This is a genomic window from Rubrobacter taiwanensis (genome assembly GCF_004337705.1).
Taxonomy (GTDB): Bacteria; Actinomycetota; Rubrobacteria; order Rubrobacterales; family Rubrobacteraceae; genus Rubrobacter_C; species Rubrobacter_C taiwanensis.
Genome location: NZ_SKBU01000028.1, coordinates 1 through 46,013, shown reverse-complemented (window position 1 = coordinate 46,013; position 46,013 = coordinate 1). Strand labels below are relative to the sequence as shown.

Sequence of the window (46,013 nt, the reverse complement as noted above, 5' to 3'; positions counted from 1 at the left end):
AGTGGGGAGGCGTTCATTTACGTGGCGATGAGCCGTTTGATGGTGAGGCGGTTGGCTCGCAAATGAGGCTTTTCGGACGGTTTCTTACCGACGAGATTCCCTCCAAGGTCCACTTGGTGGTTCCCAGAGGATCACACGACCATCATCGTGCTCCCTGGAGCAGAGCGTGGTGAAGGCCACTCGCATGAGGAGTTAGGTGGGGTGCTGACGAAGCTTGCGAATCCCTCAGGTGCTACCTGAGCTGACCAGGGCTTCTCGCCCGGCGATCTGCTGCGCCTCGCTCGGGAACTCAGGACCAGAGGCTCCATGGACAACACCCTGGAGGTGCTGATAGGTTGAGCGAGACACCGGCTCCGCAAGATGGCTACGGAACTCTTCGATGGCAGAGGCAACCTTGGCTCAGGCGGTGTAAGCTATGGACAAGGAGGCAACGGAATGGCCGGAAGGAAGACCAAACTCAAGCCGAGCCACAGACCTAAGCCCGAGGACTATCGGGGAGCGGCCCGCCGTGCCCAAGAGATTCACGACCGCCTTAAGGCCCAAGGGTACAGGTTCCCCGATTCGACCGAGATCGTCCGCCAGGACCGCGACACGCGCGTTTGACCGGGCCTGTCAGTAGCTCTGGGCCGCCGCTACCGTTGGTCCTGGACACCAGCGTTGCGGTCAAGTGGTACCTGCCCGAGGACCTGCACGATGAGGCGATAAGTCTGCTGCGGCATGCGGAAGCTCGCACCATAGAGTTGCTGGCTCCTGGTACCATCCAGCCGGAATTCTTCAATGCCCTCTGGTGGCAGCATCGCCGCGAAGGTCTACCGCTCGACAGCGTGCGTGATCTCTGGAAGCAGTTCGCCCTGGATCCGGTCGTACTGTACGCGCCCGAGGACCTGATGCCGCAGGCCGCCGAGATCGCGCTCCAGACGCGGGTGATCATCTACGATGCCCTTTTCCTGGCCCTTGCCGAGAGCGCGGAAACCGTCGTCATCACCGCCGACGGCAAGCTCCTCAAAGCCCTTGAAAGCACACCTTACGCCCGCCTCGCACATCCCCTGACCGATGTCGGAAGCCTCGTCCCCGACCCCGGTTGAAGCCCCATACCGTACTGCAACCGTACTGCAACCGGGCCGATACAAGACGGTACGCTCCGGACAACCCGCCATCCGAGCACGCTAAAAACACCTGCAAATCCCGGAAATTAACAGACGCCCGGATACGGCTCGAAACTTGCCTGAGCAAACTCGTAATGAGCAGGTCAGCGGTTCGAGTCCGCTCGTCGGCTCTCCACATTCAGCTTAGATAAGCCGAATTTTCAAGTAAAGCGGAAGTCCCGGACGGTGGGTTGGGAGTTTTGATACCACTCTGATACCACCGGGGAGGGGTGGCGATGGCGGAAAAGATCAAGAAGGGTGACTGGATTAGATACCCGGACGGCGAGGGGAAGATCATCGGCGTTATCGATGAGGGGTACTTTGTCCGGCCTAAAGGGTTGCGTACCGGAAGCGTGCTTGTGCCCAAAGGCGAGCTCGTGGAGAAGATAGCCCCGCCCGAAGAAGAGGAGCAGCCAGGTCAGTAGAGTTCGCTGGGGCTAGTCGCGGAGGATGTCTCTCATCGCCTCGGCGGTGCGCCTTGCCGAAGCGTCGTAATGGTGGGTGTAGCGCTGGAGGGTGAACGCAGCGGTGACGTGTCCTGCAAGTGCTTGCAGGTCCCGGATGGGCTCGCCGCGCTGGGCTGGAGCTAGCCGTTTCAGCCCTCTCTCTGCGTTGGTGTATAGAGCCCCGGTAGCCGGACCGGGGCTCCTCCTTTCCCCGCCATTTGCAGGTATTTCGTGAGTGCGCCTGGCAGGATTCGAACCTGCGGCACGCGGTTTAGGAAACCGCTGCTCTATCCCCTGAGCTACAGGCGCAAGGTTGCACAGATTCTAGCGCATAACCTCCCCTCCGGCCAATGCCGATAGGAATTTCGGCGCGCGCAGACCGGCTTTTAGTATCATATTTTACTTGCAATAGAGTGAGGGCTGTGTATCATCCGGGTAAAGGCATAGTCGGCTGTCCGCATGGTTCCTGTCGAGTTAGGTGGGAAGCTGCCTCATCTGTGCAGGCGGCTGGCTGTATGCGTGTGAGCTAGCAGAGGAGGTTTTGCTACGGAGTCTCCTGTCAGGGACAGTAAGGAAGCCGTCATACGGGTAGAGAACCTCTCCAAGGTGTTTGGGCGCCGGGTCCGGCAGGCTCTGGAGATGCGGCGCCGGGGGAGGAGCAAGTCCGAGGTGGAGAAGGTCACGGGAGCCACGATCGGGGTGTACGACGCCTCTTTTGAGGTTCGCGAGGGTGAGATCTTTGTGGTCATCGGGCTTTCGGGCAGCGGCAAGAGCACGCTGTTGCGGCTCCTCAACAGGCTGATAGAGCCCACCGAGGGTGAGGTCTACCTGCACGGGGAGGACGTTGCGCGGATGTCTTCGAAGCAGATCCGGGAGATCCGGCGCAGGAAGATCGGGATGGTCTTTCAGCATTTCGGGCTCTTGCCCAACCGCAGCGTGCTCGAGAACGTTACCTTCGGGCTGGAGATACAGGGTGTTCCTGCGGCCGAGCGGCGGGAGCGTGGTCTGAGGACGCTGGAGTTTGTGGGGCTTGAGGGGCAGGAGGGGAAGCGGATCACGGAGCTGTCGGGTGGCATGCAGCAGCGGGTCGGGCTGGCCCGGGCGCTGGCTTCGGGGCAGGAGATCCTGCTCATGGACGAGCCCTTCAGTGCTCTGGACCCCTTGATAAGGCGTGATATGCAGAACCTCTTCCTGGACATTCAGGGCGAGGTAAATCGGACGGTGGTCTTCATCACGCACGACCTGGACGAGGCTCTGAGGCTCGGGCACCGGGTGGCCATCATGCGCGACGGGGAGATCGTGCAGATCGGCGATCCGGAGGACATCCTCACCAGACCGGCGGACGAGTATGTCGAGCGGTTCATAGAGGATGTGGACTACGCCAAGGTGCGTGTGGCCGAGAGCGTCATGGTGGAGCCCAGGGAGATAGCCTACGACGGAGAGGGCCCCCGGGTTGTGCTCCGGCGCATGAGGCAGGCCGGGATGAGCACCATCTACGTGGTCGACCGGGAACGCCGCCTGAGGGGGCTTGCTGAGGCGGAGGGGGTCGCCCGGCTCATCGAGCGGGGAGAATCGCGGCTGGACGGAGCCGTCGACCTTGAGGCTCCACGGGTCGGGTGCGGCACGCCGCTGCGCGAAGTACTGCCGCTCTTCGTCGACCGCAGGGGGCCGGTCGCCGTAGTGGACGAGCGCGGCCGACTGCGGGGCGTGATCGTGCGGGGAGCGCTCATAGCGGGTCTCACAGCCGCTCCGGAGAGTGAGGCCGGACGGCCGGGGCGGCCCGGAGCCGAGCCGGTAGCCAGTCCCGACGGGGAGGTGGAGCGGTGATTATGCTGGCGCAGGCGGAGTTCATACCCAGGATTCCGCTGGATGAGTGGACCGAGAGCTTCGTGGATTTCGTGACCAACTCCTTCGCGGGCTTCTTTAACGTCCTGCAGGCGGTGATCGGATTGCTCGTCGGCACCTTCCAGACGATACTTCTGGCCTCGCCCGCGCTGGTTACCATCGCGGTCTTCGCCGCGATAGCCGTCTATCTGGCCGATTGGAGGGTTGCCCTGCTCACGGTGGCGGGGTTAGTGTTCCTGATCAGTCTGGATCTGTGGGACAATGCGATGCGCACTCTGGCGCTGGTGATCTCCTCGGCCATCGTGGCTCTTGCGATCGGCATCCCGGTGGGCATCGTAGCCGCTCAGTACCGGTCGGTCGAAACCGCGGTACGCCCCGTGCTGGACTTCATGCAGACCATGCCCGCCTTCGTGTACCTGATACCGGCCATCCTGCTGCTGGGGCTCGGGAACGTGCCGGCGCTGGTTGCGACCGTGATCTTCGCCATGCCGCCCGCCGTGCGGCTGACGCTGCTCGGCATCCAGCAGGTCCCGAAAGAGACCGTAGAGGCGGCGCAGGCCTTCGGTGCGACCTCCTGGCAGACGCTGCTGAAGGTAGAGCTGCCCCAGGCGCTCCCCACGATAATGACCGGGGTAAATCAGGTGATCATGCTCGCCCTCTCGATGGTCGTTATTGCGGGGCTCATCGGGGCTCAAGGGCTCGGGACCGAAGTAGTCGTCGGCCTCACCCAGCTCGACGTGGGTCGGGGGTTCGTCGGGGGGATCGGGATCGTGGTGATCGCCATCATCCTCGACCGTATCACCCGCAATGTCGGGCGGCGCGACGGGCGGCGCGGAGGAGCCGGTCTGGTGAAGGGCGGCTGAGGCGTGACCCTGCAGTTTGAAGAGAAGAGATGAGGTGATATGAGACCGAAGAAGCTTTTTGCAACGCTGGTAACCGCTCTTCTGGTCGGCGCTCTGGCCGCAGGTTGCGGCGCCGCTCCGGGCGGCGGCACGCTGACGCTGGGCAATATCGGCTGGGACGAGAACATAGCTCTCTCCAACCTGACCAAGGTTGCGCTAGAGGACGAGTTCGGCTACAGCGTCGAGCTTCAGACGCTGGACGTCGGGCCGCTCTTTCAGGGCGTGGCCAACGGCGACCTCGACGCCTTCCAAGACGTCTGGATGCCGAATCACGAGAACTACATGGCCCAGGTCGGAGATAACGTCGAGATGCTGGACCCCTGGTACGAGAGCGAGACCCGGTACGGCATAGCGGTCCCGGACTACATGGAGGATATCCGGAGTCTGGAGGATCTGGACCAGGCCGGGACGGACCAGATCACGGGCATCGAGCCCGGGGCCGCCTTCCACCCGCACATAAGGGAGGAGGTCCTGCCGGCGTACGGGCTGGAGGATGAGATAGAGCTGGTGGAGTCCTCGACGCCGGCGATGCTGGCCGAGCTGGAGCGGGCGTACCGCAACCAGGAGCCGATCATCTTCCTCGCGTGGTCGCCGCACTGGATGAACGCCGAATACGACTTCCACTACCTGGAGGATCCCCTGGGTGCTCAGGAGCCTTTCAGCAATCCCTCGCAGCTCTCAACCATCGTGCGGGCCGACCTGCAGGAAGACGACCCTGTAGCGTACGCGTTCCTGGAGGCCATCTCCATGAACGAAGAGGAGATGAACGATCTCCAGGCGGTCATACAAGAGGTCAACCCCGACGATCCGGCGGAGGGCGCCCGGGTGTGGCTGGAAGATAACCGGGACGTCGTGGAGCCCTGGATCGAGGCCGCAAGAGAGGCTCAGGAGGAGGCGGCGGCCTAGAAGCACTCTTCAAGAGACAGCGCGGCCCCGCAAGGTTTGCGGGGCCGCGCCATTTTCCTCGCTTATCCGGCCGTCAGGCGCCTCTCGTACATCGCCTCGTAGTAGGGACGGCAGTGCTCGTAGGCCTCCCGCAGCTCCGCCGGGAGCTCCACCTCCTCCTCCGGTTCGGTCTGCCGGATCCCGGTGCTCTTCTGGGCCCGCTCGTGCCACTCGTCCCACATCTCCCACTCGGGCACCTCGCGAGCCTCCCAAGAGAGGGCTTCGGGCTTGAAGGGGACCCCGATCTTCTGGCAGTAGGCGGCCACGATCCCCTCGGGGTCTGCTCCCAGATCCCCGGCGTCCACGACCACCGGCGGCTGACCGCAGTCCTCGGTAGCGTACCGGAAGAGCCGGTGCTGATGCTCATATCCGGTCTCCTCCAGGGTGAAGTCCGGCCACATCTCGTTGAGCGAGACGAGCATGTACTTCGGCTCCCGGATTATGAAGGTGTTTGTGAACCGGGCCGCGAACTCCGGGCTCAGGAGTGCCTTGGCGTGGTAGGCCATGTCCTTGAAGAAGACCGGCCTGTCGGCGGGCCGCATGAGGCGCTCCAGCACGCGCTCGGCGTCGTACTCCTCCTTGGGAGGGTGGTCCGGGTAGCGGTCGCTCTGGCGCTCCGCGCTGTAGTAGTAGGAGGCGGAGAACGGCTCGTGAAAAACCTTGAAGTCGCCCCGCTCCACGAAGACGCGCTCGAAGGCGGTCGAGACGGAACGGGGAACCGCCCACAGAGCGATGGGTCTGCTGGTCTGCAATTGAGAATCCCTCCTCTGCGGCTCGATATGGGTCCAGGGATCGGAGAGGGATTTTAACAGCAGGGAAGCAGATTATCCGGAGCAGATAGTAAGCTCTGTGTCAGAATCGAGTATAATTTGTTCTGGGATCGTCGACCGACCGAGGGTAAGGGATCTCTTTGCTCCGTCGCCTGTTCGTACTGGCCTCCGCTCTGATGACCGGTGTTCTGCTTGCGGGATGCGGGATGTTAGCGGATTCGAACGCCGGGGAGGGGAAGACGCTCAGGATCGGGTACATCACCTGGGACGAGAACGTGGCCAACTCCAATCTGGTAAAGGTTATCCTGGAGGACGAGTTCGGCTACGAGAGGGTGGAGCTGCAGCTCGCCGACCTTAGCCTGGTCTTCGAGGGTGTGGCGGAGGGAGAGGTGGACGCCTTCCTGGATGTGTGGATGCCCAATCATGCCGATCTCCTCAAGCGGGCGGGAGACCGGGTGGAGCAGCTGCCCCCCTGGTACATAGGGAAGACCCGGTACGGGATCGCCGTCCCGGACTACATGGAGGACGTGAGGAGCATCGCCGACCTCAACGACTCCGGCGCCACCCGGATTCACGGCATCGAGCCGGGAGCTGTCTTTCACACCCAGATCTCAGAGGAGGTGATCCCGGCTTACGGTCTGGAGCTCAGGCTGGTGGAGTCCTCGACGCCGGCGATGCTGGCCGAGCTGGAGAAAGCGTACCGGGCGCAGCGGCCGTTCGTGTTCCTGGCGTGGAGCCCGCACTGGATGAACCTCGAGTACGACTTCCACTATCTGGAGGACCCGCTGGACGCCCAGGGACACTTCGACGAACCTTCGAAGCTCTCTTCCATCGTGCGGGCCGGATTGGCCGAGGACGATCCGGTCGCCTACGCCCTGATCTCTAACATGCGGCTCACCGAGGATCAGGTCAACCAGCTGGAGCTGGCGATCCGGAAGGCGGGCGACCCGGAGGAAGGAGCACGCTCCTGGCTAGGAGATAACCGGGATGTAGTCCGGCCCTGGATAGACGCCGCCCACGCCGCCGGTTAGCCGGAGATGAGGCTCTTCAGCCGCTCCCGCACGGCCTCTATCGGGACGCGCTCCTGCTCCATCGTGTCCCGGTCGCGGATGGTGACCTGCCGGTCTTCCAGCGTGTCGAAGTCCACCGTCACGCAGAACGGGGTTCCGGCTTCGTCCTGGCGGCGGTAGCGGCGGCCGATGGAGCCCGAGTCGTCGTAGAAGAGGCGGTGCTCGCCCTTCAGGTCGTCGTAGAGCTGACGGGCCACCTTCGCGACCGGCTCCTTCTTGGTGAGCGGGAAGATGGCGGCTTTCACCGGGGCTATGCGGGGATGAAGCTTCAGGACCACCCGCCGCTCGCCCCGCACCTCCTCCTCGCGGTAGGCGTCGACCAGAAAGGCCAGCATCACCCGGTCGGGTCCGACCGCGGGCTCCACAACGTAGGGGATGTAGCTCTTGCCGGTGGCCTGATCGGTGTAGGTCAGGTTCGCGCCCGAGTGCTCCTGGTGCTTCCTCAGGTCGTAGTCGGTGCGGTTGGCGATGCCCTCCAGCTCCGACCACCCGGCGAACGGGAAGTTGTACTCTATATCCACGCCGCGGGTTGCGTAGTGGGCGCGCTCCTCATCCGTCTGCTCGCGCTTGCGCAGGTTGTCGGGATTCAGGCCGAGCTTCAGGTACCAGTTGAAGCGCTCCTCGATCCAGTACTCGTGCCACTCCTCGTCGGTGCCGGGCTCCACGAAGAACTCCATCTCCATCTGCTCGAACTCCCGGGTGCGGAAGATGAAGTTGCCGGGCGTGATCTCGTTCCGGAAGCTCTTGCCGATCTGGGCGATTCCGAACGGTACCTTGACCCGGCTCGTCTGCAGCACGTTCTTGAAGTTCACGAAGATGCCCTGCGCCGTCTCGGGCCTCAGGTACGCGATGTTCTCCGGGCTCTTGACGGGGCCGGTGTAGGTCTCGAACATCAGGTTGAACGGGCGCACCGGAGCGAAGTCCCGGCCGCCGTCCACGGGGTCCTTTATCCGTTCGTCTTCCTGAATAATCCTCGTCAGCTCCTCGGCGGAGAGCCCCTCTACATCCAGGCCCGTGGCCTCCTCGATGAGGTGGTCGGCCCGGTAGCGGCGGCCCGAGGTGCGGCTCTCCACGAGCATGTCGTTAAAGCCCGCTACGTGTCCGGAGGCCTCCCAGACCTTCGGGTGCATGATGATGGCGGAGTCCAGCCCCACGATGTCGTCGCGCATGTAGACCATGCTGCGCCACCACTCCTCCTTGATGTTGCGCTTCATCTCGACCCCGAGCGGGCCGTAGTCGTAGGAGGAGCGGATGCCGCCGTAGATCTCCGAGCTTTGGTAGACGAACCCGCGCCGCTTGCAGAACGCGACGATCTTCTCCATATCCACGGTCTGGGACATGCGAACTCCTCTGATATCAATAGCTCCACGTTCGGCGATAGAGTATAGCCGAGGCGGACCAGCTTTGGGGTGTTTTGGGGTAGAATATCCGGCGTGGAGGCGCTGTTTGCAGCGGGGATTGCGACCGGACTCGCCGCCGTGGCGGGAATCCGCGCGTATCTGCCGCTGCTTCTGATCGGACTCTTCGCCCGGCTGGGCTTCTTCGAGCTGCCTGCCCCGTTCGACCTGCTGGAGGGATGGGCCGTGATGGCAGCTCTCGCCGTTCTGGCGGTGCTGGAGAGTGTCCTGGACAAGGTCCCGGCTCTGGAGACTGCCGTGAACGTGGCGCAGACCCCGCTGAGGATGGCTGCGGGCGCGGTCCTCTTCGCGGCGGCGCTGGGTGCGGGGCTCGGGGTCGAGTACGCGTCGGAGCTGGCCGCAGGCGGCCTCCTCGCGGGCGCGGTCTCCGGACTCAAGGCCTTCCTCCGGCCGGCGAACGATGCGACGGCGGCCGGGGTCTCGGGAACGTTTCTGAGCGCCTTTGAGGACGTGGTGGCACTGGTGGGAGCGGTGATAGCCGTCTTCGTCCCGCTGGTCTCGCTCGTGCTGGTAGGGTTCCTGCTGTTCTTCTTCTACAGGATCAAGCGGCGGCGGCGGAGGAAGTTTCAGGGGTTGCGGATCCTCGGAGACTGACTACGGCTTCTTCGCCGCGTCTTTCAGGCGGCTGTCGGAGGCGCTGTGGAGCGGGAGATCATGGTCATTCGGGAGGGCCGGGAGGCTCCGTTCTCCCGGGGGCTTCTGGCGCAGACCCTCACGCAGGCGGGGGCCCGGGCGGAGGTCGCCTACCGGATAGCGAGCGAGGTGCGCTCGGAGCTGCTGGCCGAGGAGCGGTGCCGGGTCGAGGAGGGAGAGGTCCTGGCCCGCGTCCGGGCCAAGCTCCAGAACACCGACGCGCTCGTGGTCTCCCGCATGGAGAAGTGGCGCATCCTGCGCGAGTCCACAGAGCCGGTGGTCGTCTTGATCGGGGGCGCGACCGGCGTGGGGACGAGCACGCTCGCGGCCGATCTCGCCCGGCGGCTGAACATTCAGAGCGTGATCGGGACGGACTCGGTGCGCGAGATCCTGCGCCGCGCCATCAGTCCGGATCTGCTGAGCACCCTGCATCGCAGCTCGTATAACGTCCGCCCCGAGGACGTGCGCGTTCCGATGGATCCGGAGGACTCGGTCCTCTTCGGCTTCCGGGCGCAGGCATCTCAGGTGCTGGTCGGTGTGGAGGCGCTGGTGGACCGGAGCCTGAAGGAGGGCGTGAACCTCGTGGTTGAGGGGGTGCATCTGGTGCCGGAGATGATCCTGAGCCGGTACCGGGATCATCCAAACGTCTGCTCGTTGGTCGTCTACCTCTCGGACGAGGGGGTGCACCGCGACCGGTTCCACCTGCGAGCCCTAGGCACGGCAATGCGCCGTCCGGCGGAGGAGTATCTGGCGCACTTCCGCGAGATCCGCCGGATCCACGACTACATACTGGAGAGCGCCCGCCGGGCAGGGGTGAGGCGGGTCGAGAACGTCTCCCTCGAGGCCGCCTCCGACGCGGTGGTGGAGATAGTGCTGGGACGTGTCTCCGGTATAGCGGAGCAGGTGCTAGAGCGGTAGGCCCCGCTCCCCGAGCGGCCAGAAGCTGTAGAATAAGGAGCATGAACGGAGAAGAGAGAGGGGCCGGCTTCAGGCAGAGACTTGCGGCCTTCCTGTTCGGCGGGGCCGTGGGGCTGGCCGCCGGGCTGCTGCTCGCGCCCCGTTCCGGCCGCGAGTTCCGCAGCGACCTCGTCGCCCAGGCCGAGGACGCCGCCGAGCGGGGCCGGGAGGTCTACCACGATGTAGGCGAGCGCGTGCAGGAGAAGGTCTCGGAGGTCGGGGAGCGGGTCTCCTACCGCGAGGAGGAGACGCCCATAGTCTCCGCTCCCGAGGAGCGTGAACCCCGCCCTCGCCCCGCGCGCTCCGAGGAGTTGCTGCGCAAGATAGAGGAGACGCGGGCCCGGCTGCGGGAGCAGATGGACCGGGACGCCGGCGAGGGTGGAGAGCGATGAGCGCCAGATCCCGCGAGGTGGATCGCGTACCCGTGGACACGGGAGTCGAGGGCGAGGTTACCGACGTCTCGGTCGAAGTCCTGGAGGCGTACGCAGAGTCGGCCGCGCTGGAGGTCGAGGGCGTCGCGAGGATCGTGGAGCCCGCCGAAAGCCTGGCCGGCCGCTTCCGGAGCGGCCGGGGCATCAGGCTGGTTGTGGACGAAGAGACCGGCGAGGTGGAGGTGCATCTCCACCTTCAGCTCTACTACGGAATGCGGCTGGCGGAGGTCGCCACGGAGGCGGGCGAGAGGGTCCGCCAGACCCTCAGTTCGGCAGTGAGGGTCGGACAGGTCGTGGTCCGTGTGGAGGATCTGGCCCTGCCGGAGCGATGAAAGCGCTGCCCTTCATCCCGGCCTTCTCGGAGCTCTCTCCGGAGGATCTGGAGGGGATCCCCGGACTCGAGCGGGCCGTTGAGCACTGGACCGATGGCTTCCCGGCTCCGGCGCTCTGGTTCGAGACGGTGCGGGAGAGCTGGGGCGCGCCCGGGCTTGCGGCCCGGCGGGGGAGCGAGGTTGTGGGTTTCGCCCTATACGGCCCGCCGGAGCACTTCGCACGCCGCAGGCGCTATCCGCTGCCCTCGATGGACGAGGGGGCGCTCCTTCTGGCGGACCTGGAGGGTGAGGCCCGAATTCGCAAGCATCTCCTGGTCCGGACGCTGCGCGAGCTGAAGGCGCGCGGAGCAGGCCCGGTGGAGGCGGTGGCCACGGCGGTCTCGCTCCCTCACCACGTGGATGCTGGATTTCTGAAAGCGAACGGCTGGGAAGTGGTCCGGCGGCGCGGCATCTACGTCCTCATGCGGTGCGAGCTGGAGAACACCGTCGAGGTGGGAGAGCTCGCGCGTGGGCTGCTAGACCGGGTCAGGCTCCCCTCCCTCTCTGGCTCTCCGAGCCCGGCGTTCCGCGCCGGAGAGCACCGGTCGCACGCGGCTAGATAGTCAGGATAGCCGTTGCGACGGCCGTTGCCCCCGCGGGCGTGGAGGCCTGTACCTCTATTATCTTGCGCGGGTTGTCCAGCGTGCCCCGGGTTCCGAAGGGGGAGAGGTTCAACTCAAAGCGCACCTCGGCTTCCTCACCGGGCGGGAGGTGCTCTACGGAGGCCCGGTAGTACCGGGCCTCCGTGGTAGCAGTGTCCTCGGAGCTTACGCGCAGCGAGAGATTCACATCCGAGAGCGGCTCCCCGCTACGGTTTATAACGGTCACCTCCAGCGGCTGGTTCTCCTCCGCCTCGAGCTCCCCCAGGCGCTCTTCCGAAATCGAGAGTTCCAGCGCCGGGCTGGGGGACTCCGGATCGGGGGAGGGAGTGATCCGCAGCTCGGACGGCTCGCTGCCCACAGTGGCCAGCAGCAGGAAGGCGCTGGCCGTGATGAAGAACGCGCCGGCTGCGGCCAGAGTCCAGAGGGCGAGGCTTCTCACGGCGCCGGCACCCGGTAGATGTTGTAGAAGTCCCGGATGAGTGAGGAGGCCTGGGTGTCGTAGACCGCCGGAGCGGTGGAGGCGGACCGGGCGACGATGGCGATGTGCCGGCCGTCCGGCGACCAGGCGAGATCCGTGGGGGAGATCTTGATATCCATGTTCTCGTTGCTGGTGACGGCCTCTATCCTCCCAGAGCCGGGATTCAGCACGTACAGGTTGGTGGGAGAGGCAGGGTTGCGCCGGCCCACGATCGCGAGCCGTTCTCCGTCTGGCGCGGCCTTCACGCTCGCGGGGACGAAGTCCCGGCCCACGGCTGCGACGCTCTCCGGAGCGGGGGAGTTCGGCGGCAGCCGGTAGAGCGAGTACGCGGCGGCGTCGGAGTCCCGCTCCTCGCCGGCTATGTAGTAGATGCCGTGCGTGGTCCACTGCGGGTCACCCAGCAGCCGCAGCTCGGGCGGCAGCTGCGTCAGCAAGCGCGGGGTGCCGGCCGGGAAGTCCAGAAGGTAGAGCCTGACCGGGCCGTTGCCCGGAACGTCCTGCGCCGCGAGGATTACCTGCCGGCCGTCGGGAGAGGCACTCAGAGCCGTGACCCGGCCCTCGATCCCGGTCAGCGGGAGGCGCCCCAGCTCCTCCCCGCTGGAGATGATGGCGAGCCGGTTCTCCAGCGCGGCGTCGATCACGCTCGCCAGCGTGTAGCCTCCGGGCGGCAGCGGGGTCATGGCCAGCACGCGGTCGGTGATGCGGTCTATCTCTATCTCGCCCTCGGAGGAGGTTTGGTACACGGAGCGGGTCTTTATCTCCGGCACCTCCGCCAGCGGCTCGCTCAAGGGCGTGTCGGCTGTCTGGTCGGGAGCCAGGATGGTCAGCGTATGCCCCGACGTCCAGTGCACCTCCTCGGCTCCCAGGTCCCGGGCCGTGCGTCGCCGGTAGTCCTGGGTGAAGAGCGGTTTATCTACCACGTAGCCGTCCAGCACGTAGGCGATGCGCTCTCCGTCCGGGCTCCAGCTCGGAGAGCTCTTGTTGCCGGGGCCCGCACTCAACGGCCGCACCCCGGGCCCGAGCCCCAGATCCGCCCCCCGCCCCTCGGACGGAGCCGGCGGGATCACGGCCGCCTCTTCCCGGGAAGAGACCGCGCATCCCGCGAGGAGCACCGCAATCCCCAGAATGACGAGCATCCTAACGAGCATAATCCGCCGGTCGGGTCGCCGGGAACCTGGGCAGCGTAACCGTGAAGGTGGAGCCCGCGCCTAGCTCGCTCTCCACCCCCACCCGGCCGCCGTGCAGCTCCACGATCTCTTTGACGATCGAGAGCCCCAGCCCGCTGCCGCCGCTGGCCCGCGAGCGGGCCTTGTCCACCCGGTAGAAGCGCTCGAAGAGCTGCGGCAGGTCGTCCTCCGGGATTCCGAGCCCGGTATCAGACACCCTGACGGAGAGCTCGTTCTCGCCTTCCTCCACCGAGACCCTCACGTGAGCCCCGGGGTCCGAGTACTTCACGGCGTTGTCCAGCAGATTCAGAAAGACCTGATAGAGCTTCCGGGCGTCTCCGGGACAGGTGTGTTCACCCGCGCCGAAGTCCGTCTCCACGGTGATGCCGAAGCGCTCCGCCTTGGCCCCGATGCTCTCGACGGCCTCCCGGATGACGTCCTCCAGATTCGTCGGCCCGATCTCCAGCGAGTACTGCTGAGAGTCCATCTGAGCCAGCGTCAGCAGCTCCTCGACCATGCTCCGGATGCGCCGGAGCTCCTGCTCGGCGAGCTGCAGGGCCCGCCGCTCCGCTGGCTCGAGCCGCTCCCCGGCGCTCTGCACGATGCCCATGGCGCTCTGAATGGTGGTGAGGGGGGTGCGGATCTCGTGTGAGAGATCCGAGACGAAGGCGGTCTTGGCCCGCTCCAGCGAGCGGTATTCGGTTATATCCCGCACCGCCAGTATGACGCCGGGATCGCGCCCGTCCTCCTCCGGACGGGCCATCCGGGCGGCGTAGGCCCAGTAGATGCGGCCGCCACTCTCCACCTCCCGGACCGCCGCCCCGGACTTCAACGCGGTGCGCAAGCACTCCATCACGCCCTCGGGGACCTCGCTCTCGCCGAAGGGCCGGCCGAGACGCTCCGGCGTTATGTTCAGCATCCGGGCCGCAGCGGGGTTCGCCATGGTCACCCGCTCGCCGGGATCTATGGCGACCACGGCCTCCGGCGAAGCCTCCAGCACGGATTCCAGCCGGGTCTTCTGCTCCTGGATCTCGCGCACGTTGCGCTCTATCTCTTGCGCCATGTAGTTGAATGCGGCAGCCACCTCGCCGAGCTCATCCTGGCGGTTGACCGGAACCACGCTGTAGTCTCCCGATGCGACCCGGATCGCAGCGTCCCGGGTGACCGAGAGCGGGTGTGTGATCTGGCGCGTCAGCAGGAAGCTCGCCAGCCCGGCCAGCAGGATGCTGGTCCCGATGGCCCCCAGTATCCCGAACCGCAGAAAGCCCAGCGTCCGGTCGAGATCTTCCTGCGGCGCGTAGTAGGCTATCGTGCCGCGGACCACCCCGTCTGAACCCTGCAGCGGCCACACCGTTATGTAGCGCGGCCATCCATCCCGGGGGTAGATCCGGCCCTCCCCCTGGGACGACCGCTCGGCCCGCTCTATCATCTCCTCGCTCAAGCCCAGCTCCCCGTAGAGCCGCTCCGGATCCGGACTCTCAGACCCCTGCCGGGCGGCGAGCGGCGTGCCGTCAGGAGCCACATACAGCACCCCGAGCCCGGTCGGGCCGGCTATCGCCTGCACCAGCTCGCCGGCATACGTCGGGGGAGGGGGATAGATGTCGCTCTCCGGGTTGCGGGTGCCCTCCAGAAACTCCCCGGCACTGGCGTTGGCGAGCTGCGAACGCTGGATCAGTGACCGCTGCTCCTCCTGCACCAGCCGGTTCTCGGTGAAGTAGTAGAGCACCAGCCCGATTACGAGGGATGTCGTCGCCGAGATCCCCACCAGAGCCACGAATACACGCGCCCTGAACGAAAGGGGTAAGAGCCAGCCGCCCTTCCTGAAGAGCCCGCCCAAAGCGCCTTCCCCCCGCTAGACCGAACGCGCGGCTCGGTATCCTACCCCCGGAACCGTCTGAATGAAGACCGGGTTCGATGGGTCGTCCTCGACCTTGCCCCGGAGCCGCAGGATGTGCACATCTATCGAGCGGCTGGCCAGATACTGCGCGTGCCCCGAGACGGCCTCAGAGATCTGCTCCCGCGAGAACACCTGCCCCGGACGCCGCAGAAGCAGCGAAAGGATCTTGAACTCCGTCGGCGTGAGATCCAGCGGCTCACCGTTCTTGGTCGCCGTGTAGCCGGGCACGTCGACCGAAAGCGGACCGAGCGTCAGCGTACCGCCCCGGACCTCACCCTGACGGTTCAGCCGCCGCAGAATGGCCCGAATCCGCGCTAGAAGCTCCTTGGTGTCGAACGGCTTGGTTATGTAGTCGTCCGCACCCAGCTCCAGCCCCACAACCTTGTCCACCGACTGACTCTTGGCGGTGAGCATGACTATCGGGATGTCACTCTCGGCCCGAATCCTGCGACAGACCTCAAAACCGCTCATCCGGGGCATCATGATGTCCAGAATCACCAGATCCGGCCGCTCCCGCTCAACGGCCTCCAGCGCCCCGGCGCCGTCCTCGGCCGTCACTACCCGGTAACCCTCCTGCGAGAGCATGATGGAGACCACCTCCAGGAGGGCCGCGTCGTCGTCCACTAACAGAATCGTCTCTTCCAAGGATTCCCCGTCTAAACGCCAGTTCCAGCCCAAAACTATTATATACTCTGCACCGGAGCACAACCTTGACTGCTTGAGACTCAAATTTTATACTTTTGAACGCTTAAGGTTGGCGAGATCTCTCTTCGAGTGGAGGGTTAGAGAAGTGGGAAAGAGCATAGGGATAGACTTGGGGACGACGAACAGTTGCGTTGCGGTGCTGGAGGGTGGTGATCCGGTAGTCATCACGAATTCCGAGGGCGAGCGCACGACGCCTTCGGTGGTAGCTTTCGACAAGAAGAGTGGGGAGCGGCTGGTTGGGCAGCTTGCCCGGCGGCAGGCGGTGACGAATCCGGAGCGGACGATCTACTCGATCAAGCGCTTCATGGGTCGCCGCTACGAGGACGTCAAGGGCGAGGCCGAGCGGGTGGGCTACGAGGTCGTTCCCGGTCCTGGTGGCGACGTGCGGGTCCGCGTTGCGGGCAAGGACTACTCGCCGCCGGAGATCTCGGCGATGATCCTGCAGAAGTTGAAGCGGGACGCCGAGGAGTATCTGGGCGAGGAGGTTACCGACGCCGTGATAACGGTTCCGGCGTACTTCGAGGACGCCCAGCGGCAGGCGACCAAGGACGCCGGGAAGATCGCGGGGTTGAACGTGAAGCGGATCATCAACGAGCCCACGGCGGCGTCGTTGGCGTACGGTCTGGACAAGGAGCAGGACCAGACGATCCTGGTCTTCGACCTGGGGGGCGGCACGTTCGACGTTTCGATTCTGGAGCTGGGCGACGGCGTGTTCGAGGTCAAGGCCACCAGCGGCAACAACCATCTGGGGGGAGATGACTTTGACGCCAAGGTCGTCGACTGGATGGTGCAGGAGTTCAGGAAGGCCGAGGGGATAGACCTCTCGAAGGACAAGATGGCCATGCAGCGGCTCGTGGAGGCTGCTGAGAAGGCCAAGCGCGAGCTCTCCTCCACCACCAGCACGAACATCAATCTGCCGTTCATCACGGCGGACCAGGAGGGGCCGAAGCACCTGGACCTTACGCTCACCCGGGCTCAGTTCAACAAGCTGACGGCGGATCTTGTGGAGGCCACTGCCGGCCCGGTACGTCAGGCGATGCAGGACGCTGGTCTGCAGCCGGGGAGCATAGACCAGGTGATCCTGGTCGGCGGTTCGACCCGCATCCCGGCCGTGCAGGAGAAGGTCAAGGAGCTGACGGGCAAGGAGCCGCACAAGGGCATCAACCCGGATGAGGTCGTGGCGATCGGGGCTGCGATCCAGGCCGGGGTGCTCGCCGGCGAGGTCAAGGACGTGCTGCTGCTCGATGTGACCCCGCTCTCTCTGGGCATCGAGACCAAAGGCGGCGTGTTCACCAAGCTCATCGAGCGCAACACCACTATACCTACGCGCAAGAGCGAGATATTCACGACCGCCGAGGACAACCAGCAGTCGGTCGAGATCAAGGTCTACCAGGGCGAGCGTGAGATAGCTGCGTACAACAAGCTGATCGGCAACTTCCAGCTCGTCGGCATTCCGCCTGCGCCGAGGGGTGTACCTCAGATCGAGGTCACATTCGACATCGACGCGAACGGCATAGTCAACGTTTCGGCCAAGGATCTGGGGACCGGCAAGGAGCAGAAGATCACGATCACGGCTTCGAGTGGTCTCTCCGATCAGGAGATCGAGCAGATGGTACGGGATGCCGAAGCGCACGCCGAGGAGGACCGCCGCCGCCGCGAGGAGGCCGAGGTGCGCAACAACGCGGACAACCTGGTCTACTCGATCGAGCGGTCGCTCAAGGACGTCGACGGCAAGATCGACTCCGCCACCCGGGAGGAGATCGAGAACGCTATCAAGGAGGCCAAGGAGGCCCTTGAAGGCGACGACATAGAAGAGATCAAGCGCAAGCAGGAGGCCCTCGTCAACGCCTCCCACAAGCTCTCTCAGGTTCTCTACCAGCAGGCCCAGGAACAGCAGTCTCAGGCCCGGCAGGGCTCTCCGGAGAGCGGTGAGGAGGACGTCGTCGAGGACGCCGAGATCATCGACGAGGAGGAAGACGAGAACCGGCGCGACGAGCGGTAGAGGATGAGGGATCGGCCCGCTGGCGGAGGGGCAGCCCCTCCGCCAGCGGGCGGAACAGGAGGGCGACCGAGTCTTGAGAGAGGAAGAGCACAACAGACGGGAAGAGGAGCTGCAGGAGCCCGGAGAACCCGCCGCGGAGGAGCCGCAGGAGCAGGCGGGAGCACAAGAGGAACTCACCGCGCTCCGGGAGGAGCTGGAGGCCGTGCGCCGGGAGCGGGACAGCTATCTGGAGCACATGCAGAGGCTCAAGGCCGAGCTGGACAACTCCCGCAAGCGTATGGAGCGCGAACGCTCCCGCATCGTGCAGCTGGCCTCCGAGAACCTCATCCGGGAACTGCTCCCCGTGCTGGACAACCTGGAGCGAGCTCTGGAGTCCAAGGGAGATATCCACGAGGGCGTGCGCGCCATCCGGGATCAGCTCCTCGAAATCCTGCGCAACGAAGGCCTGACCCCGGTGGCCTCCGACGGCCAGCACTTCGATCCTAGCGTGCACGAGGCAGTGATGGGACAGCCCTCGGAGGAACACGAAGAGGATACCGTCCTCCAGACGGTGCAGAAGGGATACCTGCTGCACGGCAAGCCCGTGCGCCCGGCGAAGGTTATAGTTGCCAAGCAGGTTTAGATGAGCATGAAGACGAAGGATCTCTACAAGGTGCTCGGCGTCTCCCGGAATGCCTCGCAGGATGAGATCCGCAAGGCGTACCGGAAGCTGGCCCGCAAGTACCACCCGGACGCCAATCCCGGGGACCCCTCCGCCGAAGAGCGGTTCAAAGAGGTCCAGCACGCCTACGAGATCCTCTCCAACCCCGAGAAGCGGCGGGAGTACGATCAGGGGCCCCGCACCTTCTTCGGCGGACCGGGCGGCGCGCGCCGGCCCGGCCCGGGCGGCGGCACCTTCGCCGGAGACTTCTCCGACCTCTCGGACCTCTTCGGCAGCTTCGGCGATATCTTCGGCCGGCGCACCCGGCAGCGTCCCCGGGGGCGCCGGGGCGAGGACGTGACAATGAGCGTCAACTTAAGCTTCAAGGATGCGCTCTCGGGTGTGACCACGCGTCTCAGCGTACCGGTGGAAGAGGATTGCGACGTCTGTTCCGGCACGGGTGCGGCTCCGGGGACGTCGCCGAGGGTCTGTCCGGAGTGCGGGGGGCGGGGCGTTGTGAGCCGGGACGAGGGGTTCTTTGCGCTCTCTGAGCCGTGCGGCCGCTGTGGCGGGGAGGGTATGATCGTTGAGACGCCCTGTGCTGCGTGCGGGGGCGGTGGCCGGCGCCGGAGGAGCCGGCAGGTCACGGTGAGGATACCGGCCGGGGCGAGGGATGGGATGAAGATCCGGGTTCCCGGGCGGGGCAGTGCGGGGACCGACGGCGGGCCGCCGGGGGATCTCTACGTGGTCACCCGGGTCGAGGAGCATCCGCTTTTCAAGCGCCGGGGGGACGACTTCGTGTTGGAAGTTCCGGTGAGTTTTGTGGAGGCTGCGCTTGGGGCGGAGATTCAGGTTCCCCGGCCCGACGGGCGGCTGGTGAGGCTGAAGGTGCCGGCGGGCACGCAGGACGGCCGGCAGCTTCGGGTGCGCGGTGCCGGGGCTCCGAAGCCCCGGGGCAAGGAATCGGGAGACCTTATAATAAAGGTGAGGATCGTCGTGCCGGAGAGGCTCAGCCGCCGGGAGCGTGAGATTCTGGAGGCTTTTGCCGAGGAGCGCGGCGAGGACGTGCGGGAGGATCTGTTGCGTCGCGCAGGCGCTTAGAGTGAGGGATCCGGTGAGATGGCCGATGACATAAGGAACAGGCCGGTATACATGATCGGGGTCGCTGCGGAGCTGGCCGGGGTACATCCGCAGACGCTGCGGATGTACGAGCGCAAGGGGCTTATACGTCCGCGCCGGAGCATCAAGAACACCCGGCTGTATTCTCAGACGGACGTTGAGGCTTGCCGGTACATTCAGAAGCTCACCCAGGAGATGGGGATGAATCTGGCCGGGGTGGAGAAGGTGCTGGCGCTTGAGGAGCGTATCGGGCAGCTGGAGGCCGAGAATCGGCGGCTGCGCAGGAGGCTTGAGGAGCAGGAGCGGGCGCATGCCCGGAAGATCCGGGAAGTACACCGCAGCTACAGGCGCGAGCTGGTGCTCATGCCCAAGAGCGAGCTCGTCCGGCGGAGCGTATAGGGCGTGGCGGCGGCTCAGAGATGTTACCGGCATCCGGGGGAGGAGACCCGCATCACCTGCTCTGCGTGCGACCGTCCGATCTGCACGGATTGCATGGTGCAGGCGTCCGTGGGGATAAAGTGTCCCGAGTGCGCCAAGATGCCGCGGGGGGCGCGGGCCGGTGTTATGCGGCCGCACCAGATCGCCAAGGCGCTGCTCGCCGGAGTGCTGGTGGCGGTGGCCGGCATCCCGGTTGTGTACATGATCTTCCAGATTGGGTGGTTCAGCTTCATCCTCTCGGCGGCGGCCGGATACGGCGGCGGGACGCTCGTCTACCGGGCCGGGGGGCGCAATGGGGGCCCGATCTCCGTTGCGGTCTCCGTCGCGGCCGTTCTCATAGCCTTCCTGCCCTTCCTGCTGCCGCCGCTGCTCATCGGGGACTTCCCGGCCATGATCGCGATCCCCGCCCTCCTCGCGGCCCTCTTCGCTGGCCTGGCGAATCGGAAGTAGCGGCGCCGTGGACCTGAACAGGTTCACCCAGGACGCGCGGGAGGCTATAGACGTAGCCCAGGCCGTCGTCCGCAAGGGTGTCTCCAACCAGCTCGGCACCGAGCACCTGCTACTGGGGCTGCTGGCCCGGCAGGGCGGCGTGGTGCACCGGGTCTTCGGCGAGCTCGGGCTGGACCTCGGCAGCGCCCAGACCGGGACCAACGACGCCATCCGGCGCAACGAGATGCTGCGGCCGCGCACGTCGGTGGAGCAGATCTTCCTCACCCCCCGTGCCAAGAGCGCGCTGGAGCTCGCGGTCCGGGAGGCTGAGGGCCTGGGCGACGACTACGTGGGCACGGAGCACCTCCTGCTCGGTCTGTTGCGTGAGGACGAGGGGACGGCTGCGATGGTGCTGCGCGAGGTCGGGCTTGAGGAGGAGAACGCCCGCGAGGCCTTGGGGCGTGTGCGCGAGAGCGGAGGCTACCCGGAGGAGGCGCAAGACGGCCTGCTCCTCCGGCACGGCCGGGACATCACCCGGCTGGCCCGCGACGGCAAGCTGGACCCGGTAGTGGGCCGGGACGAGGAAATAAAGCGCGTCATCCAGATCCTCTCCCGCCGCACCAAGAACAACCCCGTGATAATAGGGGAGCCCGGGGTGGGGAAGACCGCCATCGTGGAGGGGCTGGCCCAGAAGATGGTCCGCGGCTACGTCCCGGAGGTGCTGCGGGACCGGCGCATCATCGGGCTGGACTTGGGATCGCTCGTGGCGGGTACCAAGTTCCGGGGCGAGTTCGAGGAGCGCCTTAAGGGCGTCATAGACGAGGTCCGGGGTTCCGGCGGCAAGGTCATCCTGTTCATCGACGAAGTGCACGACATCGTCGGGGCGGGGGCCGGAGAGGGGGCGCTGGACGCCGGGGACATCCTGAAGCCCGCGCTGGCCCGCGGGGAGATGGACGTGATCGGGGCGACCACCATCGAGGAGTACCGCAAGTACATAGAGCGCGACGCTGCTCTGGAGCGGCGCTTCCAGCCCGTTCTCGTAGAGGAGCCCACCGAAGAGGAGACGGTCGGGATCCTCAAGGGCCTGCGCGACAAGTACGAGGCGCACCACCGGGTCGAGATCTCCGACGAGGCGCTCCACGCCGCCACCGGCATGGCCCACCGCTACATCGCCGACCGGTTCCTCCCCGACAAGGCCATAGACCTGCTGGACGAGGCCGCCAGCCGGGTGCGCATCGAGGCTACCATGATGCCGGATGAGCTCCGGGAGCTGGAGCTGCGCCTGCAGGAACTGACCCGCGAGGGCGAGGCCGCCGTTCGGGCCCGGGACTACGAACGCGCCGCGGAGCTGAAACAGGAGACCGACGACATCCAGGCCGCCTACCGGAAGGCCAAAGACCGCTGGGTGCGGGAGAGCGGCATAAAGGATGTACGGGTCGGACGGGAGGAGGTAGCCCGGGTCGTCAGCGCCTGGACGGGCATCCCGGTCACCCGGATGCTCAAGGACGAGGTCGAACGCCTGCTCACGATGGAGGAGGCGCTGCACCGGCGCGTGATCGGCCAGGACGCGGCCGTGAGAGCCGTCGCGGAGGCCGTCCGGCGGGCCCGGGCCGGTCTCGCCAACCCCAACCGGCCCATCGGCAGCTTCATCTTTCTCGGACCGACCGGCGTGGGCAAGACCGAGCTGGCCCGCACGCTGGCCGAGTACCTCTTCGACGACGAGGACGCCATGATCCGGCTCGACATGTCCGAGTACCAGGAGCGGCACGCCGCGAGCCGCCTGGTCGGCTCACCGCCCGGCTACATCGGCTACGAGGAGGGCGGACAGCTCACCGAGGCCATCCGCCGCCGCCCCTACAGCGTGGTGTTGCTGGACGAGGTCGAGAAAGCCCACCCCGATGTCTTCAACATGCTGCTGCAGATCCTGGAGGACGGGCGTCTGACGGACAACAAGGGCCGCACGGTCTCCTTCGACAACGCCGTGATCATGATGACCTCCAACGTGGGCGCGCACCTGATCCCGGGCTCCCGCGAGATGCACGAGAGCTACGAAGAGATCCACGCCCGGCTCATGCAGGAGCTCGGACGCGTCTTCCGCCCCGAGTTCGTAAACCGGGTGGACGAGGTGATCGTGTTCCACGCCCTCGGAGAGGAAGAGCTACTGAAGATCACAGACCTCCTGCTCGACGGTCTCCGGAAACGCGCCGCCGAACAGGGGATCACCCTGAGCTTCTCCGAGGCGCTCAGACGGCATATCGCCCGCCAAGGCAGCGACTCACCCTTCGGGGCCCGCCCCCTCCGGCGGGCCATCCAGCGCACGGTCGAATCCCCCCTGAGCAGAGAGCTCATCGCCGGAAATTTCTCCCCGGGCGACGCCGTGCGCGCCGATCTCAGCGAAACCGGCGCCACCACCTTTGAAACCGAACCGAAAGACACCCCGAACAACAACCCTTAACCGGAGTCATACCCCGCCGAAACCCTCCGCGCCCTCCTCCCGTAACCCCCCGGCTTCAGGCGGATTTCCCCATAAATAAAGGCTTATCGAGGGGTGATAAAGCACCCCGGCAGCAGCGCAGAACAGACGTCTGAACTCGAGGTTCAATCAACCCTTATACAAAAGTTAAATTATACCTAAGAATAAGGGTAAGTTTCAAAAAATACTTTCAGAAATGCTGGCAAAGCCTTTTGGACCGTGCTAGGGTTGGAAAACATGAGAGAAGACATGGGATACATCAACGGGGTACTGGAAGAGCTGGAGATCATTGTCGAGGAAGCATCTCGGGTGCCCATGAGGCGTCATTTGGCGGTCGTGGACCGTTCGGATCTGCTCGTGATGCTGGACGAGCTTCGTTCTTCGTTGCCGGAGGAGTTGCGTGAGGCGGAGGCTATCCGCAGGGAGTGCCGGGAGGTGGTAGCGTCTGCGGAGGAGGAGGCCCGCAAGATAGTGGAAGCCGCCCGTGAGCGCGCGGAGATCATGGCGACTGAGACGGAGGTTTACCGCCGGGCTCAGCGGCGGTCTCAGGAGATCCTGGATCGGGCCGAGCGGTATGCTCAGGAGGTTACCGGCGGTTCTGAGGTCTACAGGGACCGGGTGATGGAGCAGCTGGAGAGCTGGTTTCAGGATTCGATCCTCTCGGTCGAGGAGTCGCGCCGGGAGCTGGGCGGTGGGTCTGTGCGCCGGACGCACGTCTCTCCCGTTCGGGAGGAGGAGGGGCAGCGCCGGGCCAGTTCGGCCTAGCTTTCGGCTGAGGCGCGGGCTCGCCGGTACAGGGCGAGCAGTGCCAGTGCCGAGGCGGCCAGCAGCGTTAGGGTGACGGCGAACCCGCCTTCCGGGCCGAATGCGCCGCCGGTCAGCCAGGTCGGGCCTTGCGGTTCCAGGTTCAGGATGGAGTTCTGTTCGAAGACCGTTATGCCGCTCACCGGCAACCCCCAGATGTATCCTTGAGCGAAGTTCCATGCCAGGTGGGCTCCGAAGGGGCCCCAGAGCGTTCCCTCCAGCAGGTAGTAGAGACAGAAGAAGGCTCCTGCCAGGAAGATGTTAACCACCGCTATCAGGCTTACGTTCGGGTTTGCGAGGTGCAGGAGGGCGAAGATTGATGAGGAGCCCAGGATCCCGAGCGGTACGGTGGAGCCTGCTGAGAGGTTCTGCAGCAGGTAGCCCCGGCTCACCACCTCCTCGGACATCGCCGAGAAGGCGAGCCAGACGAAGATCCCGGTTCCCCAGACCAGCGTGGCGGTGTCGAGGGCGCTCTTTCCCAGCACCATGTTCCCGGCTGCTATCTGGGGGGCTATGGGGATCGAGATCAGGGCTCCGCCGATTAGGAGGCCGCGGGCCGTGCGCCGGAGGGCTCTTGCGCGGCTTAGCCCCAGGCTGGCGAGGGAGCGCTGGTCCAGAAAGCGGCGGAAGAGGTAGGTGAGGATCAGGATCGCGGCGAGGGCGGCTCCCGACAGGGCCGAGTTCGCCGCTACCGGGTGTTCGGAGAGCGGCAGCAGGGCCGCTGCCGAGAGCGCCAGCATGGTCAGCGTGTAGGCCGTCAGGTAGAGGAAGCTGCGCAGCAGTGGATGCAGAATGCCGCTGCTGCGGGTCGCCGAGATCGACTGCAGGCTCTGGAGCTTCACCGGTCTTCCGGCGGGGCGTTGGTCTCGCGCAGGGCGTCTAGTTCGGCGTTGAGCCTTTCCAGGCCGCTCCTGATGTCCTCGGCCGCGATGCGGGCAGCCCCGGAGTCCGAGAGGGAGATCTCGGCCACCTTCAGGCGGAGCTGGAGGAGTTCCGCGGTCGTCTCCTCTATCTGCGCGTCGGCGGCGGCGAGCTCGCGCTTCAGGCGTTCGATGCTGGCGGCGGACTCCGCTTCGCGGCCCGGTGCGTGCTCTGCCTCCCGGATGGACTCGGAGAGCTTCTCGCGCCGCATCGCCACGTCGACCAGGTGATCGGCTGCGGTGTGCAGGCGTGGTACGGCGTCCGCCAGCACGGCTCTCGCGACGTCGTTCGACCCCTCGATGGCGGCCACGGCCTTCCGGTAGGCGTCCAGGGCGGCGTCCACCCGCTCGCGCGTCCTGCCCCGTGGCAGCCACCGGGCCCTGCGTTCGGGGGAGATATCATTCCGCGCGGGGGGCGAGGCCTCGTCCGTAAGTCCCAGCGCCCGGCGCTGGAAGACCGGATCTCTCGTTGCCAGAAAGACCAGCAAGACGTAGGTGATAAGGGTGAGCGGGACCGGCCAGAGCTCCAGCGTCGTCGCTGCGATGACCCCTCCGAGGACGAGCACTAGCACGGCCATGGGGCGCCGGAGCGCGCGCAGCAAGATCCTGCGCCGCTCCTGCGGGGAGAGGTCGTCGAGCGGTTCTGGCCTGCGGTCCGGGGCCGGGAGTATCATCGGGAGGGCGAATCCTCCTCCGGAATCTCCAGCCGCAGTCTCTCGCCCAGACCGAGGAAGAGCGCCCTGGCCGCGTTGCCCTTGTTTATGGCCAGGCTCAGCTTCCAGTGCGAGTCGGGGACGAGTATCAGGTCTCCGGGTTTGGCGGATCCGAAGGTCTCCACGTAGGTGACCTTCATGCTCTTCTCGCCCTTGACCTTGAGGAGCAGGGGAGAGCCGTAGTCCAGCTTCAGGTCGCTCATGCTAGCCGAGAGCCGAACGTTGCCGTAGCGGTCTATGTCTATGATCTCCGCTACCAGTTCCCGGCCGGTGCGCTGGGCGCCCGGAATCTCGATCCTCTTGAGCGTGGATGTTTCTATCTCCTCGCCCAGCTCGTCCATTCCGGTTCCGGAGGCCAGATGCGCTGCGGCGGGCGCGAAGATGTCCCGCCCGTGGAAGGTGTTGGAGACCGGCTCTATGTGGTACCTGTGGTTCGTGAGGTGCACGGCGCGCTCTATGCCGCCCAGCGCCTCGGCCGCCGGCGTGAGGAGCCCGTTGTCCGGGCCGACCAGGTGCTCCCCGCCGCGCGTGGCGATGGCCACCGCCCGCCGCTGCGTGCCCACGCCCGGGTCCACGACCGCCAGGTATACCGCGCCGTCCGGCATGTAGCGCGTGGCATGCTGCAGAACCTCCGCCCCCTGGATCACGCTGAACTCGGGGATGTCGTGCGTGATGTCCACTATGGGTGAGCGGGGCGAGATGCTCACGATCACACCCTTGCAGGACCCGACGAAGTCGCCCGCTAGACCGAAGTCCGACATGAAGCAGATAGCCCTCATGACGACAGTATAAAACCTGGCTGCTCCCGCCGGCGTGCTAGTCGGCGGGGGGGAGTGCGTTCCGAGCGCGTAGCCGGCGGAGCGCGGCGTAACCCCTCAGGCCCGTTCGGGCGAGCCGGCCCCGCAGCCGGGCGAGATCCCGGTCATAGGCCCCGGCGAACTTCTCGATTCTGCCTCCGAACTTTTTCTTGAACTGGTAGACTCCCCACAGAGGATGGCTCCGGTCTTCGGGATCGCCCGGCACGCCACCCCACATGTCGTAGCGGACGGCTCCCGCCCGCCGGGCGACGTTCATGTTCTCCCACTGCACCAGATAGGGGGCGTAGAGGTTCTGCCGGTCGGGGATGGAGGCTCCGAACAGGTAGTACGCCTCCTCGCCGAAGATCACGATGATGGCCCCGGCTACGGCCCGGCCCTCGTGACGGGCCAGGATCAGGTACGCCGGCAGATCCCGCATGAAGTCCCGGTAGTAGGACCGGGGACGGATGGCGAACCTCTGGCGGTCGGATGTCTGCTCCAGAAGCTGCAGGAAGTCCTCCAGCTCCTCCCCGGGGCCGGTGGAGACCGCGAGCTCGACGCCTTCCCGCTTCGAGCGCCGGATGCCGTAGCGGGTGTCCTTCGGCAGCCGCCGGAGCTGCTCTTCCGGATCCTCGAGAATGTCCACGAGCATCGTTATCCGGGGCTGCACGGTCTCCGGACTCCTGAAGAAACCCTCGAGTCCGGGTATGTCGCTCTCGGGGATCCTCGGCTCCACCTTGAGCAGGACCACCCCCCGCTCCCGGGCCGCCTCCCCGACCAGACTCGCCGCCTTGCACACCCCCCCGGCCGTGGCCGCGACGGGCCCGTACGGTACGTATCCGAAGTATCCGAGCCCGGCCGGAAGCTCCCGGAGCAGAACCTGTGCCGCAGCACCCGCCTCAGGGTCGTAGAGACGCAGCGGGCGCCAGCCCAGCCGCCGCCGGAACTCGCCCCATTCCCAAGACTGGGGAAAGCTGCCTCCCAGCGCCCGCACGCGGGCGTTCCATTCTCCGGATGACCTTGCCTCTTGCAAGATAGTTTCTCCGTCCCTTCTCCGGCCTTCGGCAGTCGGGTAGTTTATCTCCATTCCGGAGCGATTGCAGCGGAAGCCGGATATAATCCGGACGCATGAGGGAGAACCTCCCGGAGGAAGAGTACGTCCGACGCCAGCGGCGTATCCCGATCCTGCCCCGCCGCCCGGCCCACCTAGCCGCCGCGGCCCTGATCGCCGGCGCCTACTGGGCCGTGACCGTGGTCCTGGCCCCGATCTCCTACGGCCCGGTGCAGGTCCGCGTCTCGGAAGCCCTCACAACGCTTCCCTACCTCTACCCCCCCTCGATAATCGGGCTCTGGATCGGAGCCGCCGCCGCCAACCTCACCAGCCCCTTCGGACTGGTGGACGTAGTCTTCGGGTCCAGCCTGACCCTGCTCGCCGCACTCGTAACCCGCCATATGCCCCGCCCCTACCTCGCCCCCCTGCCCCCCGTGGTGATAAACGCCCTCGGCGTCGCCGTCATTATCACCGCCGTGCAAAACCTCCCACTCTCTACCCTGCCCGCCACCGCCGCCCTCATCGGACTCGGCCAACTCATCGCCTGCTACGGCCTGGGATACCCCCTGCTGAGAATCCTGCTCCGCGTACGCTCTCTCCCGACGCAATGATTCTTAACCTTAAACTTATATAAACCTATACCTTTGCCTTAAAAAATTTTCGTGACAAATTTTGAGGCGACTCGTAGTTATATATATTGAGTTTGTGCAATGTTGATACTCTATATATTGTGTGCAACGGGTATTGCGGGAGATAGTTCAGGCTTTAAGGACCGGGGGTTACGGGTTGCGGATTTCGTTCTTCAGTGATAATTTTCTGATCATCCGGCGGATCCTGCGGTCGGGGCTCGATCTCTCAACTGCGGGTTAAGGCCGCGGAGCTGCCGGAAGGTCTCACACGGTTGGGAGGGGCGTGTGGGGCTGGTTTCGCATCCTCCTCCGTGGGGGAGGATGGGTTTATATCGCCCCGGAGGTTAACCCCGCCTGACCTCCGGGGCGATCTTCCGGGGTTCGAAGACGGGGCCGGCGGCGGCAGTACGGGCCGTGAGCCAGTGGAGATCCTCTTCGGTAAACGGCTCCGAAGAGGTCCGGGTTGCGTATATCACTCCGACAACCTCTTCTTCCGATACGATAGGAACGGCCAGTGAGTTGGCCCAGCGGGCGTTGGTGCGGGCCTGTGGAAGGCGGCGTGGACCGGTGACCACGAGCGAGGGCTGCCGGGTTTTGATCACGAGTTCTATCACGCTGCGATCCAGATCGGAGTCCGTGCGGTGGGGTACGCCGGATCTGGCCAGCACGTTCATGTCCGGCACGCCGATGACGTTCACCCGGTCGGCTTTCAGTTCGTTTTGGATCTTCCGGGCTATCTCGGCGGGCGGGGTATCTGGGGGGATGGTTCCGGGTTTGGATTGCCGGAAGACGAGCTGGGAGTTAAGGGTGAAGTTGACGGCTGTTGCGGCCAGGATGCCGAGCAGGGCCGCCGGGATGTAGGCGTAGTCAGCCATGGTCGTCGGGAAGAGGTGTCCGGCGTCCTTCAGCGGGTAGTAGACGGCGAAGTTAGCGCCCAGAGCCAGGATTGCGACCGGGTATGAGAGGGCGCCGCGCATGAGGAAGTGAATCCTGCTGGCGTTGCGCACATCGCGCCAGGTGAAGGCATTGTTGAGTAGGAAGTTGCTCATGATGCTCGCGCCCACGGCCAGCATCCAGGCGACCGTCTTATCCGCGCCCGCCAGCTCCACGAGCGAGATCAGGACCGCCATGTTCACCACCACGCCGGAGGAGCCTACCATGGCGAACTTCCAGAACCTACCCGCCGACGGAACGTACCAGAAGAGGCTCAGGATGTGGGAGAGGTACTCCAGGCCCTGCCGCAGGGTGGCCTTGGAGGTTCCCGAGCGGCGGGGCTGAAACCTAAACGGTATCTCGCGCACCTTCAGGTCTGGGGCACAGACCAGGATCTCCAGCAGCACCTTAAAGCCCGTGGGGCGGAACTGGAGGCCGGAGATGGCGCGCGTCCGCACCAGAAAGAAGCCCGTCAGGGGGTCGGTGGTCTTGCGCGCTTCGCTGAAGACGAGCTTCGCCAGCAGTCTGCTGCCCCGGGATATGATCCGGCGCGCGGGGCTCGCGAGCCCCGCGTACCCGCCGCCTCTGGCGTAGCGGCTCGCCACCACGACGTCTGCGCCCGAGCTCTGGGCCACCTTCAGCATCTCCCCGACCTTCTCCGGCGGGTGCTGGAGGTCGGCGTCCATCACGCAGGTGTACTCGCTCTCGGCCAGTTCCATGCCCGCGATCACGGCCGTCGAGAGGCCGCCGCGCTGTTCGGCCTCGTCCCGGTGGATCAGGCGGATGCGCGGATCTCTCCTTCGTAGCTCCTCGATGACCTCCGGGGTCTCGTCCGAGGAGTCGTCGATGAAGACTATGCGGTAGTCCAGTCCGGAGAGCGCCCCGGAGAGCCGTTCGGCGAGCTCGGGGACGTTCCCGGCCTCGTTGCGGGTCGGGATCACCAGCGTGAGCAGGGGTCTGGTCGAGCCTTGATGCGCCGGTTTCATGACCGCTCTAGGCTAGCATACGGAGCCCGGAGGCCCAAAATTCCGCGGTAGACTAACGGACTGTAATTGCAGCGGCGAGAGGAGGACGGATCTTGGCGGATCTCAGACGGGCACACGTCTACGTGTCGGGCAGAGTGCAGGGGGTCTTCTTCCGGGACTCCGCACGGGAGGAGGCTGAGCGCCGCGGTGTGACCGGCTGGATCAGGAACCTCCCCGATGGCCGGGTGGAGGCCGTATTCGAGGGAGAGCCGAAGATGGTGGACGAGATGGTGGAGTGGTGCGGAGAAGGACCGAAGCATGCCCGGGTGGAGAACGTGGATGTGAGCTACGAGGAGGCCGCGGGCGGGTTCTCCGGATTCGAGGTTCGGTGAACGGGCTGCCTCCCGAGTTGCGGGAGCTGCTCCAGGCCTCTGGTGTCGGGATCGCGGAGCGCCGGAAGATAGACCACGGTACCCAGTACCGCCTCGTCCGCACCGGAGAGGAAGCCGTGCTCAACGTCTACCGCACGGGCCGGATCTCCGTCGGCGGTAAGCCGTCGAGGCTGAGGGACCTGCTCGAGAACTGGCGCGTCTCGCGGGGAGGCCGGAAGGCTCCAGAGAGCCGGACACCCCCGGCCAGCCCGGTACCCCGCGTGGGGACCGACGAGGCGGGCAAGGGAGATTACTTCGGGCCGCTCGTCGTGGCCGGGGTGCGGGTGAGGGGAGCGGAGGCCGCAGCCGCTCTGGAGAGGATCGGAGTCCGGGACTCCAAGACCCTGAGCGGGAGCAGGGTCCGCAGTGCGGCCGGGGAGGTCGTGGCCGCGGCGGGAGAGGAGAACGTGCGCATCCTCTCACTGAGCCCGCCCGAGTACGAGACCCGGCGGGCGGCCGCCGGCAGCGTCCCCAGGCTGCTCGGGGAGCTGCACGCCGAGATCATCAACGAGCTTTGCGCCGGGGTGGAGCTGGCCGTCGTGGACGCCTTCGGAGCCGAAGCTCTGGTGCGGGATCTGATCCCCCCCGGCCTGCGGCTGGAGATGAGACCGCGAGCCGAAGATGATGCGGCCGTCGCAGCGGCCTCCGTGCTGGCCCGGGACCGCTTCCTGCAGGACCTGGAACGGCTCTCCGAAGAAGTCGGATTCGATCTGCCCCGGGGCGCTACACACGTGCTCGACGCAGCCCGGCGGGTGGCCGAAACCGGGGGAATGGAGGCACTGAAGCGCGTGGCGAAGGTTCACTTCGTCACCACCCGCCAAGCGCTCGAAAACGCAAGGGGAGATGTCGGAAGGAGCACCGGATGATAGATCTGCGCAGCGATACCGTCACACGCCCGACGCCGGAGATGCGGCGCGCGATGGCCGAAGCTCCGGTCGGAGACGATGTGTTCGGGGACGACCCGACCGTGAACGAACTGGAGAAATACGTCGCGGACCTCCTGGGCAAGGAGGCCGCAATCTACGCGCCCTCCGGGACCATGACCAACCAGATGGCCCTCCACATCCAGACCCGCCCCGGAGACGAAGTCCTCCTGCACGCCGGAGCCCATATCTACAACTATGAGGCAGGAGCCCCGGCACTCCTCTCCAGCGTGCAGGTGCGCCCGCTGCCCGGTGAAGGCGGTACCGTCTCCCCCGAAACCCTGCGCGAAGCCTTCCGGCCCGAGGACGTCCACTTCCCGCGGCCCCGGCTGCTCTGTCTGGAGAACACCCACAACGCCGCCGGCGGCAGGGTATACCCGCTGGAGAGCTTCCGGGCGGTAGTAGATGAAGCCCGCAACCTCAACCTGAGAGTTCACCTGGATGGGGCCCGGATCTTCAACGCCCAGGCCGCGACCGGCATCCCGGCCCGCCACTGGTGCGAGCTTGCCGACACGGTCTCCGTTTGCTCCTCCAAGGGACTCGGAGCCCCGGTCGGCTCCCTGCTCGCCGGTGATGAGCAGACCATCGAGAGAGCCCGGCGCGCCCGCAAGGCCTTCGGCGGCGGGATGCGTCAGGCCGGGATCGTCGCCGCCGGAGCACTCTACGCTTTCCGCAACCACATAGACCGGCTCGCCGAAGACCACGAACGAGCCCGCCGGCTGGCCGAAGGAATCGCAGAACTCGGCTACCGGACCACGCCGCCCGAGACCAACATCGTGCTCGTCGAGGTCGGCGATGTCGCGCAGTTCCTGAGAGAGCTGGCGCAGGAGAACGTGCTGGCCACGCCCGCCGGTCTCACGACGGTCCGCTTCTGTACCCACCTGGACGTGGGGGATGAGGGCGTAGAACATGCCATAGCGGCCGTGGCGGGGATCCGTAAACGGGTTTAGCCTGTAGTGAAGGTAGAAGTTATGCGCGTGGCGGGTGAGGAGCTCGAGACTGCTGCGGAGCTGCTGGGATGCTTTCTGCGGGGAGGGGAGCTCCCCCGGGGGTTTCTGGAGTTGCTGGCCCGCCACGTAGATGCCGGAACGTTCGAGGTGTTCGTCGCCCGGCTGGGGGAGGCCGCGGGCGTCGCGACCGTCTCCTATCGGCCGGCCGCGGCAACAGGAGGAGAGTTCGCCGCCATCGAGGACCTCTACGTGAGACCGGAGTACAGGGGCCTGGGCGCAGGAAAGGCGCTGGTGCGGGCGGTCGAAGAACGGTGTGTGGAGAGGAGTATATCTTACATCGAGGTTCAGGTATCCGGAGATGCCGGCGGCTTCTACGCGGGGATCGGTTACGGACCGGAGGGCGGGGTCCGGGTTCTGTCTCGCTCGCTGCTCCTGGGGGGGTAGAGGTCCAGGGCCTCGTAGACGGAGACCTCCCGGAATCCGAGCCTGGCGTAGAAGTTCCGAGCCCGTTTGTTGGCGGCGGCGACCTGGAGTGCCATTCCGTCGGCGCCCGTGCTTCTGGCCCATTCGAAGCACCGGCGGACGAGGGCTCTTCCCACCCCCCGGCTGCGCCAGTCGGGGTGCACGAAGACGTCTTCGACCGTAGCCCAGGTGCGGGGTACGAAGGCTGGGGTGCTGCCGCGCAGCTCGCCGGTGAGGAAGCCTATCACCTTGTCGCCGGCGGTTGCTACGAAGAAGCAGGTCTCACGGCTGCTGGCGAGCTCGCGCAGGAAACGGCGCATCATATGTTCGGCGTTGGGGGTGGGGGTGTAGATCTCGTCGTAGGTGGCGTGCTCTCTGGCGTTCATCATCCAGAGGCGCGCTACGGTGTCCGCGTCTTCTCTGGTTCCCCGGCGGATTTGGAACTCGTCTGTGGTCATACGTTAATCTTAGCGAATGAGGCGGGGCCTGCGTGGGCGGAGCCCGCTTTACTTTTCCTGCCGGTGGCAGATATATTAAGTTCCGTTCTCAGAAGCGCGAGAGGAGGTGCGGGCACCCGAGGTATTGTAAGACGAGAGAGGTAGACCCCGGCCGGAAGCGTTGGGGTGGGCGGGAACAAAGCAGACAGAGCAAGCGCCAGGGCTCCCGGCAGTCCGGGAGTTGACGAGGTGGGTGTTGATCGAGTTTTTCGGCGGGTGCGCCCCGGCCCACGGGCGGTCGTCAGGGCGGTCACAAAACGCGGCGGCGACGTCGCGGACAAAAGGCCGTCCGGGCCCGTAGAAGCTTCCCCCTTCCCTGCCACCGTTTATCCGGCCGGACACGTGGAGCTAGAGGAGGAGAAGCATGTGCGGCATAGTAGGGTATACGGGTAAAGACCGCTGCGTAGACGTATTGCTGGACGGGCTCAGGCATCTAGAGTACCGGGGCTACGATTCGGCCGGGCTGGCGCTCCAGACGCCCCGGGGCATAGAGACGATCAAGGAGGCCGGTCAGCTCTCCCGGCTGGTGGCGGTGGTCGGATCGCACAACGGGCGCTACGATGAGGCGGTCTCCGGAATCGGGCACACCCGCTGGGCCACCCACGGCCGGCCGAACCAGGTGAACGCCCATCCCCACACGGGCTACGGCGGCCGGGTCGCGGTGGTGCACAACGGGATCATCGAGAACTTCGCCGAGCTCCGGGAGGAGCTGGAGCGCCGGGGGCGGCGGTTCGTCTCCGAGACGGACACGGAGGTGATTGCGCACCTCGTCGAGGAGCGTCTGGAGGCCGGGGATAAGCTGCGGGAGGCGGTGGCCGCGGCCATGCGGTGTCTGGAGGGGGCGTTCGCTATTGCGGTTATCAGCTCGGAGGAGCCCGGCACGATAGTCGCCGCCCGCAAGCAGAGCCCGCTCGTAGTGGGGCTCGGCGAAAACGAGAACTACGTGGCGAGCGCCATCCCGGCGCTGCTCGGGCGCACGCGCCGCTTTCTCGTCGTGGAGAACGGCGAGCTGGTCACCATCACGGCGGACTCGGTCGAGCTTACGAGCCTTGGCGGGGAGCGGATAGAGCGCGAGGTGCTGGAGGTGGATTGGGATGCGGAGGCCGTGGAGCTCGGCGGCTACGAGGACTACATGCTGAAGGAGATCCATGAGCAGCCCGCGGCCGTGCAGAGGACGCTGGCCGGGCGGCTGGATGCTGGCGGGGGGATCGATCTCTCGGAGTCCGGGGTGGATCTCGCCGGCATCCAGCGGATCGCCGTGGTCGCCTGTGGCACGGCCTACCACGCCGGGCTGCTCGGCAAGTACGCCATCGAGCGGCTGGCGCGCCTCCCCGTGGAGGTCTGGGTGGCGAGCGAGTACCGCTACGCCCACCCGATAGGAGATGACCGGACGCTGGCCGTTGCCATCTCGCAGAGCGGGGAGACCACGGACACCCTGGCCGCGGTGGAGACGGCGCGGGGATTCGGAGCGAAGGTGCTCGCCATAACCAACACGCAGGGATCGCTCATAACCCGGGAGTCGGACGGCATACTGCTCACCGCGGCGGGGCCCGAGATCGCGGTCGCCTCCACCAAGGCGTTCCTCACCCAGGTAGCGGTGATGTACCTGCTGGCGCTGGAGCTGGCGCGGGTCCGAGGGACGCTCCCGGAGGAGGAGCTGCTCGCACTCGGACGCGAGCTGCGCCGCATCCCGGAGCGCATCCAGGAGACGCTGGATCTGGTACAGGGCCGGATGGGGGAGGCCGCCGGGCTCTACGAGGACGCCCGCAGCTCGCTCTTCCTGGGGCGGGGCGTCTCCTACCCCGTGGCGCTCGAAGGGGCGCTAAAGCTGAAAGAGGTCTCTTACATCCCCTGCGAGGGATACCCGGCCGGGGAGATGAAGCACGGCCCGATAGCCCTGGTGGATGAGAGGTGTCCGGTCGTGGCCGTGATGGGGCGGGGCGTCTTGCGGGAGAAGACGCTCTCCAACGTCGAGGAGACGGCGGCCCGCGGAGCGCGCGTGATCTCGGTCGCCGCCAGGGACGACGCGGACGCGGCCCGGCTCTCCGAGGTACTGCTCCCCGTTCCCGAGCTGCCCGAGCTCCTCGGCCCGCTGGTCGCCAGCGTGCCGCTGCAGCTCCTCGCCTACCGGGTCGCCAGGGACCGGGGCCTGGACGTGGACAAGCCGCGCAACCTGGCCAAGAGCGTGACGGTGGAGTAGCCGGCTCTAGCAGACCACGCTGAGGGCTCCGGGCTCCACCCTGAACCGCATCGGGAGCTCGCCCCACGGCTCGCCGTCGAGCTGCACCGGAACCGGGGCTTCCACGGATCTGGCGGAGAGGCGGCGGACGGTGAAGGCGGGCAGGCAGTCCTCCAGCGGCCGGCGGACCAGGATGCGTATCAGCACATCTGGGCGCAGTAGCGTGGAGGTGTCCTCGATCACGGTGACGTGCAGCGAGCCGTTATCAAGCAGACTCTCCCGGGCGACCCGGTAGCTTCCGCCGTAGAAGTGGCCGTTGGCCACGATAACGAAGCGGGCGCGGTGAAGCCGGCCGCCGGCGTTTATCTCCAGAAGCGGGAGCCTGCTCCGGAAGTGGACGTTCAGCGCGGTTAGCACGAAGGCCGGGGCTCCGAGGCGCCGCTTCAGCCCCGGCGGCACCGAGCGGACCACCAGCGCGTCGAAGCCTAGTCCGGCCATGCAGGCGAACCGGCGCTCCCGGCCCTCGGCGTTGCGGGCGACGCCGAGGTCTATCTTCCGGCTCTTGCCGGCGAGTATACGGCGGCAGGCAGCCTCTGGGCTCAAGGGGATCCCCAACTCCCTCGCCAGCACGTTCGCCGTGCCGAGCGGCAGAACGCCCAGCGTGGCGCCCGGGGAGAGGCCGTTTACGATCTCGTTTATCGTTCCGTCGCCGCCGGCTGCGATGACGAGGCGGGCCCCGGCACGCCGGGCAAGAGTGGTGGCGTGCCCCGGGGCCTCCGTCTCCCGGATCTCGGGGGCCGCGCCCGCGGTGTGCAGGATCTCGATGCAGCGCTCCAGGCGGTCCCGTCGGCCGGTTCCCGAGCTCAGGTTCGCTATTATCACCGGCTCCATCCGCTCCCATGATAAGCGCTTCGCCGAGAACCGGGGCTTTCCCCGGCTCTCCCGCTGGCGTACCATAGAGCGCATGGAAGATTTCATCGTACCCGGGGTCGGGGTGGACGTGGTGGACGTGGAGCGTATGAGGTTCGCGCTGGAGCGGACGCCGAAGATCCGGCAGCGCCTCTTCACCCCGGCAGAGATAGAGTACTGCGAGAAATACCGGTTCTTCGACCGGCACTACGCCGGGCGGTGGGCTGCCAAGGAGGCCGTGTGCAAGGCTCTGGGGTGCGGGCTCATCCAGTGGAACGGGGTGGAGGTGATCCGGCGTCCGCGCCGCGCTCCGACCGTGCGGCTGATGGGCAAGATCGCGGAGTTCGCCCGCAGGGTGGGGGTATCGGAGGAGCAGATCTCCATCTCCATCTCCCACTCGGAGCTCTCGGCCGTCGCCGTGGCGACCATAGAGCGGGGAGACTCCGGTTTCCCGCTGCCGGACTCCAGTTCGGGATGAAGGTCCTCTCCGCCGGCGAGATGGGGCTTGCCGACCGGCGCTCCCAGGAGCTCGGCATACCCGAGATTGCGCTCATGGAGCGGGCCGGGGTCGGGATGGCACGGGTCATTCTGGAGCGCTGCGCGCCGCGGCGGGCGCTGGTCATCGCCGGCGGCGGCAACAACGGCGGCGACGGATTCGTGGTCGCCCGGGAGCTCCACCGGGCGGGAGTAGAGGTCTCCGTCTTGCCGGTAAAGGAAGAGTACACGGGCAGCCCGGGAACGAACCTGAGGATCCTGCGGAACCTCGGCGTGCGGCTCATCGGTCCCGGGGAGCTTGACGCCGGGCTCGGAACGGCGGAGGTGGTGGTGGACGCCCTGCTCGGGACCGGGGTGCGGGGAGCACCGCGGGAGCCCGCGGCCGGTCTCATCGGGAAGATGAACGCCGCCTCCGCTCCGGTCGTGGCGCTGGACGTCCCCTCGGGCGTGAACGCGGAGACCGGAGAGGTGGAGGGGGTTGCCGTCCGGGCCGGGCTGACGGTGGCGGCGCACGCGGTGAAGCTGGGGTGCGTGATCTCGCCGGGCCGGGAGCACGCCGGGGAGAACGTGGCGGTGGATATCGGGGTGCCGCCGGAGGCGGACGTGAAGCCTGCGGTGGAGTGGACGACCGCCGGCACGCTGCGCGGCCTGGTGCCGCGCTTGAGGGAGCCCGCGCACAAGTACTCCGCCGGGACGCTGCTCGTCGTGGCCGGGAGCCGCAGGATGACCGGGGCGGCAGAGATGGTCGTCCGCGGGGCGCAGCGCGCCGGGTGCGGCATCGTCTTCCTGGCGACTGCCGGGAGCGCGGCGCAGTCGCTGGACGCCCGGCTCACGGAGGCTCTCGTCTCCGGTGTGGCGGAGGATCGTGGAGGGAGCATGGCCTCCGGCGCGCTGGAGGATATCCTGCAGCTCGCAGAGCGCGCCGCAGCGGTCGTGGTGGGGCCCGGGATCGGCCTCGGCCAGGAGCGCCGGGAGCTGGTGGAGGGGGTTCTGCGGGGGGTGGAGGCCCCAGTGCTGCTGGACGCCGACGCGGTGACGGTGCTCGCGGGTTCGGAGGCGTTGGCGCGGCGGACGGCTCCGGCCGTTGTGACCCCGCACGCCGGGGAGCTGGGCCGCCTGTTGGGCTCGGGGGCGAGGGAGGTCTCGGAGCGCCGTCTCGCGTCCGCCCGCCGCGCCGCAGAGGAGCAGGGGTGTTGCGTGCTGCTCAAGGGTTCGGACACGATAGTCGTCGAGGGGGAGCGGGCTTCCGTCAACTCGACCGGGAGCGTGGCGCTCGCCACGGCGGGTACGGGGGATGTGCTCTCCGGGATCATCGGGGCTTTGGCCTCGCGGGGGATAGAGGTCTATGACGCGGCCCGGGCCGGCGCGTGGGCGCACGGCCGGGCGGCCGAGATCTGGCTGGAGCGGACGGGCTGGCCGCGGGAGAGCCTGGTCGCAACGGATCTGCTGCCGCACGTGCCGGAGGCCCTGCGGGAGCTGGAGTAAGAGAGGAAGGGTAATGAGTGCGGAGAATCCGGATATCCGGAATCTGAAGGTCAGGGACGTCATGCACGCCGACTGGCCGCGGCTGAGCCCGGACGGCACGGTGGAGGGGGTGATCCAGCTCTTCGCCGAGCGCAACATATCCGGCGCTCCGGTGGCGGATGAAGGTGGTGAACTGCTCGGGATCGTGACCGAGGGCGATCTCATCCTGCAGGACGCGGAGATAGAGGCCCCCGGGTTTCTGGACATCCTCGGCGGCATGATCCCGCTCGGGAGCTGGGAGGAGTACCGGGAGGAGGTGCGCAAGAGCGCCGGGGTGAGCGTGCGGGACGTAATGACCCGGGACCCGGTCACGATAGACGGGGACGCCAGCCTCTCGGAGGCCGCGACCACGATGTCTAGAGAGGGGGTGAGAATCCTGCCCGTTGTGGGGGGTGGGGGGAGGCTTCTTCTGGGCGTCATCACGCGCATGGACATACTGGCGCTGCACATTCTGAGGCCGAACCCTTGACCCAGGGCCGTACCTGGGCCGAGATAGACCTGGGCGCGGTCCGGAGCAACGTCCGGTCCATACTCCGGAGGCTCCGGAGCGGGGCGGAGCTCATGGCTGTGGTGAAGGCAGACGCCTACGGCCACGGCGCGGTCCGGGTCGCCCGCGAAGCGCTTGCGGCCGGAGCGAGCCGCCTCGCCGTCGCAACCCCTGAAGAGGGTGTGGAGCTGCGGCGCGCCGGCATAAGCGAGCCCGTCCTGGTCTTTACAGACACCCCACCGGAGAAGTTCCCGCTCGCGGCCGAATACCGGCTGGAGGTTACGGCGCACTCCCTTCCGGCCGCCCGGAGGATAGCCGGACGGCCGGGGCTGCGAGCACACCTGAAGGTGAACACCGGCATGAACCGCTGGGGCGTGAGCCCGGAGGAGGCCGGAGAGGCGCGGAAGCTCCTGGGGGAACGGCTGGCCGGTGTCTACACCCACGTCGCCTCCGCCGATACCGATCCCGAGACCACCCGGAAGCAGATCGAGCGCTTCGAGAGCGTTCTGCGGGCGCACCCGTTCTCCGGGGCGCTCGTGCACGCGGCCAACTCCGCCGGTACGCTCTGGTACCCGGAGGCGCACTACGACTGCGTGCGCCCCGGGATCGCGCTCTACGGCCTGCATCCGCTTGGAGACTCGGGGGATCCCGCCGGAGAGGGGCTGCGGCCGGCCCTCAGGCTGGTCAGCTACGTGGCCCAGGTGCGCCGCCTGAGGCCCGGTGACGGGGTCTCCTACGGTCTGACCTTCCGGGCCGGAGAGGAGATGTTCGCCGCCACCGTGCCGGTCGGGTACGCCGAGGGCTACCTGCGGGCACTCTCGGGGCGCTCCCGGGCGCTCATCGGGGGCGTGCGGCGTCCCATCCTGGGCCGGGTGACGATGGACGCGGCGGTCTTTGCCGCCGATGAGTCGGTGAGCGTCGGGGACGAGGTCGTGCTGCTCGGGGAGCAGGGCGACGAGAGGATCCCGGCCGAGGAGCTCGCGATCTGGGCCGGCACGATAAACTATGAGGTCACAACCCGGATAAACCCCGTCCGCGTCGAGAGGAGATATCTGAGAGAGTGAGAGACCTGAACTGGCGGAGCGCCTTCCGGAAGGCGACCATCTTCACCATCCTGTGGCTGGGGCTGGTCTATCTGCTGGACCGCATCAGCCCCGGCCTCTTCGGGCTGGAGAGCCGGGAGCAGTGGATTCCGCTGCTCATCAACGGCGTGTTCTTCTTCTTCCTCTATGCTCTGCTCTTCGCCTGGCTGGAGAAGCGCCGGGACCAGCGCCTCGCCAGACTCAAGGCCCAGAAGAAAGAGCAGCGCGAGGACGAGCCCCGGGAAGCCGGGCCGCTCAAGGGCCGGCCGAACCCGAACACCAGCCGTAGGAAGCTCCGCCGGCGGAGGCGCTAGCACGGTCGCGTTGCTGGAGGCCCTGCGACAGCCGCTGGACCGGGAGGAGCTGATCCGGCTCGTCCCCGAGCTCGGGTTGAGCCGCAGCCTACGCCAGAGCGAGTACCACCACCTGGATGCTCTCGACCACGTGCTCGACACCGTGCGGCTCGTGCGCCGGGAACTGGAGGAGGGGGAGCTCGGAGCGGAGGTGAGGCGGCCGGCCGGGCTGCTACTCGCCGCCCTGCTGCACGACATAGCCAAGCCGGTTACCCGCGGCGAGCTGGACGGGCGCGTGCTCTTCGTGGCCCACGATACTTTAGGCGCCCGGCTGGCGGCCCGCATCTGCGCCCGGGTGGGAGCGGACGCCGAGACCGCGGATCTCGTAGCCACCCTGACGGAGCTGCACCTCAAGATCGGATTTCTGAACCACCGCTTCACCGACTATCCGGCCCCGCGCCTGGCCCGGGCCGCCGGACCTTTCGGCGAGGAGCTGGCGGTCCTCTGCTGGGCCGACCGGCTCGCGGCGCAGGGACCGAAGCTCAAGCCCGAGCACCTGAGTCGCCACCGGGAGCTGTGCGCCGGGTTCCTGCGGGCCAGCCGGGAGCTCGGACCGTATCCCCTGCCGGACTACGGCGAGCTCGCAGGACGGCTGGGGCTCGGGCGAACGGAGGCCGGTTTCGTGGCGAGCCGCATCCGGCTGCTGGAGGCCCGGGGACTCAAAAGACGGGAGGCCGTGGGGTTAGCCTCCGGGTTGTACCGGTACCTGCGGGGGACCCGGACTGCGGTAGAATAGGCGAGAAGAGGAGGGAAGCTCTTCTAGAAAGAGGTGCTGAAGTTGGCCGAGAAGCAGGAGATCACCTGGGACCCCGAGGCGGACCGGAGGATAAAGCGCAGTCCGTTCCTGATGCGCCGCTTTATCCGCAAGCGCATAGAGGACCGGGTGCGCTCCCGCGGCCGCACGCACGTCACCGAGGCCGACGTGGACGAGAGCGCCCGCATGTATCGCCAGTACCGCTTCAAGTAGTCAGAAACGCGCAGCAGCTCAGGAGGGAGAGGGCCCCCGGACGGTTGCCCGGAGGGCGCTTCCGGGGTTCAGAAGGGCGGTTGATCTCGACCCACACACGCGTCGAGTCTCGGTGATCCACACCCCAGCGGTCGGCTATGGCGTCCACGACGTGGAGACCCCAGCCGGAGCTTCCGTCCGGGCCGGGGGGGCGGAGGGTGGCCTCGAAGCCGGGGCCGGGGTCGGCGACCTCCAGCCGCACCGAGTCGCCGGAGAGGGCGACCCTGAGCTCTATGACGTCTTTCGAGCCCAGCCGGGCGTGCCGGACGCTGTTGGTGACGAGCTCGCTCACCAGCAGCCGCAGGTCGCTCAGTAGCGGCTCCGGTACGTGACCGGCCAGCCGGCCGAGCGACCTGCGGGCCGCCGCGACCGAGTCCGGTGTGGGGGGGAACCTATGTTCGATCTCCAGCTCCATCTTCTCGCCACTGAGATGAGCATACCCGCCGCTCCCGGGAAAGAAACCCTCTCGGCCCGCTTAGCGCAATCCGAAGTCCATTACCGGGCCCTTCGGAACGATGCCGGTCGGGTTTATGCTCCGGTGACTCCCGTAGTAGTGGAGCTTGATGTGCTCTACGTCCACGGTTTCGGCGACGCCCGGCAGACCGTAGATCTCACGTGTGAAACGCCAGAGGTTAGGGTAGTCTACGATGCGGCGCAGGTTGCACTTGAAGTGCCCGTGGTAGACGGGATCGAAGCGCACCAGCGTCGTGAACATGCAGACGTCGGCCTCGGTCGGCCGATCGCCGCAGAGGTAGCGCCGTTCCCCGAGTACCTCCTCCCAGTGGTCCAAAGCTTCGAAGAGTCCGGTAACGGCCTCCTCGTAAGCCTCCTGCCTTGAGGCGAAGCCCGCCCGGTAGACGCCGTTGTTGACGGGTTCGTAGATGGAATCTATCGTCTCGTCTATCTGGCTGCGCAGATTCTCCGGACAGAGGTCTGCGTCGCGGGTTGCGTACTCCCCGAACTCCAGGTCCAGCATGCGCATTATCTCGCGGGACTCGTTGTTAACGATGGTTCGCGTCTCCGAGTCCCACAGCACGGGTACGGTCACCCGCCCGGTATAGTCCGGTTGCGCCTCGAGGTAGAGCTCGCGCAGGTACCGCCGGCCGCCGAGCCTGTCCGGGTACTCATCGGAGAACTCCCAGCCGTCTTCCAGCATGAGCGGAGCTACCACAGAGACCGGGATGGCGCTCTCCAGCCCCTTGAGCTTGCGCATGATGAGCGTCCGGTGTGCCCAGGGACAGGCGAGCGAGACGTAGAGGTGGTAGCGTCCCGCTGCGGCCGGATAACCGCTCTCGCCGCTTGCCGTCACCCGTCCTCGGAACCGGGTCGGCCGGCGCCTGAAGCGGCCGCTTTCGTCCTGCAGCTGATCCTCGGTCTTCCACACGCCCTCTACGAGCATTCCCATGCGCGCCGGTCTCCCTTCCGGTAGGGTACTCCCGACCGCAGAGTCTACACCCTCGCGCAGAGCCGCGGAGATCCGTCAAGCGCCGCGGCTCCGGATGCTTCACACTCTTGCCGGTTTTTGGATCCAGCCCTCTTCCGCGAAGTGCTCCACGTAGTTCTCCACGATCCCGGGCCCGAGGCCGGGGTGCTGCGGGCCGCCGCTCCGTAGCGCCCGGCGGGTGTTGGTGTCGTCGTAGAAGTTGCCGTCCCACAGCTTGCGCGTTTCGGCCCCGTGCAGCACGCCGCGCAGGACCCCGCCGCCTCCGCCGCGATCCCGCCACTCCTTCAGCCAATCCGGATAGGACAGCGGCTCTACCGGGTAGCCGAGGTTCCGGATCCAACCGAACACCTCCCGCGCTAGCGGCGGAGCCGGGTTGGCGAGGTGGAAGGTGCCCCCGGCGGTTTCCGGATCGCCGGCGAGGCGAACGATCGCGTCGCTGACGAAGTCCACGGGGGTCATCTCTACGCGCCAGTCCTCTGCCACGGGCGCGCGGCCCATCCGGATGGACTCCGCGATGAGCGCCGTGAGGAAGTCCCGGGGGTTGGAGGACCCGCTCTCGCTGTGCCCGGAGATGTTCCCGGGCCGGTAGACGTTCGCCGGGAGACCTCTCTCCCGGGCCTGGCGTACCAGCATCTCGGAGACCCATTTGGTCTGGCCGTAGCCATCCTCTTGGGTGCCGGCCAGGGCGGGGAGGTCGGCATCCTCCCGGCAGCGTCCCGTGCCGGCGGGGAAGATCCCGTTCGTGGAGACGTAGTGCAGCGGCTTGGCCCGGTGGCGGCAGGCGAGGCGCAGCACCTCGCGCGTCCCGTCCACGTTGGCGGGCTTCAGCTCGGGGTAGGGATAGACGAGGTTTACCCGCGCTGCGGCGTGGAGTATGAGGTCCGTACCGCGGGCGAGAGCGTCGAATTCCTCCTCCGGGAGGCCCAGGCGGGGGTTGCTCAGATCGCCGGGGACCGGCGTGATCCTCTGCGCGGCCTCCGGACTCCAGAGCCCGTAGCGCGCGAGGTTCTCCCGCAGGGGGGCCAGCGGGGGAGACCCTTCGCGCGGACGCACCAGGCAGCGGATCTCGGCCCTCGTCTCCCGCAGGAGCGCATCCAGCAGGAAGGCTCCCAGGTAGCCGGTCGCCCCGGTTAGGAGGATGCTCCGCGCGTCCCGCAGGGAGAGGTCTCCGGCAGGACCTTCCGGTGCTATCTCCGGCTCCAGCCTCCCCTCGGAACGCAGGTCCGGCCTCCGCTGCGGCCGTCGGGGCTCCCGGCCCTCCAGTGCGTCACAGAGGCCCGCGACGGTCGGGTGGGCCAGGAAGCGGGGCATCGAGATACGAACGCTGGAGGCCCCCTCCACACGGGTCAGCATCTCCGCGGCGGCGAGCGAGTGCCCGCCCACGTCGAAGAAGTTGTCCGCGGGGCGCACATCGCCGGGCTCCAGCCCGATGACCTCCTCCCAGATGCGGGCGAGCGCGGCCTCTCGCTCGCGGCGGGAGGCCGCGGCGGAGAGCCTATCCGGCACACCGGGAGCGGGATTCGTCCGGGGCGGAGGCGGGGGGAGACGCCGCCGGTTCACCTTACCGGACGTCTCCTGCAGTGGCAGCTCCTCCAGCTCCACGTAGACGGCGGGGATCATGTAGTGCGGCAGGCGCTCCTGCAGGATTCGCCGGATCTCCGGGCTGCGGCCCGCGGTGTCTATCTCCCAGCCGGAGTGACGGCCCGCGCGCTCCTCCCCGGAGGCGGGGAGGAGGTAGGCGACGAGACGTTTGTCCTCGCCCTCTCCGCCCTCGGCCACGACGACGCAGCCTTCGACGGCGAGCAGCTCCTCTATGGCGCTCTCCACCGCTCCCAGCTCGACGCTGTAGCCCCGGATCTTCACCATGAAGTCCACACGGCCCAGGATCTCCAGCGCACCGTCCGGCAGCCGGCGGGCCCGGTCGCCGGTGCGGTACATGCGTCCCTCTCCTGCGAACGGATCCGGGACGAAGCGCTCGGCCGTGATCTCCGGGCGGTTCACGTACTCCCTTGCCAGGCACCTCCCGCCGACCCAGAGCTCGCCGGGTTCGCCGTCTGGTACGGGGTTGCGGTCCTCATCCAGAATGTAGGTGCGATCCGGGTCCAGCGGGCGGCCTACCGGGCAGTAGGTGGAGCCGGCCTCTGCCAGCTTGCGCAGGTCGCCCGCGGCCACCTCGTGCGTCTCGCTGATGCTGTACACGTTCAGCAGCCGGGTCTCCGGCAGTAGCGCCAGCGCGCGCCGCGCCAGCGCCCGGGTGACGACCTCGCCGTTGAGCCACAGCGTCCGCAGGCCGGCGAGCCGGCGGGTGACCTCCGCGCCGCAGGCGTTCAGCACGGCCTCCAGCAGCGAGGGGGTCATGAGGGTCTCCGTTATCCGGTACTCCTCCAGGAAGCGGACCAGCGCGGGCGGGTCGTAGATCACGTCGTCCGGTATTGCGACCGTCGCCGCGCCGCGCAGCAGCGGCCGGAGAGCCTCCCAGATGAAGAAGACGTTGCAGCCCACGCGGTCGCCGGGCCGGTTGTCGCTGATCTCCCGGAAGCGCCACAGGTAGGACCCGACGGCCGCCCGGTGCGGGTTGGCTATCCCCTTCGGCCGCCCCGTGGTCCCGGAAGAGTAGGAGACGAAGGCCAGGTTCTCCGGGGAGGGGGGCGGGCTCCCGCCCGTACCTCCATCCCCCTCCCGGCCCGTGTCCGGGTGGAGTATGCGTTCTCCCTCCGGCAGGCGCCGGGCGAAGTGCCCCCGCGAGATTATGGCAACGGGCCGGGAGTCCTCCAGTACCTGCCCAAGCAGCGATTCCGGATAGGCCGGCTCCAGCGGCAGGAAGGCCCCGCCGGCTTTGAGTGCGGCCAGCATGGCGATCACGTACTCCGCGCAGCGGTCCATGTAGATTCCGGCGACCCGGTCCGGCCCGAGCCCCAGCTCCCTCAGCCGGTCCGCCAGACGCTCCGACCGCCGGTCGAGCGCGGCGTAGGTGAGCTCGGTCCCGGCATCTATGACGGCCGGGGCGTCCGGTGTCCGGCGGACCTGCCGCTCGAAGAGTTCGTGCAGACAGAGTCGGGGGTCGGGATTCATCACCGCTTCCGATGCCTCCCGGCCTCGGGGACCGTGGGGCCGGGGGCTGAATCACTTCGGTGGCGCTGTAGCTCCGCCTCCTTAATCTGCAGCTCCCCGTGCTTTCTGGGATCTGGGGTCATGGCCGGCAGGCCTTCGTCCTCAAGCCCCCTAATCAGTCCCACACACATCAGCAAGAGCACCACGCAGAAGGGCAAGCCGGCCGTAATGGAGGCCGTCTGCAATGCTCCAAGGGCGTTCTCTCCGGTGGCCGTGCCCGCAGCAAGCAGCGTGGCCGCTACCGCCCCTATCAGCACCGCCCACACAAGGCGCTGGCGCCACCCGCCTACCTGCGTCTCTCCTCCGCGGGTGAGGATGTCTACTACTAGCGATCCGGAGTCGGCCGAGGTGGCAAAGAAGATGGCTACAACCGCAACTCCAAGTGCGCAGGCCAGGGTTATAAGGATGGCCGCTACGGGCAGCTGGGAGAGCAGCGCAAAGAGGGCGGTCTCTGCCGGAGATTGGG

The 46,013-nt window shown here is 66.8% G+C and carries 49 protein-coding genes and 1 tRNA gene; 32 read left to right on the top strand and 18 right to left on the bottom strand.

Annotated elements, in window-relative coordinates; all coding sequences use genetic code 11:
- Positions 1-435: 435 nt before the first annotated feature.
- From E0L93_RS15930 to E0L93_RS13455, 3 genes are all read left to right on the top strand, one after another.
- Positions 436-603 carry a hypothetical protein gene (locus tag E0L93_RS15930; RefSeq protein ID WP_165874381.1) on the top strand — a complete coding sequence of 56 codons (168 nt, stop codon included), beginning with the start codon at positions 436-438 and terminating at the stop codon, positions 601-603.
- Positions 604-638: 35 nt separating this feature from the next.
- Positions 639-1,085: a type II toxin-antitoxin system VapC family toxin gene (locus E0L93_RS13460; RefSeq protein WP_165874380.1), complete on the top strand. Its 447-nt coding sequence runs from the start codon at positions 639-641 to the stop codon at positions 1,083-1,085.
- A 296-nt stretch (positions 1,086-1,381) separates the two neighbouring features.
- Positions 1,382-1,570 carry a hypothetical protein gene (locus tag E0L93_RS13455; protein ID WP_132692597.1) on the top strand — a complete coding sequence of 63 codons (189 nt, stop codon included), beginning with the start codon at positions 1,382-1,384 and terminating at the stop codon, positions 1,568-1,570.
- 257 nt (positions 1,571-1,827) lie between these two features.
- On the opposite strand, the gene E0L93_RS13450 is transcribed toward E0L93_RS13455, so the two are convergent.
- Positions 1,828-1,900, bottom strand: a tRNA-Arg gene (locus E0L93_RS13450).
- Positions 1,901-2,197: 297 nt separating this feature from the next.
- Here E0L93_RS13450 and E0L93_RS13445 point away from each other — a divergent pair.
- From E0L93_RS13445 to E0L93_RS13435, 3 genes are read left to right on the top strand one after another with little or no spacing between them, the layout of a single operon-like run.
- Positions 2,198-3,418 (top strand): quaternary amine ABC transporter ATP-binding protein, encoded by a 1,221-nt coding sequence (locus tag E0L93_RS13445; RefSeq protein ID WP_243638236.1) that lies wholly within the window; start codon positions 2,198-2,200, stop codon positions 3,416-3,418.
- 2 nt (positions 3,419-3,420) lie between these two features.
- Complete coding sequence (locus E0L93_RS13440) at positions 3,421-4,299, top strand: ABC transporter permease (RefSeq protein WP_132692596.1); 879 nt, start codon at positions 3,421-3,423, stop codon at positions 4,297-4,299.
- Positions 4,300-4,338: 39 nt separating this feature from the next.
- A complete protein-coding gene (locus tag E0L93_RS13435) occupies positions 4,339-5,244 on the top strand; it encodes a glycine betaine ABC transporter substrate-binding protein (RefSeq protein ID WP_132692595.1) in 906 nt (301 codons plus the stop codon).
- A gap of 62 nt (positions 5,245-5,306) precedes the next feature.
- On the opposite strand, the gene E0L93_RS13430 is transcribed toward E0L93_RS13435, so the two are convergent.
- Positions 5,307-6,035: a sulfotransferase-like domain-containing protein gene (locus E0L93_RS13430; RefSeq protein ID WP_132692594.1), complete on the bottom strand. Its 729-nt coding sequence runs from the start codon at positions 6,033-6,035 to the stop codon at positions 5,307-5,309.
- Between the two features lie 224 nt (positions 6,036-6,259).
- On the opposite strand from E0L93_RS13430, the gene E0L93_RS13425 reads away from it, so the two are divergent.
- Positions 6,260-7,084: a glycine betaine ABC transporter substrate-binding protein gene (locus E0L93_RS13425; RefSeq protein ID WP_165874379.1), complete on the top strand. Its 825-nt coding sequence runs from the start codon at positions 6,260-6,262 to the stop codon at positions 7,082-7,084.
- On the opposite strand, the gene E0L93_RS13420 is transcribed toward E0L93_RS13425, so the two are convergent.
- The gene (locus E0L93_RS13420) at positions 7,081-8,463 is read right to left on the bottom strand and encodes a glycine--tRNA ligase (RefSeq protein ID WP_132692592.1); all 1,383 of its coding nucleotides are present in this window, start codon (positions 8,461-8,463) and stop codon (positions 7,081-7,083) included. The two genes, E0L93_RS13425 and E0L93_RS13420, sit on opposite strands and share 4 nt — an antisense overlap.
- A 93-nt stretch (positions 8,464-8,556) precedes the next feature.
- Between E0L93_RS13420 and E0L93_RS13415 the strand changes: the two genes are divergently transcribed.
- The 5 genes from E0L93_RS13415 to E0L93_RS13395 are packed head-to-tail and all read left to right on the top strand — an operon-like array spanning position 8,557 to position 11,496.
- Positions 8,557-9,135, top strand: a complete 579-nt coding sequence (locus E0L93_RS13415; protein ID WP_165874378.1) for a DUF4126 domain-containing protein — start codon at positions 8,557-8,559, stop codon at positions 9,133-9,135.
- Positions 9,136-9,180: 45 nt separating this feature from the next.
- On the top strand, positions 9,181-10,092 hold the full coding sequence (locus E0L93_RS13410) for a 2-phosphoglycerate kinase (protein WP_132692590.1): 912 nt from the start codon (positions 9,181-9,183) through the stop codon (positions 10,090-10,092).
- A 41-nt stretch (positions 10,093-10,133) separates the two neighbouring features.
- A complete protein-coding gene (locus E0L93_RS13405; RefSeq protein WP_132692589.1) occupies positions 10,134-10,523 on the top strand; it encodes a YtxH domain-containing protein in 390 nt (129 codons plus the stop codon).
- Positions 10,520-10,894, top strand: a complete 375-nt coding sequence (locus tag E0L93_RS13400; RefSeq protein ID WP_132692588.1) for an Asp23/Gls24 family envelope stress response protein — start codon at positions 10,520-10,522, stop codon at positions 10,892-10,894. Before E0L93_RS13405 ends, E0L93_RS13400 begins: the two co-directional genes overlap by 4 nt.
- Complete coding sequence (locus E0L93_RS13395; protein ID WP_132692587.1) at positions 10,891-11,496, top strand: hypothetical protein; 606 nt, start codon at positions 10,891-10,893, stop codon at positions 11,494-11,496. Before E0L93_RS13400 ends, E0L93_RS13395 begins: the two co-directional genes overlap by 4 nt.
- Here E0L93_RS13395 and E0L93_RS13390 read toward each other — a convergent pair.
- Genes E0L93_RS13390 through E0L93_RS13375 form a run of 4 tightly spaced genes read right to left on the bottom strand, consistent with a single transcriptional unit; the run spans position 11,489 to position 15,721 of the window.
- A complete protein-coding gene (locus tag E0L93_RS13390; protein WP_132692586.1) occupies positions 11,489-11,974 on the bottom strand; it encodes a hypothetical protein in 486 nt (161 codons plus the stop codon). The two genes, E0L93_RS13395 and E0L93_RS13390, sit on opposite strands and share 8 nt — an antisense overlap.
- The gene (locus E0L93_RS13385) at positions 11,971-13,161 is read right to left on the bottom strand and encodes a PD40 domain-containing protein (RefSeq protein ID WP_132692585.1); all 1,191 of its coding nucleotides are present in this window, start codon (positions 13,159-13,161) and stop codon (positions 11,971-11,973) included. Before E0L93_RS13385 ends, E0L93_RS13390 begins: the two co-directional genes overlap by 4 nt.
- Positions 13,151-15,016: a HAMP domain-containing sensor histidine kinase gene (locus tag E0L93_RS13380; RefSeq protein WP_132692584.1), complete on the bottom strand. Its 1,866-nt coding sequence runs from the start codon at positions 15,014-15,016 to the stop codon at positions 13,151-13,153. Before E0L93_RS13380 ends, E0L93_RS13385 begins: the two co-directional genes overlap by 11 nt.
- Before the next feature lie 15 nt (positions 15,017-15,031).
- Positions 15,032-15,721: a response regulator transcription factor gene (locus E0L93_RS13375; protein WP_132692583.1), complete on the bottom strand. Its 690-nt coding sequence runs from the start codon at positions 15,719-15,721 to the stop codon at positions 15,032-15,034.
- 145 nt (positions 15,722-15,866) lie between these two features.
- Here E0L93_RS13375 and dnaK point away from each other — a divergent pair, with 145 nt between their 5' ends.
- From dnaK to E0L93_RS13340, 7 genes are all read left to right on the top strand, one after another.
- Positions 15,867-17,783, top strand: coding sequence for a molecular chaperone DnaK (gene dnaK / locus E0L93_RS13370; RefSeq protein WP_132692582.1), 1,917 nt, complete (start codon positions 15,867-15,869; stop codon positions 17,781-17,783).
- Between the two features lie 73 nt (positions 17,784-17,856).
- Positions 17,857-18,405, top strand: coding sequence for a nucleotide exchange factor GrpE (locus E0L93_RS13365; RefSeq protein WP_165874377.1), 549 nt, complete (start codon positions 17,857-17,859; stop codon positions 18,403-18,405).
- Positions 18,406-19,524 (top strand): molecular chaperone DnaJ, encoded by a 1,119-nt coding sequence (gene dnaJ / locus E0L93_RS13360; RefSeq protein WP_132692580.1) that lies wholly within the window; start codon positions 18,406-18,408, stop codon positions 19,522-19,524.
- Between the two features lie 18 nt (positions 19,525-19,542).
- Positions 19,543-19,941, top strand: coding sequence for a heat shock protein transcriptional repressor HspR (locus E0L93_RS13355; RefSeq protein WP_132692579.1), 399 nt, complete (start codon positions 19,543-19,545; stop codon positions 19,939-19,941).
- A gap of 93 nt (positions 19,942-20,034) precedes the next feature.
- Positions 20,035-20,430, top strand: coding sequence for a hypothetical protein (locus E0L93_RS16175; RefSeq protein ID WP_207890499.1), 396 nt, complete (start codon positions 20,035-20,037; stop codon positions 20,428-20,430).
- A gap of 7 nt (positions 20,431-20,437) precedes the next feature.
- Entirely contained in the window at positions 20,438-22,864 is a 2,427-nt protein-coding gene (locus tag E0L93_RS13345; protein ID WP_243638235.1) for an ATP-dependent Clp protease ATP-binding subunit, read from the top strand.
- 267 nt (positions 22,865-23,131) lie between these two features.
- Complete coding sequence (locus E0L93_RS13340) at positions 23,132-23,647, top strand: ATP synthase subunit B family protein (protein WP_132692578.1); 516 nt, start codon at positions 23,132-23,134, stop codon at positions 23,645-23,647.
- Here E0L93_RS13340 and E0L93_RS13335 read toward each other — a convergent pair.
- From E0L93_RS13335 to E0L93_RS13320, 4 genes are read right to left on the bottom strand one after another with little or no spacing between them, the layout of a single operon-like run.
- Positions 23,644-24,528, bottom strand: a complete 885-nt coding sequence (locus E0L93_RS13335) for a CPBP family intramembrane glutamic endopeptidase (protein ID WP_132692577.1) — start codon at positions 24,526-24,528, stop codon at positions 23,644-23,646. The two genes, E0L93_RS13340 and E0L93_RS13335, sit on opposite strands and share 4 nt — an antisense overlap.
- A complete protein-coding gene (locus E0L93_RS13330) occupies positions 24,525-25,280 on the bottom strand; it encodes a hypothetical protein (protein WP_132692576.1) in 756 nt (251 codons plus the stop codon). Before E0L93_RS13330 ends, E0L93_RS13335 begins: the two co-directional genes overlap by 4 nt.
- Entirely contained in the window at positions 25,277-26,080 is an 804-nt protein-coding gene (locus tag E0L93_RS13325; RefSeq protein WP_165874376.1) for an SAM hydrolase/SAM-dependent halogenase family protein, read from the bottom strand. Before E0L93_RS13325 ends, E0L93_RS13330 begins: the two co-directional genes overlap by 4 nt.
- 55 nt (positions 26,081-26,135) lie before the next feature.
- Positions 26,136-27,149, bottom strand: coding sequence for a lipid II:glycine glycyltransferase FemX (locus E0L93_RS13320; protein ID WP_132692574.1), 1,014 nt, complete (start codon positions 27,147-27,149; stop codon positions 26,136-26,138).
- 95 nt (positions 27,150-27,244) lie between these two features.
- On the opposite strand from E0L93_RS13320, the gene E0L93_RS13315 reads away from it, so the two are divergent.
- Entirely contained in the window at positions 27,245-27,778 is a 534-nt protein-coding gene (locus tag E0L93_RS13315) for a QueT transporter family protein (protein ID WP_132692573.1), read from the top strand.
- Positions 27,779-28,140: 362 nt separating this feature from the next.
- Here the strand turns inward: E0L93_RS13315 and E0L93_RS13310 are convergent, their stop codons facing one another.
- Positions 28,141-29,715: a glycosyltransferase gene (locus E0L93_RS13310; protein WP_132692572.1), complete on the bottom strand. Its 1,575-nt coding sequence runs from the start codon at positions 29,713-29,715 to the stop codon at positions 28,141-28,143.
- Between the two features lie 92 nt (positions 29,716-29,807).
- Here E0L93_RS13310 and E0L93_RS13305 point away from each other — a divergent pair, with 92 nt between their 5' ends.
- Genes E0L93_RS13305 through E0L93_RS13290 form a run of 4 tightly spaced genes read left to right on the top strand, consistent with a single transcriptional unit; the run spans position 29,808 to position 32,442 of the window.
- The gene (locus E0L93_RS13305; protein WP_132692571.1) at positions 29,808-30,086 is read left to right on the top strand and encodes an acylphosphatase; all 279 of its coding nucleotides are present in this window, start codon (positions 29,808-29,810) and stop codon (positions 30,084-30,086) included.
- The gene (locus E0L93_RS13300; protein WP_165874375.1) at positions 30,083-30,991 is read left to right on the top strand and encodes a ribonuclease H family protein; all 909 of its coding nucleotides are present in this window, start codon (positions 30,083-30,085) and stop codon (positions 30,989-30,991) included. Before E0L93_RS13305 ends, E0L93_RS13300 begins: the two co-directional genes overlap by 4 nt.
- Positions 30,988-31,998: a low-specificity L-threonine aldolase gene (ltaE, locus tag E0L93_RS13295; RefSeq protein ID WP_132692569.1), complete on the top strand. Its 1,011-nt coding sequence runs from the start codon at positions 30,988-30,990 to the stop codon at positions 31,996-31,998. Before E0L93_RS13300 ends, ltaE begins: the two co-directional genes overlap by 4 nt.
- 21 nt (positions 31,999-32,019) lie before the next feature.
- Positions 32,020-32,442, top strand: a complete 423-nt coding sequence (locus tag E0L93_RS13290; RefSeq protein ID WP_132692599.1) for a GNAT family N-acetyltransferase — start codon at positions 32,020-32,022, stop codon at positions 32,440-32,442.
- On the opposite strand, the gene E0L93_RS13285 is transcribed toward E0L93_RS13290, so the two are convergent.
- Positions 32,385-32,918 (bottom strand): GNAT family N-acetyltransferase, encoded by a 534-nt coding sequence (locus E0L93_RS13285; RefSeq protein WP_132692568.1) that lies wholly within the window; start codon positions 32,916-32,918, stop codon positions 32,385-32,387. The genes E0L93_RS13290 and E0L93_RS13285 overlap by 58 nt on opposite strands.
- 403 nt (positions 32,919-33,321) lie before the next feature.
- Here E0L93_RS13285 and glmS point away from each other — a divergent pair, with 403 nt between their 5' ends.
- Complete coding sequence (gene glmS, locus E0L93_RS13280; protein ID WP_132692567.1) at positions 33,322-35,157, top strand: glutamine--fructose-6-phosphate transaminase (isomerizing); 1,836 nt, start codon at positions 33,322-33,324, stop codon at positions 35,155-35,157.
- Positions 35,158-35,163: 6 nt separating this feature from the next.
- Here the strand turns inward: glmS and E0L93_RS13275 are convergent, their stop codons facing one another.
- Entirely contained in the window at positions 35,164-36,027 is an 864-nt protein-coding gene (locus tag E0L93_RS13275; protein WP_165874374.1) for a diacylglycerol/lipid kinase family protein, read from the bottom strand.
- Between the two features lie 73 nt (positions 36,028-36,100).
- Between E0L93_RS13275 and E0L93_RS13270 the strand changes: the two genes are divergently transcribed.
- From E0L93_RS13270 to E0L93_RS13245, 7 genes are read left to right on the top strand one after another with little or no spacing between them, the layout of a single operon-like run.
- Entirely contained in the window at positions 36,101-36,523 is a 423-nt protein-coding gene (locus E0L93_RS13270) for a holo-ACP synthase (protein ID WP_165874373.1), read from the top strand.
- Complete coding sequence (locus E0L93_RS13265) at positions 36,520-38,025, top strand: NAD(P)H-hydrate dehydratase (protein ID WP_132692564.1); 1,506 nt, start codon at positions 36,520-36,522, stop codon at positions 38,023-38,025. The genes E0L93_RS13270 and E0L93_RS13265 overlap by 4 nt, the downstream gene beginning before the upstream one ends.
- Before the next feature lie 13 nt (positions 38,026-38,038).
- On the top strand, positions 38,039-38,533 hold the full coding sequence (locus E0L93_RS13260) for a CBS domain-containing protein (RefSeq protein ID WP_132692563.1): 495 nt from the start codon (positions 38,039-38,041) through the stop codon (positions 38,531-38,533).
- Positions 38,530-39,615 carry an alanine racemase gene (gene alr / locus E0L93_RS13255; RefSeq protein ID WP_132692562.1) on the top strand — a complete coding sequence of 362 codons (1,086 nt, stop codon included), beginning with the start codon at positions 38,530-38,532 and terminating at the stop codon, positions 39,613-39,615. The genes E0L93_RS13260 and alr overlap by 4 nt, the downstream gene beginning before the upstream one ends.
- Positions 39,612-39,947, top strand: a complete 336-nt coding sequence (locus E0L93_RS15925; RefSeq protein ID WP_165874372.1) for a hypothetical protein — start codon at positions 39,612-39,614, stop codon at positions 39,945-39,947. Before alr ends, E0L93_RS15925 begins: the two co-directional genes overlap by 4 nt.
- A gap of 10 nt (positions 39,948-39,957) precedes the next feature.
- Positions 39,958-40,722, top strand: coding sequence for an HD domain-containing protein (locus tag E0L93_RS13250; RefSeq protein ID WP_165874371.1), 765 nt, complete (start codon positions 39,958-39,960; stop codon positions 40,720-40,722).
- A gap of 42 nt (positions 40,723-40,764) precedes the next feature.
- Positions 40,765-40,953 (top strand): PCP reductase family protein, encoded by a 189-nt coding sequence (locus E0L93_RS13245; protein WP_165874370.1) that lies wholly within the window; start codon positions 40,765-40,767, stop codon positions 40,951-40,953.
- On the opposite strand, the gene E0L93_RS13240 is transcribed toward E0L93_RS13245, so the two are convergent.
- The 4 genes from E0L93_RS13240 to E0L93_RS13225 form a co-directional block, all read right to left on the bottom strand.
- Positions 40,946-41,407, bottom strand: a complete 462-nt coding sequence (locus tag E0L93_RS13240; protein WP_132692559.1) for an ATP-binding protein — start codon at positions 41,405-41,407, stop codon at positions 40,946-40,948. The genes E0L93_RS13245 and E0L93_RS13240 overlap by 8 nt on opposite strands.
- Before the next feature lie 60 nt (positions 41,408-41,467).
- Positions 41,468-42,397 (bottom strand): glutathione S-transferase family protein, encoded by a 930-nt coding sequence (locus tag E0L93_RS13235; RefSeq protein WP_132692558.1) that lies wholly within the window; start codon positions 42,395-42,397, stop codon positions 41,468-41,470.
- Positions 42,398-42,496: 99 nt separating this feature from the next.
- Complete coding sequence (locus E0L93_RS13230) at positions 42,497-45,508, bottom strand: amino acid adenylation domain-containing protein (RefSeq protein ID WP_243638237.1); 3,012 nt, start codon at positions 45,506-45,508, stop codon at positions 42,497-42,499.
- A partial coding sequence (locus E0L93_RS13225; RefSeq protein WP_207890498.1) for a BCCT family transporter occupies positions 45,508-46,013 on the bottom strand: 506 nt, incomplete at its 5' end. The genes E0L93_RS13225 and E0L93_RS13230, both read right to left, overlap by 1 nt.

Excerpts from the sequence above, each read along its gene's own strand:
- E0L93_RS13455 (WP_132692597.1), top strand. The coding sequence starts at position 1,382 with ATGGCGGAAAAGATCAAGAAGGGTGACTGGATTAGATACCCGGACGGC.
- E0L93_RS13260 (WP_132692563.1), top strand. The coding sequence starts at position 38,039 with ATGAGTGCGGAGAATCCGGATATCCGGAATCTGAAGGTCAGGGACGTC.
- E0L93_RS13420 (WP_132692592.1), bottom strand. The coding sequence starts at position 8,463 with ATGTCCCAGACCGTGGATATGGAGAAGATCGTCGCGTTCTGCAAGCGG.
- E0L93_RS13235 (WP_132692558.1), bottom strand. The coding sequence starts at position 42,397 with ATGGGAATGCTCGTAGAGGGCGTGTGGAAGACCGAGGATCAGCTGCAG.
- E0L93_RS13340 (WP_132692578.1), top strand. The coding sequence starts at position 23,132 with ATGGGATACATCAACGGGGTACTGGAAGAGCTGGAGATCATTGTCGAG.
- E0L93_RS13270 (WP_165874373.1), top strand. The coding sequence starts at position 36,101 with ATGGAAGATTTCATCGTACCCGGGGTCGGGGTGGACGTGGTGGACGTG.
- ltaE (WP_132692569.1), top strand. The coding sequence starts at position 30,988 with ATGATAGATCTGCGCAGCGATACCGTCACACGCCCGACGCCGGAGATG.
- E0L93_RS13395 (WP_132692587.1), top strand. The coding sequence starts at position 10,891 with ATGAAAGCGCTGCCCTTCATCCCGGCCTTCTCGGAGCTCTCTCCGGAG.
- E0L93_RS13385 (WP_132692585.1), bottom strand. The coding sequence starts at position 13,161 with ATGCTCGTTAGGATGCTCGTCATTCTGGGGATTGCGGTGCTCCTCGCG.
- E0L93_RS13330 (WP_132692576.1), bottom strand. The coding sequence starts at position 25,280 with ATGATACTCCCGGCCCCGGACCGCAGGCCAGAACCGCTCGACGACCTC.
- dnaJ (WP_132692580.1), top strand. The coding sequence starts at position 18,406 with ATGAGCATGAAGACGAAGGATCTCTACAAGGTGCTCGGCGTCTCCCGG.
- E0L93_RS13285 (WP_132692568.1), bottom strand. The coding sequence starts at position 32,918 with ATGACCACAGACGAGTTCCAAATCCGCCGGGGAACCAGAGAAGACGCG.
- E0L93_RS13230 (WP_243638237.1), bottom strand. The coding sequence starts at position 45,508 with ATGAATCCCGACCCCCGACTCTGTCTGCACGAACTCTTCGAGCGGCAG.
- E0L93_RS15930 (WP_165874381.1), top strand. The coding sequence starts at position 436 with ATGGCCGGAAGGAAGACCAAACTCAAGCCGAGCCACAGACCTAAGCCC.
- E0L93_RS13310 (WP_132692572.1), bottom strand. The coding sequence starts at position 29,715 with ATGAAACCGGCGCATCAAGGCTCGACCAGACCCCTGCTCACGCTGGTG.
- E0L93_RS13425 (WP_165874379.1), top strand. The coding sequence starts at position 6,260 with ATGTTAGCGGATTCGAACGCCGGGGAGGGGAAGACGCTCAGGATCGGG.
- E0L93_RS13315 (WP_132692573.1), top strand. The coding sequence starts at position 27,245 with ATGAGGGAGAACCTCCCGGAGGAAGAGTACGTCCGACGCCAGCGGCGT.
- E0L93_RS13325 (WP_165874376.1), bottom strand. The coding sequence starts at position 26,080 with ATGTCGGACTTCGGTCTAGCGGGCGACTTCGTCGGGTCCTGCAAGGGT.
- E0L93_RS13265 (WP_132692564.1), top strand. The coding sequence starts at position 36,520 with ATGAAGGTCCTCTCCGCCGGCGAGATGGGGCTTGCCGACCGGCGCTCC.
- E0L93_RS13405 (WP_132692589.1), top strand. The coding sequence starts at position 10,134 with ATGAACGGAGAAGAGAGAGGGGCCGGCTTCAGGCAGAGACTTGCGGCC.
- E0L93_RS13290 (WP_132692599.1), top strand. The coding sequence starts at position 32,020 with ATGCGCGTGGCGGGTGAGGAGCTCGAGACTGCTGCGGAGCTGCTGGGA.
- E0L93_RS13240 (WP_132692559.1), bottom strand. The coding sequence starts at position 41,407 with ATGGAGCTGGAGATCGAACATAGGTTCCCCCCCACACCGGACTCGGTC.
- glmS (WP_132692567.1), top strand. The coding sequence starts at position 33,322 with ATGTGCGGCATAGTAGGGTATACGGGTAAAGACCGCTGCGTAGACGTA.
- E0L93_RS16175 (WP_207890499.1), top strand. The coding sequence starts at position 20,035 with ATGGTGCAGGCGTCCGTGGGGATAAAGTGTCCCGAGTGCGCCAAGATG.
- E0L93_RS13400 (WP_132692588.1), top strand. The coding sequence starts at position 10,520 with ATGAGCGCCAGATCCCGCGAGGTGGATCGCGTACCCGTGGACACGGGA.
- E0L93_RS13440 (WP_132692596.1), top strand. The coding sequence starts at position 3,421 with ATGCTGGCGCAGGCGGAGTTCATACCCAGGATTCCGCTGGATGAGTGG.
- E0L93_RS13355 (WP_132692579.1), top strand. The coding sequence starts at position 19,543 with ATGGCCGATGACATAAGGAACAGGCCGGTATACATGATCGGGGTCGCT.
- E0L93_RS13275 (WP_165874374.1), bottom strand. The coding sequence starts at position 36,027 with ATGGAGCCGGTGATAATAGCGAACCTGAGCTCGGGAACCGGCCGACGG.
- E0L93_RS13435 (WP_132692595.1), top strand. The coding sequence starts at position 4,339 with ATGAGACCGAAGAAGCTTTTTGCAACGCTGGTAACCGCTCTTCTGGTC.